The organism is Streptomyces rubellomurinus, from assembly GCF_000961885.1.
In the GTDB taxonomy this organism is placed as follows: domain Bacteria; phylum Actinomycetota; class Actinomycetes; order Streptomycetales; family Streptomycetaceae; genus Kitasatospora; species Kitasatospora rubellomurina.
In genome coordinates, this window is the sequence record NZ_JZKH01000044.1 from 1 (window position 1) to 57338 (window position 57338).

Consider the following 57338-nt stretch of genomic DNA (forward strand, 5'->3'; position numbering starts at 1 on the left):
TGCTGCGTGAGAAGTCGGCCCATTCGACTTTCCACTCCTCGCCGCCCCTTGGGCGCGCGCCGTATGGGGGCCTCCTGCGAGCCGCATTCGCGCGCGGGAAGTCGACAGAGCCCGCACGAGGGGCGATCCCGGGGGAGGCGCACAGGAAGTCGACGGGATCGACTTCCTGCGCGCGCTGATCGGCACGCGGCGCAGCGCGACCACGTGTTGCGCCGGGAAGTCGCCCTGCTCGCCGGCCCCGTACGAGAAGTCGGCCCGGCCGACTTCCTGCGCAAGGGGGGCGACCCCGGGAAGAGGTGCACGGGAAGTCGACAGGGCCGACTTCCTGTGCGGGTGGGATCCGGCTGCCGCGTGCATCGGGTCAGGCCGTTGCCGCGTGGAGGGTGGTGTCGGAGAGGGCGGCTCGGTAGGCGGGGTGGGGGAGGAGGTCGGTGTGGGGGGCGAGGGCGCGGAGGCGGCCTGCGTCGAGCCAGGCGACGAGGTCGGCGCGGGCGGCGACGGGGGCGCGGTGGGCGACGATCAGGCGGGTGCGGCCGTGGGTGGCGTGGTCGAGGGCCCGGGTGACCTGGTACTCGGTGGCGAGGTCCAGCCCCGAGGTGGCGTCGTCGAGGACTAGGACCCGGGCGGGCCGGGCCAGCAGTCGGGTGAGGCCGAGGCGTTGCAGTTCGCCGCCGGAGAGCCGGAGTTCGTCGAGCGGGGTGTCCCACCCGGCGGGCAGCCGCCGCAGGAAGCCGTCCGCGCGGGCGGCCGCCGCCTCGGCCTCGCCCGCGCCGGCCAGGGCGTCGCGGACGGTCCGGCCGACCAGCGCCGGACGGCCGAAGGCGTAGCCGACCGCCTGCCGCAGTTCGGACGGCGCGAGCGCGGCCACCGGGACGCCGTCGATCAGCACCTCGCCCTCGTCGGGGTCGCGCAGCCGCCCGGGCAGTGCGGCGAGCAGCGACTTGCCGGAGCCGGAGCGCCCGACGAGCGCGACCGTACGGCCGCCGGGCACGGTGAGGTCGAGCGGCCCGAGCAGCACCCGCTCGCCGTCGCGCACCACGACTCCCCGGAACACGACCTCGCCGCGCCCGCCCGCCGGGAGCGCGGCCGTACCGGCGGGGGACGGCGCCAGCGCCAGCAGTTCGTCCGCCCGGGCCTGCCCGGCCCGCGCGTGCGCCACCCCGACCAGCGCCTCGACCTGCTCGAACAGCCCCGCGCCGAGCGCCGCCCAGCCGGCCGCCGCGGCGAGCGCGCCGGGGGCGAGGGTGCCGTCCGCGAGCAGTGCCCCGGCGGTGGTGAGCACCAGCACCTCGACCAGGGCGATCAGCAGGGTGGCCTGCCAGGCGGTGCGGCGCTGCGCCCGCCACAGCGCGTGCCCGGCCGCGGAGAGGTCCGGCAGGGGCGCCAACACCCGTGCGGCTTCGTGCTGTTCGGCGCCCGCCGCGCGGATGCTGCGCAGCCCGGAGAGCGCGCCGCCGAGCCGGGCAGCGAGCTCGGCCTGGACCTCCTGGTAGCGGGCGAACACCGGGCCGGCCTGGCGCAGGAAGAGCCGGATCAGGACCACCCCGGGCACCACGCCGGCGAAGAAGGCGAGCGCCAGCCAGGGCGACAGCAGCGCCAGCCCGAGGATCGCGCCCGTCGAGGTGAGCAGCGCGGTGGCGGCGCCGAGCAGGGCGGGCAGCCGGCCGCCGGCGTCGCCGGCCGAGCCGAGCAGCCGGGCGGCGAGGTCCCCGGGGGGTGGTCCGCCGCGCAGGCGGCCGCCGGGGCCGAGGGCGAGCAGGTGGCGGACGAGGCGTCCGCGCAGCTCGGCGGTGGCTTCGGCGGAGCAGGCCGGACCGGCGGCGGCCGCGACGGCGTTGGCCGCGGCGGCCAGCGCGAGGACGAGGGCGAGCGGCAGGTAGGCGTGGCCGGGCCGGTGGCCGAGGGCGGCGTCGACGGCTCCGGCGAGGACGGCGGGCAGGGCGAGCGTGGTGGCGGCCTCGACGGGCAGGGCGAGGCCGAGCGCGAGGGTCCAGCCGGTGGGTCGCCGGGGCACGTCGGGGCTCCAAGTCAACGGAGGGCGGGGGCGAAAGCGGGTGCCGTTCCCGCCTGTCCGGACAGGCGGGAACGGCACCCGGGGCTACTGTGGGTTACTCCTGGTAACTACGAGCTACTGCGCGATCAGCTGTTGGTGAAGATCAGGCAGGTCAGGATGAGACAGGTGTACTGGCAGCCGCTGCCGTGGCCGGTCAGCTCGACGGACTCGGTCTCCGGCAGGTCCTGCAGCGCCGCGAGGTCGGTCTCGAAGTCCACCATGTTCTCCATGATCGGGTTCCTCCCCTGGGTTTCGCGCCCGCGGCGATCTGCGTGCGGGCGTGGGGTGTTGCTCCCCGGGCGGCCTCCATCCGCCGCACCGGGGGTGGTGCCCCGGGCCTCGTCGGGCCCGGGAGTCCGTGGAATGCCGGGATCAGCCCGGCCGGCCGGTGCGCAGGAACGCCGCCAGCAGCTCGTGCAGGACGGCGCCGCCCTCCTCGGCGAGCACCTCGTGGCCGGAGCCGGCCGCCTCGACGTACCGGAAGTCCGTGCCCTCGGCCCGGCCGATCCGCAGCAACTCGTGCCGCAGCGACCGGGATTGGCTGACCGGTACGACCTCGTCCCGGTTGCCGTGCACGACCAGCAGCGGCGCGGTGAGCCGGTGCGCCAGCTGCAGGACGTCGCGCGGGCCGCGGGCGTCGGCGATCGGCTCGCCGCCGCCGAGCCGGGTGGTCAACGCCCGTACGGGCGGCGCCGCTTCGGCCAGCAGCCGGGCGCCGGACAGGAACGGCGCGACCACCGCGCAGCGGGCGACCTGCCCGGCCGGCGCGTGCGCGGTCGCCAGCAGGGCCAGGAACGCGCCGTAGCTGACCCCGAACAGGGCCGGCGGCTCCAGCCCGAGCGCCGCCCGCTGCCCGGCGATGCCGTCCAGCAGGTACAGCACGTCGTCCAGGTCGGGCCCGCCCCAGGCACCGCGGATGGCCAGCGCGTGCGCCACCCCGTAGCCGGTGGAGCCGCGCTGGTTCGGCGCGACCACGGCCAGGCCCTCGGTGGCCATCCGCTGCAGCGCCGGGTCGAACTCCAGCCGCCAGGCGTCCGCCGGGCCGCCGTGCAGCGCCAGCACCAGGTGCGGGCTGCTCAGCCAGGCGTCCCCGCCGTACACCACCGCCTCCAACGGGCCTGCCGGGCCAGCGAGTTCGAGGCTCTGCGCGGGCTGCCAGCGGCCGCCGTCGCCGGGTGGGGTGCTGCCGTCCAGCCGCCAGCCCGCCACCGGCGAGCCGGGCGGCGCGGTACGGGCGGCGGGCGCCCCGCCGGGCTGCCAGGGCAGCACGGTGTCCCGCCACGGGCCGGGCAACCCCGAGCCCAGCGGCGCGAGTTGGAGTGGCAGTGGCATCGGTCCGGCGGCGGCCGGGGCCGGACCGTGCGCCAGCAGCGCGTCCACGTCCAGGGTGGCCAGTGCCGCCGGATGGTCGGGCGAGGAGTAGGGCAGTCGCAGCCCCGCCGCGCTCCAGTGCCCGACCGCGCCGAGCCGCCCGGGCGGCACCGGCAGCCGGTCCAGCCGCCCCACGGCGGGCCGCCACAGGGCCAGCGCGGACCCGGCGCCGTGGTCGATCTGCAGCGCGACCCGCGGGCCGTCCGCCGCCTGCCGCAGCGCGACCGGCCGCAGGAACATGCCCGTCACGTGCAGGCACTCCGGGAAGCGCAGTGGCTCCCCGCCGCCGAGCACCCCCCAGCCGAGCCGGTCGGTGCCGGGCGCGTCGCTGCGCACCATCGCGAAGCGGCTGTCCGGGTCGAACAGCACCAGCCGGTCGTTGCTGCGCTCGCCGATCTCCAGCAACGGGGTGACGACGCCGCTGCGCAGGTCGAGCACCACGCTGCGGACCAGCCCGGCGTTCACCCGGTCCAGCGCGAGCAGCGCGCCCGCGTGGTCCAGCCAGGCGCCGCCGCCGTGCAGCCCGGGGAACTCGGCGACCCGCTCGGGCTCGCTGCCGTCCGTCCGGATCAGCCAGGCGGTGGTCGCCGGGCGGGTGTCCGTGCCGAGCGCGACCGCCACCGGCGTGCCCGGCCCGGCGCCGGGCCGGACGGGCAGCGCGATCAGGCGCAGCCCGGGCATCCGCAGCGTCGCCAACTGCTGCTCCACTGCGGTCGGTTCGCCGTACGAGAGGCGGACCAGGTGGTGCCGCTCGCCGTCGTGCCGGCAGACCAGCACCGAGCCGTCCGGCAGTGCGAGCAGCTGCGAGTGCAGTTGCTCGGAACGGTTCCCGGACAGCGGCAGCGCGACCGGCGCGGCCGGCCCGCCGTCCGCCGGGAGCCGCCAACTCTCCACGTACCAGCCGCCGTCCGCCGCCGAGGCGAGGCAGGCGGCGTGGCTGCCGTCACCGGCGAAGCCGAAGCTCAGCCGGCGCAGCGCCTGGGTGGTGGTGCCGATGACCACGTTCACGCCTCGCTCACCCCGCTCACCGCGTACGGGACTCGGTCCGCGACGGGCGGCAGCGCGTCCAGCCAGAGCCGGGGGCCGCCGTGCCGCAGCCGCAGCAGGAAGGCCAGCGCGCCCGCGGTGCCCGTCCCGTAGCCGGCCGCGCAACCGGTGCCGGTCTCGTCGGGCAGCACCAGCAGACCGTCCCGCAGGGCCGACCGGGTCGCGACGAGATGGGCCAACTCCTCGGCCCCGGCGCGGAATTCGGGCTCCCCGGTGGCCTCGGCGAGGTCCAGCAGGTACTCGCCGTCGCCGGCCAGCCCGTGGCAGGCGCTGACCCCGCTGTGCCAGCGCCCGGCCAGCACCGCCCGCCCGGCGGCGCACGCCAGCTCCCGGACGGTGTCGTCCCCGGTGGCCTGCCAGAGCCGCAGCAGGAAGCTGCCCGCGCCGGACGAGCCGCTGCACCAGTGGGCAAGGCGCACGTGCTCCGGATCGCCCGCGCTCTGCGGCCACCAGGCGGCGTCGCCGGGGCCCCGCCGGACGGTCGCGGCGAGCGTCCGCCCGGCCTCGACGGCGCCGGCGAGCAGCGCGTCGTCCCCGAGCGGGCCGGCGGCGGCCAGCAGGAAGGCGCCCACGCCGGCCGCGCCGTGCGCGAACCCGAGGTGGGTGATCCCGGCGAGCGCGGAGTCGAAGTCCGCCGGCACCGGCCACACCGTTCCGTACGGCTCGCGGCGGGCGGCGTCGAGCAGGGCGCGGGCGCAGCGGGCCGTGCGGTCCAGGAAGGCGGAGCGCTCGTGGACCAGGAACTCGTCGGCGGCAAAGCGGAGTTGGGTGAAGCCGGAGCCGGCCGTGCCGTGGCAGACGTCCGGGTTGGGCCAGTCCAGCGGGAGCCGGCGGGCGAGTCCGGCGGCCCGCCCGGCCAGACCGGCGTCCGCCAGCGCCCGGGCGGCGTCCAGCAGGGCCCAGGCCGCGCCCGCGCGCCCGAAGTGCAGGCCGGGGAGTATCAGCGGTTCGGCGGCGATCCGGTGTTCGATCCACCCGGCGGCGGTGCGCGCCGTCCGCGCGGCCTCCTCCCGCGCCTCGCCCGGCAGGCCCTCGGCCACCACCGCCCGCGCCAGCACGGCCAGCACCCCGGCGGCGCCGTGCTGCACGTTGCACGGGTCCGTGCGCTCCCCGGCGGGCACGACCGGCCAGAGCCGGTCCCGCCGCTCGGGCGTCGCGGTCGCGGCGAGGTGCCGCAGGCCGTCGTGCAGGACGCGGTCGAGGTCGGGGGCGGCGGTGGGGTCGACGGGCGCGGGGTGCCGACGCGCGGGGCTGGACGGCTTCGCGCCGGACGGTGCGACGGCGGGCCGCGGGCCGTTCGCCCATGCGTCGTCGCCCTGCTCGGCGCCCGTCCGCGGGCCGCCGGCCGCTGCGCGGCCGCCCGGTTGCGTGTCTCCGCTCCATACATCGCCGCTCCACACACCGCGGGGGCGGAAGGCGCCGGGTCGAGGCGTGCCGTGGGGGCGCGTGCCGTCGACCCGCGCGCCGCCGTCGACCCGAGCGCCGCCGTCGACCTGCGCGCCGCCCGACCGCGTCGGGGCGTGCCACAGCGGCGTGACGACGGTCTGGACGACCGCCTGACGGAGCCCGGCAGCCCCACCGCCCAGGGAGGCCCGTACCTGCGCGAACCCCCACCGCTGTTCGGGCGCCTCCGCCCGCAGCCCGAGGATCGCGGGCGCGAGCCGGCGCGCCGTCTCGCCCGTCCGGGCGGCGAGGGCGAGCCAGCGGCCGAGCCGTTCGGCGACCGGACGGGCCCGGGGCAGGTCCTCCGGCAGCAGCGGGTCGTGTCCGGTGGCGAGCAGGAAGAGCAGCCCGCCGAGGGCGTAGCGGTCGACGGCCGGGTCGGCCGTGCACACGGCGCGCGCGCCGCCGACCGGGCCGAGCCGGCCGGGCCCGTGCTCGGGCGCCCGGTAGCCGGGTGTCCCGGCGGCGCCGACCGTCCGTCCGGCCTCGGCGGCCAGTTCGAGGTCGACGAGCCGCAGCTGCCCGTCCGGTCGGACCATCACATTGCCGGGGGAGAGGTCGCGCAGCACCAGCCCCTGGGCGTGCACCCGCTCGACCAGGTCGACCAGCGCGTGCGCGACCGGCCCGGCCTCGGCCCAGTCGACGTCCGGGCTGCCGTCGCGCCGCAGCCGGGCGGCGACCCAGCCGCCCAGCGGCTGTCCGGCGATTCGTTCCTGCACCAGGAAGACGGAGTCGTCCTGTTCGACCAGTTCCACCGCGCGCGGCGCCAGCTCCTGCCCGGCCAGCCGGTCGAGCAGCGCGGCCTCGTGCCGCAGCGCGTGCCGGGCGTCCGTCCCGGCGCGGTCGACCTCGATGTGCGCCCGGGCCTGCTTGACCACCACCTCGGTGTCGCCGTGGGTGTCGCGCCCGAGGAACACCCCGCCCTTGGCGCCGTGCCGTACGGCGGCGGTCACCGCGTACCGCCCGGCCAGCAGCACCCCGCCGGGCCGTTGCGCCGGTCGGGCCGCGGCCTCGGCCGGAAGCGTGGGCGCCCCCGCCGCCAGCGGGTCCCGCGCCCAGCCCGGCGCCCGGTACGACCCGCCGCGCACGTCCTCGGCCCGCTCCCCGCCCGGCCCGCGCAGCACCGAGCGGTACTCCCCGTCGTTGCCCAGTTCGGCCGGCAGCGCGATGGCGCCGTACCGGTAGTGCACCCGGCTGCCCGGCCGGTAGGGCCGGTCGGAGAGCACGACGGGCCCGGGCAGGCCGGCCGTCGCCCGGTCGAGCTCGGCGGCGAGCCGCTGGAACTGCGCCTCGTCGGCCGGGTAGACGGTGATGAACTTGCCCGCCGAACCACGGTCGCTGTTGCGTGAGTTGAGCTCGTGCAGTCGCTCCTGCCGGGCGGCGAACTTGAAGGCGCACGGGTCCTGGGCGAGCACCCGGACGACGGCCGCGAGGACGGCCTCGCCCGCCGCCGAGGCCGCGCTCACGTGCAGCTTCCACCCCTGCCCGGGCAGGGGTGCGGACGCGGACGGCCTGGCCGTGCACCAGAAGCCCTCGACGGAGACCTTCCAGCCGCCGTCGCCTCCCCGGCCCCCGGCGCCGGCCAGCGCCGCCCGCGCCACGTCCGGCCACGCCCCGGCCGCACCCGGCCCGTGGCCCACCGATCCCCCGCCGCCGGCCGTACGGAGCGATGTGCCCGCTTCCATCCGCCACCACATCCCTTCGTCTCCGCCGCCGGCCCGGGTGCCCACTGCTTCCGGCACCCGGGCGCGCGGCCCGGCCCGATCGGTCTCCTCGGGAGCGGCGACGCTCCCCGGCGGGGCCCCGGCACGCCTTCGGCCCTTCGGTGGGGCCGGTGGTGCCTGGGGCAACTCCCGTTCGCAGGACTGAAGTTAGTTTCGAAAAATCCGGAGGTTCAACACACGGCCACTCCCTTCACTCGTAAGGGTGATACGGGGGCGGTTTCGAATTCGTACGAGGACCGTGCTGTGAGTAACGGGCGCCCGGCGTGCGGGCGCGCGCGGCCCGCGCACGGCGTCCCGGACGCTCCGCCGGCGCCTCCGCCGCAGGTTGACGCGCATCCGTACGCCCCCGGAACCGGTATCCGAACGCCCGGCGGAGGGCGAGCGCCGAGTCCCCCGAACGGCCGAGGCCCGACCGGCCCCGCGCGCACGGTAGTCTCGACAGGTGCCGAAACTGTCCGACGTCATCACCGCGCTCGAAGAGGTCTACCCCCCGGAGTGGGCGGAGTCCTGGGACGCAGTCGGCCTGGTCTGCGGGGACCCCGGGGCCGAGGTCGGCCGCGTGCTGTTCGCCGTCGACCCCGTGCAGGCGGTCGTCGACGAGGCCGTCGCGTGGGGCGCCGACCTGGTGGTCACCCACCACCCCCTGTACCTGCGCGGCACCACCAGCGTCGCCGCGACCTCCTTCAAGGGCCGGGTGGTGCACACGCTGATCACCAACGGCATCGCCCTGCACGTCGCGCACACCAACGCCGACCACGCCGACCCGGGCGTCTCCGACGCGCTGGCCGAGGCGGTCGGCCTGCGGGTGACCGGCCCGCTGGTGCCGGACCCGACCGACCCGCTGGGCCGTCGCGGCAGCGGCCGGATCGGCCTGCTGGAGCCGCCGCTGACCGTCTCCGCCTTCGCCGCGCAGGTCGCCAAGGGCCTGCCGGCGACCGCCGCGGGCGTCCGGGTGTCCGGTGACCCGAACCGGCTGCTGAGCCGGGTCGCGGTCTGCGGCGGCTCGGGCGACGGCTTCTTCGCCGACGTCCGGGCGGCCGGCGTGGACGCCTACCTGACCGCCGACCTGCGCCACCACCCGGCCTCCGAGGCCGCCGAGGCCGCGCCGATCGTGCTCGTCGACGCCGCCCACTGGGCCACCGAGTGGCCCTGGCTCACCCTGGCCGAGCGCTCCCTGCGGGCCGCCGCCGACCAGCGCGGCTGGGCCGTCGAGACGAAGGTCTCCCACCTGGTCACCGACCCGTGGACCGCGCACGCCCCGATGTCCTTCCCCGCCTGACCCGATTCACAGGAGCTTTCCGCTTGAACGCCGCGCCCGCCGACCAGATCCGCCTGCTCGACCTCCAGGCCATCGACTCGAAGCTCGACCAGCTGGCCCACCGGCGCCGGAGCCTGCCCGAGCACGCCGAGATCGACAAGGCCACCGCCGACCACACCGCGCTGAAGGACCTCGTCGTCGCCGCCGAGGCCCAGCAGAGCGACACCGCCCGCGAGCTGACCAAGGCCGAGGGGGACGTCGAGCAGGTCCGTGCCCGCGCCGCCCGCAACCAGCAGCGCCTGGACTCCGGCGCGATCACCTCGCCGAAGGACCTGGAGAACCTCCAGCACGAGATCGGCTCGCTCGCCAAGCGCCAGGGCGACCTGGAGGAGGTCGTGCTGGAGATCATGGAGCGCCAGGAGACCGCCCGGACCCGGGTCGAGGAGCTGTCCGCCCGGCTGGAGCACTCCACCGTCGTGCTCAAGGAGGCCGAGGCCCGCCGCGACGCCGCCTTCGGCGAGATCGACGGCGAGGCCGAGAAGGTCCAGCGCGACCGCGAGGCCGTCGCCGCCGTCATCCCGGCCGACCTGCTGAAGCTGTACGCGAAGCTGCGCGACACCCAGGGCGGCGTCGGCGCGGCCCGGCTCTACCAGCGCCGCTGCGAGGGCTGCCGCACCGAGTTCTCGATCACCGAGCTGAACGCGATCAAGGCCGAGCCGAAGGACAAGGTCGTCCGCTGCGAGAACTGCTCGCGGATCCTGGTCCGCACCGCCGACTCGGGCGTCTGAGTCGGTGGCGGCGCGCTTCATCGTCGAGGCGGACGGCGGGTCCCGGGGCAACCCGGGGCCGGCCGGCTACGGCGCGGTCGTCCGGGACGGCGACACCGGGCAGATCGTCGCGGAAGCCGCCGAGTTCATCGGGCACGCCACCAACAACGTGGCCGAGTACCGGGGCCTGATCGCCGGCCTCGCCGCGGCCCGGGCGCTCGACCCGGACGCCTCGGTGGACGTCCGGATGGACTCCAAGCTCGTCGTCGAGCAGATGTCCGGGCGCTGGAAGATCAAGCACCCCGACATGCAGCCGCTCGCCGCCGAAGCGCGCACGCTCCACCCGCGCGGCCGGGTCACCTACACCTGGATCCCGCGCGAGCGGAACAAGGACGCCGACCGGCTGGCCAACGAGGCGATGGACGCCGGCCGGGACGGCCGCCAGTGGGAGCCGAAGGCCGCGCGCAAGCCCGTCGTGGCCGACGAGCCGCCGCTGGAGACCCCCGCCCCCAAGGCCGGCTGGGCCGCCCCCGCCGACCTCGGCACCCCCACCACCTTCGTCCTGCTGCGCCACGGCGAGACCCCGCTCACCCCGGAGAAGCGGTTCTCCGGCAGCGGCGGCACCGACCCGGAGCTCTCCGAGAAGGGCCGCTGGCAGGCCGAGCGGGCCGCCGAGGCGCTGGCCGCGCGCGGCAGCATCCAGGCCGTCGTCGCCTCCCCGATGCTCCGCACCCGGCAGACCGCCGAGACCGTCGCCGCCCGCCTCGGCCTGGAGGTCCGCTACGAGGACGGGCTGCGCGAGGTCGACTTCGGCGACTGGGAGGGCCTGACCTTCGCCGAGGTGCGGGAGCGCTACCCGGACGACCTGACGGCCTGGCTCGGCAGCGCCAAGGCCAAGCCGACCGGCAGCACCGAGAGCTTCGCGACGCTCACCCACCGGGTCGGGGTCGCCCGGGACAAGGTCCTGGCCCGGTACACGGGCAGGACGGTGCTGGTGGTCTCGCACGTCAGCCCGATCAAGACGCTGGTCCGGCTCGCCCTCGGCGCCCCGCCGGACTCGATGTACCGGATGGAGCTGTCCGCCGCCTCGGTCTGCGCCGTCCAGTACTACGCGGACGGCAACGCCTCGCTGCGGCTGCTCAACGACACCTCGCACCTGCGCTGAGCCGCACGGTGCTTCAGTGCACCTCGGTGACCACCACGTCGAGCTGCCACGGCTTGCGGGCCGTGCCCTCCGCGGCCGGCTCGACGTGGTGGCCCAGCTCCCGCAGGGCGTCCATCAGCTCGCCCGGCGTCTTCGGCTCGGCACCCGCGACCAGCAGGTCCCGGACGATCCGGCCCTTCGTCGCCTTGTTGAAGTGGCTGACCACCGTGCGCCTGCCGTCGCGCTCCTGCAGCACCCGGACGGTCGCCGTCCGGGCGGCCACCTCGCCGGCCGGCTTCCACGCCGCCGCGTACGCCGAGCTGCGCAGGTCCAGCACCAGCCCGTCCGCGACCTCCGGGAGCACGGGCGCCATCGCGCTCCGCCAGTACGCCCCGAGCGCCCCCGTCCCCGGCAGTTTCACGCCCATCGAGCAGCGGTAGGACGGGATCCGGTCGGAGATCCGCACCGCGCCCCACAGCCCCGAGAAGACCAGCAGGGCCCGCTCGGCCCGGTCGTGCGCGGCCGCGTCCAGGGTGGCCAGGCCCAGGTGGTCGAACAGCACCCCGGTGTACACCTCACCCGCCGGACGGGCGCCGGCGGCGAGCAGCCCGGCGTTCTTGCCGACCTCGCCGCGCAGGCCGGGGGAGAGGCCGAGCACCTCGGCGGCGGCCTCCTCGTCCCCCCGGCAGAGCCCGACCAGGGCGTCCAGCACCGCGCCGCGCGCCGCCGTCAGGCCCGGCAGCGACAGCCGGTCGAGCGCCAGCGGCGCACCGTCCCCGGACGCGGCCTTGCCCTCGGACGGCGGCAACAGCACCAGCACAGCGGACTCCTCGACGGTCTGCGGCGGACGAACCCCGCCCGGTGGACGAACCCCGCCACCCTACTGCGGCCGGTCCGCCGCCCCCGCCCTCCGGCCGGCGACCAACGCCGTCCCGGCGCCCAGGGCCAGGCAGAGCGGCGAGTAGTAGCGGCGGTCCATGCGCAGGAACCGATCCGTGCGCCCGATGACCGTCCCGAACAGCGCCAACCCGCCGATCCCGCGCCCCAGCATCACCCCGGAGACCGTCCGCAGCCCGAGCCGCCGCAGCGCCTTCGGCCCCACCGCGGGCACCACCCCGGCCTCCGACGCCACCAGGTACGAGGCCGTCCCGAACATCCCCGCCACCGCCAGGCAGGCCACCGGCGGCGGCATCTCGTCGCCCTCGCCGATCATCGTCTCCGCGAACTCCTTCGGGTCCCGGACCGGCCACGGCGTCACCGCCCACACGGCGTGCAGCACCCCCACCGCCGCCATCGCCGCCGACACCGCGACCCCGGTCGCCTTCACCGCGCTCATCACCAAACCCCCTCCGCGAACGGACACTTGGGCCCACCCTACGGCGCCTCACACCGCCCGGCCCCGACTGCCCCGGGAGGTAAACCGGTGGGCCGGCGCAGCGTTCCGCACTACCGTGACCTGCGAGGAGAGTGAGTGCGATGACCCTGCGACCCCTGGACCTGGTGCCCGACGACGGCGACGCCGTGGAGGAGTCCCTGTCCGTACGCCTGCCCGCCGGTCTGCCGGCGGAGACGCGGCAGGCGCTGGAGTTCGCCGTGCGCGCGGCGGCGGAGGCCGTGATGGCCGGCCGGGTCCGGGTGACGGAGGCGCCGGCCGGGTCGGACACCGCCGAGCTGGCGTTCGAGGTCCGCCAGTCCGAGGTGCCGGACGCGCTCACCGAGCCGCCGCAGCAGCCTCCCCGGCCGGGCCGGGCCGAGCGCCGGGCCGCCATGGTGGCCCGGATCCGCGAGGCCAACGCCGAGACGCTGGAGAGGCTGAAGGACCTGTGACCGGGCCGACCCCGCCCACCGAGTACCTGGACCTGGAGGACGTCACCTACCTGGCCGGCGGCGCGTGGAACATCCGCGACCTCGGCGGCCTGCTCTCCGCACTGGCCCGCCCGCAGGCGAGCCTGTTCGGCGGCGACGCCTACCCGGACCTGTGGACCAAGGCCGCGGCCCTCGGCCAGAGCCTGGCCCGCAACCACCCCCTGGTCGACCGCAACAAGCGCACCGCCTTCGAGGCGATGCTGCTGTTCCTGGACTACAACGGCGAGCCGTACACCGACCCGCACCCGGACGACGCGGTCGCCTACGTGCTGCGCCTGGCCACCGGCGGCTACGACGACGCCGTCGCGCTCGCGGCGAAGGACCTCAAGTCCCTGCTGGGGCGGTAGGGATCGACCCCGGCGCGTCCGGCGGCGGCGTCCGTCCGGAATCACCCGATTCGCCCTACGCTGGCCTGCATGCCTCGCCGAAAACTGCGCGTCAAGGCCGCCGACTCCGCCCGGATCAACACCGAGCTCACCGAGCTCCGCACCCGCCTGGAGATCCACACCGAGTGGCCCGAGGCGGTGCTGGCCGAGGCGGAGGAGGCGGCCGAGCGCCCCCGGATGCCCGAGCACGACGCCACCGACCTGCCGCTGTTCACCGTCGACCCGCCCGGCTCGCGCGACCTCGACCAGGCCATGCACCTCGCCCGCCGCCCGGGCGGCGGCTACCGGGTGCACTACGCGATCGCCGACGTCGCCGCCTTCGTCCGCCCCGGCGGCGCGATCGACACCGAGGCCCGCCGCCGGGTCGAGACCCTGTACTTCCCCGACCACCGCGTCCCGCTGCACCCCACCCGGATCTCCGAGGACGCCGCCAGTCTGCTGCCCGGCGAGCCCCGGCCCGCCCTGCTCTGGCAGCTCGACCTCGACGCGGACGGCGCCCTCGTCCTCGCCGACCTGCGCCGTGCCCTGGTCCGCTCGCACCTCCGCCTCGACTACGCGGCCGTCCAGCGCGCCGTCGACCTCGGCGCCGACGAACAGCCGGCCCTGCTCGCCGTCGTCGGCCGGCTGCGCGAGCAGCAGGAGCGCGAGCGCGGCGGGATCAGCCTGCCGGTGCCCGAGCAGGAGGTCGAAGAGACCCTGCACGGCTACGTCCTCGGCTACCGCGCGCCCAGCCCGGTGGACGGCTGGAACGCCCAGATCTCGCTGCTCACCGGCATGGCCGCGGCCGAGCTGATGCTGGACGCGGGCATCGGCCTGCTGCGCACCCTGCCCGCCGCGCCCGCCCCCGCGTACGAGCGGCTGCGCCGGATCGCCGCCGCGCTGGACGTCGACTGGCCGCAGGCGCTCCCGTACCCGGAGCTGATCCGCTCGCTGGACCCGGAGGCGCCGCTGGACGCCGCCTTCCTCAACGCCTGCACCGGCCTGCTGCGCGGCGCCGGCTACCACGCCTTCGACGAGTCCCGCGGCCTGCCCGCCCCGGCCGACCCGGGCCACGCCGCGATCGCCGCCCCGTACGCGCACTGCACGGCGCCGCTGCGGCGGCTCGGCGACCGCTTCGCCCAGGAGGTGTGCGCGGCCGTCGCGGCGGGGGCGGAGGTGCCGGACTGGGCGCGCGAGGCGCTGCCGGGCGTGCCGGCGCTGATGGCGGGCGGGGACCGCCGGGCCGCCGAGGTCGAGCGGGCCTGCGTGGACCTGGTGGAGGCGGAGCTGCTGGCCGGCCGGGAGGGCGAGGAGTTCCGCGCCGTGGTGATCGACGTGGACGAGCGGCGGCCCGGCTCCGGCACCGTGCAGCTGCGCGAGCCGGCCGTCCGGGCCCGCTGCGACGGTGCGGCCGCGGGCGGGCCGGGGCTCCCCCTCGGCCGGGTGATCGACGTCCGGCTGACCACGGCCGACCCGGCCACCCGTACGGTCCGCTTCGCCACCGCCTGAGCGGGCCCGCCCGCCCCCGGGGGTGGGAGGATCGGTCCGTGTCCGACGCTCCCGCCCCCTCCGCGCCTCCGCCCGCCGTCCCCGACCGGCGCCGCCGCCTGCTCGTGCTGGCGATCTGCTGTCTGAGCCTGTTCATCGTCGGCCTGGACAACACCGTGGTGAACATCGCGCTCCCGGCGATCCAGCACGACCTGGACGCCCCGGCCTCCGGACTGCAGTGGATCATCGACGCCTACACCCTGGTGCTGGCCTCGCTGCTGATGCTGTTCGGCTCGGTGGCCGACCGCCTCGGCCGCCGCCGGGTCTTCCAGACCGGCCTGTGCTGCTTCGCGCTCGGCTCGCTGCTGTGCAGCCTGGCGCCGAGCCTGGGGTGGCTGGTGGCGTTCCGGGCGCTCCAGGCGGTCGGCGGCTCGATGCTCAACCCGGTGGCGATGTCGATCATCACCAACACCTTCACCGACCCGCGCGAGCGGGCCCGGGCGATCGGCGTCTGGGGCGGGGTGGTCGGCATCTCGATGGCGCTCGGCCCGCTGGTCGGGGGCTTCCTGGTGGACGGCGCCGGCTGGCCGTCGATCTTCCTGATCAACGTCCCGGTGGCGCTGCTGGCCATGGCGCTGACCGCCCGTTACGTCCCCGAGTCGCGCGCGCCGCGGCCGCGCCGACCGGACCCGGTGGGCCAGCTGCTGATGGTCGTGCTGCTCGGCTGCGGCACCGCCGCGATCATCGAGGGCCCGGGCAACGGCTGGACGTCCCCGCTGATCCTCGGCCTCGCCGCGACGGCGGTTGCCGCGCTGGTCGCCTTCCCGCTGTGGGAGCGGCGGGTCGCCGAGCCGCTGGTGGACCCGCGGTTCTTCGCCAGCGCGCCGTTCACCGGCGCCACCCTCACCGCGGTCTGCGCCTTCGCCGCGCTCGGCGGCTTCCTCTTCCTCAACACCCTCTACCTGCAGGACGTCCGGCACTACGGCCCGGTCGAGGCGGGCCTGTGGACGCTGCCGATGGCCGGGATGATGCTGGTCTGCGCGCCGCTGTCCGGACGGATCGTCAGCAGTCGCGGCCCGCGCCTGCCGCTGGCCGTGGCCGGGCTCTGCCTCGCCGCGAGCGGCCTGCTGCTCACCCGGCTCACCGCCGGCTCCCCGGCCGCGCTGCTGCTGGTCGCGTACGCGCTGTTCGGTTTCGGCTTCGGCATGGTCAACCCGCCGATCACCAACGCGGCCGTCTCCGGCATGCCGCGCGCCCAGGCGGGCGTGGCCGCCGCGGTCGCCTCGACCAGCCGCCAGGTCGGCCAGTCGCTGGGCGTGGCGGTGATCGGCACGGTGGTCACCTCGGCCGTGGTCGGCCCGGTCGCGACCGGTTTCGCCCCGGCCAGCCACGCCGGCTGGTGGATCCTGGTCGGCCTGGGCGCCGCGATCCTCGTCCTCGGCCTGCTCACCACCACCGGCTGGGCCACCGCCACGGCGGCCCGGGTGGCCGCCCGGCTCGGCGCCGAGCCGCCCGTCGCCCGCTCCGGTGTACGGGAGGCCCCGCCCGAGCGGCTACGATGACCACTACGGCGGAAGAGCCGGCCGGGCGGTCGCGACGGGTCCCAGACCCGCCGAGGAACGTCCGGGCTCCACAGAGCAGGGTGGTGGGTAACGCCCACCCGGGGTGACCCGCGGGACAGTGCCACAGAAAACAGACCGCCCACCGCTCCGGCGCGTGGGTAAGGGTGAAACGGTGGTGTAAGAGACCACCAGCGACCGGGGTGACCCGGCCGGCTAGGTAAACCCCACCTGGAGCAAGGTCAAGATCGGTGCCCTCGGGCACCGTGCGCGGACGCTTGAAGGCTGCTCGCCCGAGTCCGCGGGTGGACCGCACGAGGCTGTCGGCAACGGCAGCCCTAGATGGATGGCCGCCTCCCCGGGCCGCGCGAGCACCCCGGGAGACAGAACCCGGCGTACAGGCCGACTCTTCCGCCCCTGGACCGTTCGAAGGCCCTCCGACCCGCACGGGTCGGAGGGCCTTCGCGTTCTCCGCTCCGTGCCGGGTGGGCTCTACGCCGGGTGCGCGCCGACGGCGTCGCGGATCTGCGAGCCGAGGCCGCCGTTGACGCGGGCGCAGTTGGCGCAGCAGAAGAACATGCCGGCGACCTCGACGCCGTGGCCGACGATCCGGACGTTGCAGTGCTCGCAGCGCGGCGCCAGCTTCTCCATGGCGCACTCGAAGCTGTCGAACGTGTACGTGTCGCCGGTGACCGTCCTGATCTCGAAGGCGAGCCAGTAGTCGTTGCCGCAGGTGACGCAGATGGCCATGGTGGCCGGCTCCTTCCGCTGGGGCCGGCCCCGAACGGGGCGGCCTCCTTCCAGTGTCGAAGCGCGGATCGGGGCCGGCCACCCGGTGGGACCGTCAGGCGGAGCGGGCGGAGAGGGACTCCAGGGCGCGGACGGCGCGTTCGGCTTCGTCGGCGCCGACGAAGAGGTGGTCGTGGTGGAAGCCGGCCACCACGTTGCAGCTGATGCCCTCCTCGGCCAGCCGGGTGGCGACGGCGGCGGTCAGGCCGACGGCCTCCAGCGCGGAGTGGATCTGCAGGGTGATCCAGGCGGCGACGTAGTCGTAGCGCAGCCCGAGCGCGTCGGCCTCCTCCTGGGCGACCACCACCGTGATCCCTTCGGGCTCGGCGACGGTCACCACCGGTCGCATCCCGGCGGGCACCTTCGCGGGGAGGGTGCAGTAGACGTAGCGCCCCGGGTTGAGCACGGGGCGCATGCCGCGCAGCAGCGTCGCAAGATCTCGTTCACCGGCCATGCCCGCCACCGTAGCGGCTGCTCCGCGCCCGCGCCGCGCCTTTTCACCGCTACTCGGCGGTGTCGTCCGCGGGCTTGGTGTGCAGGACCTGGCGGCCCTGCTCGGCGGCGCGGGCGATGCTCTCGGAGACGAAGTCGAGGAAGCGGGCGATGTTCTCCAGCCGCGCGGCCGCCGGGGTGCCGGGGCCGAGGACGCCGACGCCCTCCCGGGCCGTCCCGACGAGCCGGGCGGTGCCGTGGACGCTGGCCATCATCGACCGGTACCAGATGTCGTCGTCGACGAAGTAGCGCTCGCGGCGGCGTTCGTCCCGCTCCCGCAGCACCATGCCCTGGCTGTCCAGGAAGGCGATCGCCTTGGAGACGGACGCCGGGCTGACCTGCAGGCGCTTCACGAGCTCGGCCGCGGTGAGGCTGCCCGCGTCGGTCATGTAGAGGCAGGCCATCACCCGGGACATCATCCGGGGCATCCCGGTCGCGGTGAGGACGGCGGTGAAGGTCTCCTCGTACGCGCGCACCGCCTCCGGGTCGCGCCCGTGGTCCTGCGGCGGGGCCGGCGCGGGCGCGGGGGCGGCGGCCGGCCTGCGGCGCCGGGCGCGCTGCCCGGTGGCGCGCTGGGCGAGCTCGGCCCGGTAGGAGGCGGGGCCGCCGTTGCGCAGCACCTCGCGGGTGACCGTCGAGGTCGGCCGGTCGAGGCGCCGGGCGATCTCCGCGTAGGCGAGGCCGTCGGTCAGGCCCTGCGCGATCTGCTGGCGCTCCTGCTGGGTGAGTCGGCCTCCGGGCACGGCGGTCCCTCCTTCGTGGGCGTTGGGGCTGCGGTCGTGCGTGAACCGTAGCGTTTCGCGTTCCGGAAACGAGCGCCTGACTCGTATCGGTGAAGATGGAGCGATTCTCAGCGAGGGTTGACGGACCGCTCTTAGTCTCAGCGAAGTTCGAGTGGCTACTTCGTAGGGAGCCGGGTGCGCGGTGGGGGCGTTGCCAAGCGTGTTCGGCGATGAGGCGCTAGCCGCCTTTGAGCTGGACTTTTTCGATGCCGGGAGCCGTCGGCGGCTGCCGTTGGGGTTGGGATGGCGGACGCGCTTCGAGACGGTCGAGCCGGTGCGGCCGTTCCGATGGGCCAAGGGCGGTCGGGGGTTCGCGGGCTGGTACTTCTCGGCAACGATGCGTGACCACGTGGGCTACGAGTCGTGGCTGGAGCGGGACCGGCTGATCTTGCTCGACCGTGACCCGCAGGTGACAGGGATTGCGTCCCAGCCGTTCTGGCTCCACTGGTACGACGGCACCAGGAACCGTCGCCATGCTCCCGACTACTTCGTCCGGCTGGCCGACGGGCGGTCCCGGGTGGTGGACGTCCGAGCCGAGGACGGCATGGATGAGGAGACCCACGAAGCGTTCGCGGCGACTGAGCGCGCCTGCCGAGCGGTTGGCTGGGAGTTCGAGTGGGCCAGGCGGCCCGAGCCGGTGTTCATGGCGAACGTCCGCTGGCTGGCCCGCTACCGACGAACGCGTTGCCGTCGCCCGCCGACGGTGGTCGAGCGACTCGTGGAGGTCTTCCGTGAACCGAAGGGCCTCTGGGAGGGGGCCGAGCTCGTCGGGGATCGGCTCCAAGTGCTGCCCGTGCTGTTCCACTTGCTGTGGTCCGGTGTCCTGGGAACAGACCTGGTGGGAGGGCTGATGGAGAGCGACAGTCTGGTCTGGGTCGAGAAGGGGCAGCGGTGGGCAGGCTGAAGCGGCCACCGGCCCTGGTGGTCGGTGACAGGGTCAGGTTCGCTGGGCAGGTGCGGGGAGTCCTGGAGGTCACCGCACAGGCGGTGGTGCTGGAGGACGCTGACGAGCCGCACCACGTCGTGGCCCTGGTCGAGCTGTTCGAAGCGGAGGATTTCGAGGTCCTCTTCCAGCCTGAGCGGATGCCGCTTCCTGCTTCGTCCTTGCTGGAGACGCTTCCAGCGGCGACGGTCCGGCAGGCATTGTGGTGGGAGAGTCACATCCTGGAGGTGTTGCACGGGCTGCCGCCCGATGCGGAACCTGGGCGTGATCCGCGTCCTGAGTACGGTCCGGGAGTCTCGCTGACTGCCCGGGAGAAGGCCAAGGCGGCCGAGCTGACGCGGGCGGGACACCAGGCCACCGCCAGCACCGTCGCCCGGCTGCGGCGCCGCTACCAGCAGGACGGGGTTGTTGGTCTGGCCGACCTCCGAGCGGCCCGCAAGACACCGCAGTTCGGGTCGGTGGATCCGGCCGTGGTCGACGCGATGCGGCAGGCGATCAAGGAGGGGGTCGATGCTTCAACCCGGACGGGCTCCTACCTGATCTGGCGCACACGCGAGATCCTCAGCCAGTTGCCCGGCGGTGACACGGTCGACTGGCCGTCCAGGCCGACCCTCTACCGGCTCCTGGCGAAGCTCACCGCCGGCACCCACGCCACCGGGTCGGCGGTCACGCGCCGGTCGAAGGCCCACGGGGCGAACGCGCCGTTCGGGGAGCTGACCGTGACGGTGCCGGGCGAGGTCATGCAGATGGACTCGACCCCGTTGGACGTGCTGGTCCGCTTGGACAACGGGGTGGTGGGCAAGGTCGAGCTGACGGGGATGATCGACGTCGCGACAAGGACGTTGTCGGCGGCAGTGCTGCGACCGTCGACGAAGTCGGTGGACGCCAGCGTGCTCCTGGCCCGCACCGTCACCCCGGAGCTGATGCGGCCGGGCTGGGTGGACGCGCTGAAGATGTCCCGCTCGGTCCTGCCACATCGGCGGCTGCTGACCCTGGACCAGCGCCTGGAGCACGCGGCGGCCAAGCCGGTGATCGTCCCGGAGATGATCGTCTACGACCACGGCAAGGTCTTCGTCTCCCACAACTTCCGGTCCTCCTGCCGGTTCCTGGAGATCGACTGCCAGCCGACCCACAAGGGATCGCCCTTCGAGAAGGGCCACATCGAGAAGATGCTGGGCTCGGTGGCCACGATGTTCGCCCAGTTCCTGCCGGGCTACACCGGCCGCAACACCGACCGGCGCGGACGTCACCTGGAGCGGGAGAACCTGTGGTCGCTGCCCGAGCTGCAGGAACTGCTGGACGAATGGATCGTCGCCAGGTGGCAGAACCGTCCGCACGAGGGACTGCGCGACCCGGACCATCCGGGCCGGCTGTTCACACCGAACCAGAAGTACGCCGCCTTGGTCGAATCCTGCGGCTATGTTCCGGTCGCGCTCAGCGGCCAGGACTACGTCGAGCTCCTGCCAGCCACCTGGAGGGCCGTCAACTCCTACGGCATCCGGATCAACAACCGCACCTACGACAGCCCCGAACTCGCGCCGATGCGCCGGCAGCACTCCGGGATCGCCGTCAGGCGCGGGCTCTGGGAGGTCCACCGCGACCCCTACGACGTCTCCTACGTCTGGGTCCGCGACCACCGCGGCGGCGGGGGCTGGGTCCGCGCGGCATGGAAGCAACTGAACCGGGCCCCGGTCCCGTTCGGCGACCTGGCTTGGGACCACGTCAGCCATCAGCTTCCCCGGGCCACGGAGGAGGAACTCGCCCAGGCCGTCGCGGACCTGCTCACCCGCGCACACGCTGGCCCCGACCACCCCGCGCCGCAACGAGGGCGCAATGCCCGGTCCGTCAGGACCGACCGGAAGGTCGCCGCCCGCACCAGAGCCGCCAGCGCGAGCGTCCCCTCCCTGCCGAAGCCCTCCACGGAACCCGAAACCGAACCGCTGCAGCACGACGACACCGAGGACGGCCAACTCGCCGAAGTGATCCCGCTCGGACTGTTCGACCCGCTCGCCGACCCCTGGAAGCGCCAGTGACCACGACCGCAGACGAAGCCCCGGCCGGCGGGCTCGAACGCCAACTGACCGCGCTCCCCGGCTGGAGAGCCTTCGTCGCCTCCACGACCAGGCCGCCCATGGCCCTGCTGCCCCGCAGTGCTCACCTCGCGCTGACCAGGGACGAGAAACAGTGCTACGACGACGACCGACTCGACCACCACGCCCGCCTGCAGGTCGTCGCCACCTCCACCGTCCGCCGCGTCGTTACCTGCGGACGCCGCCTTGTGATCCTCAACCGCGGCGCGATCAGCGCCCGCCGCGGCCTGATCGTCAGCGGGCCGGCCAACACCGGCAAGACCATCGCGTTGACCCAGTTCGGCCTGGCGCACGAACTGCAGGACCGGCGCCGGCACCCCGGCCAGGACCAGCGCATCCCGGTTCTCTACATCACCGTCCCGCCGGCGGCGACACCCCGCATGATCGCCGCCGAGTTCGCCCGCTTCCTGGGCCTGCCGATCCTGCGCAGGTCCAACCTCACCGACCTGACCGAGGCCGTCGTCGGCGTCTGCACCCAGGCCCGCACGGGCCTGGTCCTGGTGGACGAGATCCACAACATCTCCCTGCACACCCGCACCGGCGCCGATGCGTCTGACACCCTCAAGTACTTCTCCGAGCGCATCCCGGCGACCTTCGCCTACGCGGGCATCGGCATCGAGGACGGCGACCTCCTGTCGGGAACCCGCGGAGACCAGATCGCCGCCCGCTTCACGTCGGTTGCCACACATCCCTTGCCCTGCAGCGCAGAATGGCAGGGCCTGGTCGCCCAGATGGAGGCCAACCTGCGGCTGCACGACCACCAGTCGGGAAGCCTCAGCAGGCTGAGCACCTTCCTCCATACCCGCACCGGCGGAATGATCGGTACCCTCTCCCACCAGATCCGCGGGGCCGCGGTCGATGCGATCCTCTCCGGATCGGAGAAGATCACGAAGAAGGAACTGCTGGCCGTCGACCTGGACATCGCCTCTCACCGCAGCCGCCCGGACCGCGTCCGATGACCGCACTCCCCGAATACGAGCAGGTCGTTCGGCTCCCGTTCCAGGTCCGCCCTCGCGCTGGCGAAGGCATCCGCTCCTTCATCGCACGCCTCGCGGAGGCCAACTGCCTGCCACCCGCCTACCTGCGGAAATATCTCTGCGAGCCCCCACAGCACCGAGGCGTCCCCACCTGGCCGCGCACTGCGGCGGCCGCCGGACGCGACCCGACCGAACTCCGCCAGGTCCTGAGCATGATCAAGTGCGAGCAGTGCGGCCAACAGATGCAATGGCCCTCACGCTACGGCGTCAAACCGCTCACCTGCTCGCGCTACTGCCGCGAGAGACGCCGCCACAAGAACTACCTCCGGAGGGCCGTCGTCCCCTGCCGGGTCTGCGGCACAAAGGTGCAGCGCCGGCTCGGCCAACGCCGCTACTTCTGCTCCACCCGCTGCAGGAGAACCGCATTCGAGTACCGGCAACGTCGCGAACCGCTCCCCCTCCCCTCACAGGCGAATGGGGAGCCGGAGCTACCTGACACACCCGAACTCAGCGGCACCTGCCCAGTCTGCGAACGGCCAATGCGCCGGAAACCACCGAGAACAGCCTGCTCGCGCTGGTGCCGCAAGGTGCTGGCCGCCTGGATACGGGAATCGCCAGCGCCTAAGACGCCCGACAGCCACGACGACGAGCCCACAGGCCCCCCACTGCCGGCCGGTTCGATGATCTGCCACAACTGTCAGACCACGTTCATCCCCCTGCGGCGGAACCTCTGGTGCTCGACGGCCTGCATGGAAGAAGCCTTCGACCGGCACGCCGACAACCAGCAGTGCAGGGCCTGCGGGACCTCCATCGCGCACCGCCCGCCGAGCAGAAACCCCCGGCGCTGGTGCACCGCGACGTGCTGCCAGAAGGCTTCCCGCTGGCGGGCAGAACTCCGCGAACGATCAGCACAAGCCCACGGCTCCCCACACGGGTGCTGACACGTTTCGTACGGTCGGCATGGCAGCCGCCCACTGAACCGCCTCGGGTTCGATAGAGATCTCGTGATCAACCGACAATCAGGCGTAATCCGGCGACACCGGCACTAGTCGGGACCTACCCTTTCCGGCATGACAGAGAGTGAGTCGCTGCCAGCCGCCAGCGCGTCCGGAGAAGTCGTACGACGAGAGTCGCAGAACGCCCTTGACGGGCTCCGAGACTTCCAGGACCTGATCCTGACCCGTCTCGGCGACCTGGGGTTGCCGACCGAGGACGTCCTGGTCGCCCTCAACCACCGTCTCGCCCTGCTGGCGACCACTGGGCATGCCCTGGCCGGCCTGAACGATGAACAGCGGGGGCGGTCGGTCTACATAGCCAAGATGATCATGGCCGGCTCCGTCGGGCTGTTCGACGCGGCGCTCAACTATCTCTGGGACGAGACGGTCATCGAGCTGCGGAAACGCGTGATCGGCTACGACCTCTCGTACTTCTACGCCGTCGCGGAGAAGAGTGATGCCCGTCGCAAGGAGCTCAAGACGGCCGACGATCTGGTCAAGCTCGACGACGCGAAGCTCCTCAGCGGAGCCCGGGAGATCGGATTGATCAGCGATGTCGGATACCACCAGGTCGACCACATCCGGTTCATGCGCAACTACGCCAGCGCAGCCCACCCCAACCAGGTCTCGCTGACGGGCCTCCAGCTCGCTGACTGGCTGGAGACGTGCATCCGCGAGGTGATCACGCTTCCGCACGATACCGTCGTCGCCGAGATCAGGAAGCTGCTGGTCAACGTCCAAGCCGCCAGGCTGGACCCTAACTACCTGGCGCAGACCGCGGTCTTCTTCAAGGGGCTTCCGGGGGACCAAGCGGATACTCTGGCCAAGGGACTCTTTGGGGTCTACACCACCAGCGGCGGCGAGCCGCACACGCTCGACAACATCCGGGACCTCTGGCCGAAGCTCTGGCCCTATGCCTCCGAAGACGCCCGGTTCGAGGCAGGCACCCGCCTTGCGCGCTTCCTGGCCAACGCGGACCAGGCTCAGGCCGTCCTCGCTCGCCAACTCATCGACCTCGTCCAGGGCGGCAGCTACCTGCCCGACGAGATCAAGGTTGCGGAGATGTCCGAGGCGATCGAAGATCTCCTGAACGTGCACCTCGCCCGGGACAACTTCTACAACGAGCCCCGAGTGGCCCGACGCCTTGCCGAACTCGTCGGGCAGCACGGGGCCGTCCCGGAGAGCCTCGTGCGAGAGTACGTCAAAACCCTGATCACGGTGTTCCTCACCAACGGCCACGGCGAGGCGTTCGCGGCCAACGAGAGTTACCTGGACCTGATCAGCCGCTTCGACCCGGAGCAGGCATCGCTCGCCCTTCGAGCGTTCGCCGACGCCGAGATCTCAAGCCAGCTTCAGCGGCAGCTGTCTCAGAAGAAGTGGGACGAACTCTTGAACATCATCGATGTCAAGATCACGGGACGTCCGGAGCGCGAGCTCCTGCAAGCGGTCCGCGACTTCCCGGGCACCCCGGACAAGCTCCGCCTCGACTCCGGTATCAAGCGCCACCTCGCCGCACTTCCGAGCTGAGAAGCAAGTAGTCCCCACAAAAAAGCCACGAACCTGCTGCAGACTTCCGGTCAGAACAGACCTTCTGCGGCGGGTTCGTGGCTGTTCTGCTTCAGGATTCCCGGAACCCGTCGGATTCCGGTCGCCTCCGGCAGGATCGGCTCGCCCAGATCGAGGATCTTCTCGCCGGCCGCGGTGTAGACGGCGATCTCCACAATCCGTGCCGTGTCGTGCAGTCCGGTCGTCCCCCTGGTACCGCTCGATCCGCTCCATGACGGAGCGCGGCACCGCGCGTCCACTCGGGTCCCAGTCGCCCACGTTTCTCCACGGCGCCGCGAGCGTGCGGTTTGCATCCACGCACCTCAGAAGCGGTCGGAGCGACCATAGCCGCTGCAACACCTGTGGTGCACGTACTGCACTGCACATTTCACTCAGTCAGGGCAACACTCGATGGCCCGTCCAACGGGCTGCCCATTATTGACGGCCCGTTGGCGACCTTGCCCCCTGGTTAGGCGAGGCCAGAAGCAGGGCGCTCAGCGGTCTGCATAGAACCGGGCACCAGGCCAAGGCTGAGTCCCGCGTCACACCAGCCGGGCTCCTGTTCGACGCAACGCAGGTGAGGGACGTCAAGAACGGTGCAGATGCTGTCGTCCCCAGCGCCCTTCGCGGCAGACCGAAAGACGAGTCCAACCACTGGCTGATCCTGGCCGAAGACCCTCAGCAGGTACTCGGTGACGACCTGAGTCGGGACGTACTCAAGGTGCTCACGTCCGTCGTGGTCGGCACTCAAGCGCTTCACGAAGTCGTGTAGGAACATCAGGGATCGACGGACTCCCTGCTTTTCGACATCGAAGATAGAGGGCACCGGGTCGAGGAGCGTGAAGTCGACGACCATACAGGGGTGCGAGGTCTCAAACTCCGCGAACGTCACAAAAGGCTTGCCATTGTCGCTGTGGCCGGAAGTCTCCCGAATTGCCGTATCCGGGCTGTCCGCGCCGTAGAACAATGGAATCCCTGCGGGGCTCATCCGATTTGATTGCTTGGCCCGTTCTGGCGGGGCGGTGCCCAGGTCCGATGCGCCCCAAGAGACCTCCCGGTCCTCATGGGTACGAGCTCGCCACAGTTTGGATCCAGCGGGCAACTCGCGCAGAACACCGACCTTGGGAATCATCCCTCCGAGAGCATCAAGGATCTCGGCGGCCGGTATCTCACCTGCCCCTAGATAGTGCTCGTCCTCCTGGCGGGCACCCAGCCAGAAGACATAGCGGGTTTTGTACATGACCTGCTTGCAGAGCCGCTCCCAGCCTTCGCGCAGAGCCTCATCGTGACGAAGTGCGATGAAGTCCGTCTCCACCCAAACATCATCGCCGAAAGCTGCATTACGAACCGCCATGTGCAGCTCGTCGCTTCGGAACACATCCGAGTACTCATCAACGAGATCTTCTCCGCTCCATGAGCGGACGGCGGCGAGCTCACCTTCCCAGTAGGCATACTCATCTCCGGCATCAGCGTACTCCGTACGTATACCGTTGAAAAACGCCTCTGTTAGGACGTCGAGCTCGGCAGCCGGCGAACGCCCACAGAAGTCGCATTCGTAGTCGGGATCCGCCGCGGCTCGCAGGGCAGCCTGAAGCGCGTCATCGCTCACACATTCAGCGCAGACGAGGTCGTTTCGGCCTGACCAGCGCCGCTCCCACTCCGCGTACAGCGCATCACCTGTTCCCATGGGGGTCAAGGCTAGAGGCTCCCTAGCAGGACCGGCAGAGGATCCGCAAAGATCCACCAACCCCGCCAGCGGTGCGCGGGCTCCGCTGATGCGGACCTTGTCAGGCAGAGCCGCTGCGTCGATAGCGGCGCTCGCCTCAAGGTACTACTCTTCACCATCAGGCTCCGGGTCAATCCCCAAGTCGCGCCGCATCTGCCAGCGCATCTCACTCAGGCACTCCCATAGACCAGGTATGGAGTCCTGGACTTCCTGCAGAGACTCACCAGGCTCGGCATCCTGCCGCTCCACCCTCTTCAGCTTCCCGTACGCCGCGTTGAGTCCAGCGTTGGCCACCCGCAGAGACTCCAGCACGGCAAACGGGACAATCATCTGAGCTTCCGCGTAGCTGGCGCGGTGAGCCGCTCGGCAGGCCTCCAGTCGCTCGCTGGAAGCTTCCATTTCAGACTCGCGGCGCACGGCATGCAAGTGGTTCCGCAATGCCGTCATGTACTGTCGCGCAGCTGTGTTCACGCTGACATAGCAGGAACGACGGGAGGACAGGTTCTCCTGCTGACGGGCCCGTACTTCCTCGGCTTGGCGCAGCATTTCGGCATGCTCACGGTCCTCAGCCCGTTGCGCTGCCGCATGCTCCAGCTCCAGCCGCTTCAGACGGTCCGCACGGGTCTGTGTCAAGACTGCGGCACCAAGCGTCCCGACCACGCCCACAGCCGCAACCAGCAGGGATGTCAGATTTCCGCTCAACGTACATCCCCCGCTTAACTGAGTCGTCCACTGTGTCGGCCACCAAGTCAAACAGCGGCGTACCCCTCATACAAGACTGCCAAGTTTCCTTTCGCCGCGTGGGTCAGTATTCCGGACGAGCGTGTACAGATCGGCCCGCAGGCCTTCCATCTGTGCTCTCGTCCGGCGCGGACGTTTGACGGGGCTAGCGCTGTAAGTCACGACTCCAGTCAACACGCCCGGGTCGTCTGGGTGACGTGCCTTACTTCGCTTACTGCCGCCCGAGGCCCTGACCAGCGAGAACGGGTCGAAGCACCAGATGACCAGCGTTATCTGGGGTGCAACAGCGTCACAGTGATGCACTGAGTTGAGGACGTCTCAGGAACCGGGCACATCCACATGGATGCCGACGCTGAGGCCTCTGGTCAGGCGTTCCACCACTCGTCAGTGCCGCAGCCGACCTCGTAGTGCCACCAGCCGTCATCCTGCCCTTGGCTCAGCAATGCCTTGATTCCGGCGAAGTCCGCGTCGGCCGGGACGTTGAAGGCCACCATGGGGAAGTCCGTGCTCATGACCTCACCGCCAAGCTGGAAGACAGCCAGGCGTTGATGCACCGCCTGAGGGCTGCGGCCCAGAGGCCCCGAGGGGACGGGCACGACGCGAACCGTGCAGTTGCCGGCTGAACTGACCCGCCCGACAGCCCAGTGCAGCCCATCTGAGTCGGTCTGGAACTGCACGATGTCCCCCTCGGCCACGCCGTCCTGCAGGAACGGGACGTTCTCAACTACGGCCGTGTCGGCACTGAGTCTTGTCGCCCACAGGCCCTCGATGTCCTGAGGGAACCAGCCCTCGCGCGGGACGAACCGGAACCAGACCTTGATCTTCTCGATCGCGTTCTCCATGGCGGCCATCATGCGCGGGCTGCCTGCGATGTCCTGTGCTGGGCCCGAGTCGGGTGCTCAATCTTCGTTGAGATGGACGGCTTGCCAGCAACCCTCGCTGAGACGGGTTGGCATCCCTGCAAGTTCGGTGAGACACGTCCGGCCTTCGCTGAGACGGGTCAGCGCCCGGGTATCGGAATCCGTTGACGAGTGACAGTCGGCGATATATCGTCGAGCTATCGAGACAGTGACTCGACTGTCTCGCCGACATTCGAGGAGGTGGGCGCGATGCGCTCAGGAACGCGATCTCGCTGGGAGGGGCCGCGCGGTGGTGGACGCCGCCGCGGTCCGGGCCCGGAGTTCCGGGGGATGCCCGGGGACGGCTTCGAGGGGCGGGAGGCCTTCGGCGGCTTCGGCCCGCCGCGCGGCGGCCCGTACGGGCACGGCTTCGGCGGCCTCGGCGGCCGGCGGGGCGGCCCGCACGGGCGGCGCGGCGGCCGGGCCCGGCGCGGGGACGTGCGCGCCTCGCTGCTGGCGCTGCTCAAGGAACGGCCGATGCACGGCTACGAGATGATCGCCGAGATCACCGAGCGGACCGGCGGGGCCTGGCGGCCCAGCCCGGGCTCGATCTACCCGAACCTCCAGCTGCTGGAGGAGGAGGGCCTGATCGTCGCGGAGGAGACCGGCGGCAAGCGGCTGGTCTCGCTCACCGAGGCGGGCCGGGCCGAGGCCGAGGCCGGGCCGGCGGAGCCGTGGGCGGAGGCCGGCCGGGAGGTCGACTGGGAGGCCGTCCAGGAGATCGGCCAGACGCTGGCCTCGGTCGACCAGGCGATCCAGCAGGTCATGCGCAACGGCACCGAGGCGCAGCGGACCAAGGGGCTGGCCGTGCTGGTCGAGGCCCGCAAGAAGCTGTACCTGATCCTCGCCGAGGATGACTGACCGGCGAGGGGGGACCGCGGTGACGGGCGGTGCCGCTGCGCGCACGGGGGCGGTGCCGCCGTCCTGGGGCCGGCGGGGTCAGCGGACCACGAAGAGGGCCGCGCAGGCGAGCAGCAGCACCGCCCACCCGAACCAGAGCCAGCCGTTGGGGCCGATCACCACGGTGTAGAGGGAGACCGCCAGCAGCAGCGCCCCGGTGACCCCGGCGACCTGCCGGTTGTGGTGCGCGACCGCCTGCGCCCGGCTCCTGGCGTGCCGTACGGGATGCCGTACGTGCCGTACCGTCCTGGCCATGCGGACCTCCCGGGGAGGCGATGCGGGCGGGCGGTCCGTCAGCCGGAGGCCGCCTCGTCGTACTCGTAGCGCCAGAACCAGCTGAGCCCCCGCACCTGCTTGCTGCGGACGTACACCAGTGTGCGCGCGGGATTCCCGCCGTGCGCGGGGACGGGCACCTTGTACTTCTTCGGCACGCCGAGCATCGGGCCCAGCGGGATGGGGAGGACCTGCCCGTCCAGGGGGCCGCCCACGAATTCGGTGTCCGCGCTCTTCACCCCTCCAGGGTCTCACCTCCGCGAGGTGTCCACCGCGAGACGGAGGCCCGGTGAGGGCGGAGTGCCGGGAGTGTGACCGGGCAGGCACCGCCCCCGGTCATCCGGAGGCCCCGCGCACCCCTATCCTTTCCTGTACGCCCTCGGGGTTCACCCCGGGTCAGCGGGCCCCGTACGGGCCGGGCGGGGCGCGGATCGGCGTGCCCTCCGGCCGGGAACCGGCGCGGACAGCGTGTTGCCGCGACCTCCTTCCGCCCTCCGTGCCGCGGGCCCGACGTCGGTCGTCCGGTGACCCCGGACCGCGGTCGGCGGGGCGCGGACGACAGGGCCGAACACCGCCCCGGGAACCGGGAAGCAGCGGCGGGCGCTGGGCGTTGCGTCGGAGTGGTACGTCGAACGCTGTGTCGCACCAGGCACGGCAGTTGCGCGGAAGGGGCCCGATGGAAGCCGGCAGCAGGTGGACGACCTGGTGGCAGAAGCGTGATCGTCAGCGTCCGGGGGGCGCGGACAACCCCGCCGCCAGACTGGATCAGCTGCTCGGCGCCGTGCGCGCCGGTTTCCCCCTCGCACCCGCCGCCCACCCGGCCGGCTACCGGTGTTCCTGCGACCGGGTGGCCTGTCCGGCCCCGGCCCGGCACCCGGTCTCCTTCGCCTGGCAGACCCAGGCGACCACCGACCCCGAGCAGCTGTCCCGCTGGCTCTCCCGCGACCCGCAGGCCAACTTCGTCACCGCCACCGGCCGGGTGCACGACGTGCTGGACGTCCCGGCCGAGGCCGGACGGCTGGCGCTGGAGCGGCTGACCGCGCTCGGCGTCGAGGGCCCGGTCGCCGCCGTGGGCGAGGACCGCTACCTCTTCTTCACCGCCACCCGCGGCACCCCGCAGGACGAGGACGAGTGGTGGGACAGCGCGCTGGACTCCACCCCGGACACCGTGTCCGAGCACCCCGGCCTGCGCTGGCACTGCCGCGGCTCGTACACCCTGCTGCCGCCGGCCGCCCTGCCGGACGGCTCCCAGGTGCGGTGGCTGCGCGGGCCCGAGCAGCCGCTGCCGGACCCGCTGCGCGTCCTGGACGTGCTGACGGACGCGTGCACCGAGGTGGGCGCCGTCGCCGAGGAGCAGTGGCTCATCGGCTGACGGCGCCCGGCGTGACGGCGGAGCGCTACGGCAGGGTGAGGATCTCCGCGCCGTCCGCCGTGACCACCAGGGTGTGCTCGAACTGGGCGGTGCGCTTGCGGTCCTTGGTGACGACCGTCCAGCCGTCCGCCCAGATCTCGTAGTCGTAGGTGCCCAGGGTCAGCATCGGCTCGATGGTGAAGGTCATGCCCGGCTTGATGACCTCGGTGGCCCGCTCGCTGTCGTAGTGCGGGACGATCAGGCCGGAGTGGAACGACGTGTTGATGCCGTGTCCGGTGAAGTCCCGCACCACGCCGTAGTCGAAGCGCTTGGCGTAGGACTCGATGACCCGTCCGATGACGTTGATCTGACGGCCCGGCTTGACGGCCTTGATCGCCCGGTTGAGCGACTCCCGGGTGCGCTCGACCAGCAGCCGGGACTCCTCGTCCACGTCGCCGACCAGGTAGGTGGCGTTGAGGTCGCCGTGCACCCCGTGGATGTACGCGGTGGCGTCGATGTTGACGATGTCGCCGTCCTCCAGGACGGTCGAGTCCGGGATGCCGTGGCAGATCACCTCGTTGATCGAGGTGCAGACGGACTTGGGGAAGCCCCGGTAGCCGAGGTCGGACGGGTAGGCGCCGTGGTCGCACATGTACGCGTGGGCGACGGCGTCCAGCTCGTCGGTGGTGACGCCGGGGGCGATCAGCTTCGCGGCCTCCTCCATCGCCCGGGCGGCGATGCCGCCCGCGATCCGCATCTTCTCGATCGTCTCGGCGGTCTGCACCTCGGGCCCGGTGTACGGCGTCGGGGCGGGCTTGCCGACGTATTCGGGGCGCGCGATGTGCGCCGGGACCTTGCGCATGGGGGACTGGATGCCGGGTACGAGAGCCATGGTCCGGAGTCTAGCCGTCGGCCCGGCCGCGCCCGGGCGGTGTGCGGAGCGGCTCCGGGCGGGGAATGATCGGGAGCGACCCACCCCTACGGACCGGGAGAGCACCATGCCCATCGGATTCCGCCGCAAGCCGACCGGCCAGCCCGGTGAGTGGTTCTACTGCATCAAGCACGGCAAGGTCGAGGAGGGCCCGGAGTGCCCGGCCAAGGACCGCCTCGGCCCGTACGCCAGCCCCGAGGAGGCCGCGCACGCGCTGGAGATCGCGGACGAGCGCAACCGGGAGTGGCGCAACGACCCGCGCTGGAGCGACCGGCCGAAGGGCGGGGCGGAGTAGGCCGTCACGCCGTCCGCTCGGCCGGCTCGTGCTCGGCCCGCTGCCGTTCGGCCCGCTGCTGGTCGGCCTGTCCGGCCTGGTCGGCCCGTTCCCGCTCGGCCCGCTCGTGCGCGGCGCGGACGGCGGCGGTGTGCGGGTCGGTGCGGTCGTCGTAGCCGAGCAGCCGGGGCAGCGCGGCGGCGACCGCCAGGACGGCGAGGACGCAGACCACGCCGCCGGTCCAGACGGCGGCGCGCACCCCGATCAGCCCGGCCATGGTGCCGGCCCGGACCTGGCCGAGCTGGGGGCCGACCGAGTAGCTGAGCAGTTCGACGCCCGCCATCCGGCCGCGCACCTCGTCCGGGATGGACTGGTTCCACATGGTCGAGCGGGCGATCCCGCTGATCTCGTCCGCGCCGCCGGCCAGCGCGAGGCCCAGCAGCACCACCCAGACGTTCCCGGCCAGCCCGGCGAGCGCCATCGCGGCGCCCCAGCCGACCGCGGCGGCCACCAGCAGCCGGCCGTGCCGGTGTATTCGGGACGTCCAGCCGCTGGTCGCGCCGACCAGCAGCGCGCCCACGGCGGAGGCCGCGTACATCGGGCCGAGCGCCCAGTCCGCGTCCAACTCCGAGGCCAGGAACGGGAAGACGGCCACCGGGAAGGCGAACAGCATGGCGCAGACGTCGATCGCGTAGGTGCCGAGCAGGTCCTTGCGGCTCCACGCGTACGCCACGCCGGTGAACACCGCCCGCACGGACGGCCGTTCGGCGCCGGTGGGCGGCGGCACCGCCTTGATCCGGATCAGCAGCAGCAGCGAGACGCCGAAGGTGAGCACGTCCAGCGCGTACGCGGTCTGCACCCCGGAGAACGCCACCACGACACCGGCCAGCGCCGGGCCGGCCACCGAAGCGACGTTGCGGTACAGGGACTTGAGGGCGAAGGCGGCGGAGAGGTGCTGGTGCGCGACGAGCCGCGGCAGCAGCGAGTCCAGCGCCGGGCGCTGCAGGCCGTCGCACGCCGCGACCAGCGCGGCGACCAGGTAGACCGGCCACAGCAGCGGGTGCGGCAGCAGGGCGTTGAGGAACAGCAGGGCGGCCAGCAGGCCCAGCGCGGCCTCCGAGCGCAGCACCAGCCGGCGCCGGTCCAGGGCGTCGGCGAGGGCGCCGCCCCACAGGCCGAAGACGATCAGCGGGACGAGTTCGACGGCGCCGATCAGGCCCACCGCGAGGGAGGAGTCGGTGAGTTCCTTGATCTGCATCGGCACGGCGACGTAGGTCAGGAAGCTGCCGAAGCTGGTGACGCAGCCGCTGGTCCAGAGGTAGCGGAAGTCGCGGGAGGCGCGCCACGGCGACAGGTCGGGCGCCAGCGAGCGCAGCAGGGTGCGCAGCCGACCCGTATGCGGTGGTTCGTCGTCGTTCACGAACGACCATCCTCGGACGGCCGTTCGGGCGCCGCAACGGGTTTTTCACCAGCGGCTGATCGGGGGCGGCGCGGCCAGCCGGCCGGCCAGGTCGGCGAGGCGGCCGAGCGCGGAGCGCCGGGTCGGCCGCTGCCCGGCGGCGGCGCTGACGAGGTGTTGGGCCAGGTCGAAGGGCTCCTCGGCGGCGGTGCCGACGACCAGCCGCTCGTGGGCCAGCCCGGCGAGGTCGCCGGACGGGGCCTGTGCGGCGCCGTCCAGGGCGAGGACGGTCGCGCCGTGCCGCCGGGCGTCCCGCACCCGCTCCAGCAGCGGCCCGCCGGCCGCCTCCGGGGCCACCACCAGGACGGTGGCGCCGCGCCCGGCCTCGGCGAGCCGGCGCAGGCCGTGCCCCAGGTGGGCCGGGGCGCCGGCGGGCGGGCGGTGCCGCAGCAGGGTGGGCGCCAGCCGGGGGACGGCCGACCAGGCGGCCTCGTCCTCCAGGTGGGCGGCCAGGTGCCAGGGTTCGTACGCCTCGGTGCCGACCAGCAGCAGGTCGCCCGCCCCGCGCCGCTCCACCGAGCGGCGCAGCGATCCGGCGAAGCCGCCGACCGCCTCCAGCCAGCCGGTTCCTGTCAGTTGCTCCCGGATTGCCGCCACCCGCACCGCGTCCATGCGGGTCAGGATGTCGCGTCCGGCCGGGGGTTTGGCAGGATCGGCCCATGACTTCCCTCGATTCAGCGACAGAGCCGGCCTCGAAGCCCGCGCCGAAGCCGGCCCGTGAACTGCCGGACGTCTCGCAGCTGGTGGTCGGCGTCCTGGGCGGCACCGGCGACCAGGGGCGGGGCCTCGCCCTGCGGCTGGCCCGGGCCGGCCAGCAGGTGATCATCGGCTCCCGCGACGCCGCCCGGGCCGAGGCCGCGGCGGCCGGGCTCGGCGACGGCCTCGGCGTGCGCGGCGCCGACAACGCCACCGTCGCCAGGGAGAGCGACGTGGTGATCGTCGCGGTGCCCTGGGACGGGCACGCCGCCACCCTGAGCGCGCTGCGCGAGGAGCTGGCGGGCAAGATCGTCGTCGACTGCGTCAACCCGCTCGGCTTCGACAAGCAGGGCGCGTACGCGCTCAAGCCGGAGGAGGGCAGTGCCGCCCAGCAGGCCGCCGCGCTGCTGCCGGACTCCCGGGTCACCGCCGCGTTCCACCACCTCTCGGCGGTGCTGCTGCAGGACGAGTCGGTGGAGCGGATCGACACCGACGTGATGGTGCTGGGCGAGGAGCGGGCCGCCACCGATGTCGTGCAGGCGCTGGCCGAGCGGATCCCCGGCATGCGCGGCGTGTTCGCGGGCCGGCTGCGCAACGCGCACCAGGTGGAGGCGCTGGTGGCCAACCTGATCTCGGTCAACCGCCGCTACAAGGCCCACGCGGGCCTGCGGATCACGGACGTCTGAGATTCGGCGAGCCCGTCGTCGTGTCGGCCTCACCCCTGGGCCCGTCCCGGAGGTGAGGTCGGCGACAATGGGTTCCGGCCGCGACCGGCCGGCCGTACCCCCGCCCCAGGAGCCCCCGCCATGCCCCGCACGTCCCTCTTCGCCCTGATCGTCGTCGTCCTCGCGCTGGCGGCCACCGTGATCTCGGCGGTGGTGCAGTTCTGGTGGGGCCTGGGCCTGTGGCCGCTGATGGCCGGCGTGGCGAGCAACGTGATCTGGATGGACCGCCGCCGGGCCAGGATCCTCCAGGCCGTGGCCGAGCGGGGCTGAGCCCCGCCCGGGCCGGCCGGCGCCCGCCCGGCTGCTACTGGACCCAGAAGCGGAACAGGTGGTAGCCGAGGTCGCCGAGGTACCCGGGCACCCCGAACAGGTCCATCGTGCCGCGCACCGCGTCGAAGAACACCTGGTTGACCTGCGGCTGCCACAGCAGCACGAACACCGCGAGCATGCCGTACGGTGCGAACGACTCGATCGCCCGCCGCGTCCGGTACGACAGCCAGGGCTCGACGATCCCGTAGCCGTCCAGGCCGGGGACCGGCAGGAAGTTCAGCAGGGCGGCGCTGATCTGCAGCATGCCGAGGAACGACATCGCCGAGACGAGCCCCAGGCCCTCCACCCAGCCCGCGCCGACCGGGATCAGCAGCACCGCCGCGCACGCCACGTTCACCAGCGGGCCGGCCGCCGACACCAGGCTGTGCTTGAGCCGGCCGTGGATGCGGCTGCGCTCGATCCACACCGCGCCGCCCGGCAGGCCGATGCCGTTCAGGATGATGAAGACGAGCGGCAGCACGAAGCTGAACAGCACGTTGGCGTACTTCAGCGGGTTGAGCGTGAGGTAGCCCTTCGCGCCGACCGTGATGTCGCCGCCGTGCAGCGCGGTGCGCGCGTGCGCGTACTCGTGCAGGCAGAGCGAGACCATCCAGCCGGACACCACGAACAGGAAGACCCCGAACCGCATGTTGCCGTAGTCGGCCTGCAGGGCCCAGGCGGACGTGCCGAGGACGGCGAGGAGCACCCAGAACACCGGGCTGATCCTGCGGTCCTCGCTGCGGGAGCGCTGCATGGCGGCGAAGGTCATGGTGTGGGTGCTCCGAGGGGCCGGGGGAGGGGGGGACGGGCGGGCTCGGGTCCGATGATGCCGGGCGGGCCGGTGGCCCGACAAGCCGCGCCGGGTGAACGTCCCGGGCCCCGCCGGGGTTCCGGCGCGGCCTGCCGGGGCGGGCCGCCGCTGTGATCGTCCTGCCTGCCCTTCGTACTGGCGCTCGCCCGCCGATCGACCAGAATGGTCCGGTGCACTACGGGATCCTCGGGACGACCACCGCTCACCGCGACGACGGCACGCCGGTGCCGCTGGGCGGTGCCCGGCTGCGGGCCCTGCTCACCGCGCTCGCCCTGCGCCAGGGCCGGCCCGTCCCGGCCGACCTGCTGGCGGACGAGGTGTGGAACGACGAACCGCCCCAGGACTCCTCGGCCGCCCTGCAGACCCTGGTCGGCCGGCTGCGCCGCACCATCGGCCGGGACGAGATCGGCTCCGGCCCGGCCGGGTACTGGCTGACCGCCCCCGCCACCGACCTCGCCGACTTCCAGCGCCTGAGCGGCGAAGGCCGCCGCGCCCTCGACGCCGACGACCACGCGCTCGCCGCCGAGCGGCTGCACGCCGCCCTCGCCCTGTGGCGCGGCCCCGCCCTCGCCGACCTGCCCGACCGCAGCGGCCCGGCCGCCCGGCTGGAGGCCCAGCGCGAGGAGGCCCGCCGGCACCGGATCACCGCCGACCTCGGCCTCGGCCGGGCCGCCGAGCTGGTCGCCGAACTCGCCGAACTGTGCGAACGGCAGCCGCTGGACGAGCCCCTGCAGGCCCTGATGGTCCGCTCGCTGCACCTCAGCGGCCGCACCGCCGAGGCGCTGCGCCACTACGAACGCACCCGGCGCGCCCTCGCCGAGCAGCTGGGCGTCGACCCGGGACGCCAACTCCAGGCCCTGTACGCCGAGTTGCTGTCGACCACGACGGCGCCGGCGCCGCCGCCCCGCCCGGCGCCCGCGGCCCCCGCGCCGCAACCCCCGCGCCCGGTCGGCAACCTGCGCGGACGGCTGACCAGCTTCGTCGGCCGCGACACCGACCTCGCCGCCCTGCGCGACCTGCTGACGGACCGTCGGCTCGTCACCCTGACCGGCCCCGGCGGCTCCGGCAAGACCAGCCTGTCCGTCGAGGCCGGCCGCGCCCAGCAGTCCACGGCCGCCTGGCCGGGCGGCGTGTGGATCGCCGAACTCGCCCCGCTGGAGAGCCCGGAGGCCGTCCCCGCCGCCGTGGTCTCGGCGCTCGGGCTGCGCGAACTGGTGCTGCACACCGGCGGCAGCATGGTCGCCGAGGTGATCGACAAGCGCGTCGAGGACCCGGTGCGCCGCCTCGTCGAGCACTGCGGCCACCGCCGGATGCTGCTCGTCCTGGACAACTGCGAGCACCTGATCCAGGCCGCCGCCGACCTCGTCGACGTGCTGCTCGCCGAATGCCCCGGGCTGACCGTGCTCGCCACCAGCCGCGAACCGCTCGGCGTGCCCGGCGAGACGGTGCTGCCGGTCGAGCCGCTGCCCGACCCGGTCGCCCTGCGGCTGCTCGCCGAGCGCGCCGCCGCCGCCCGTCCCGGCTTCGACCCGGCGAGCGACCCGCAGGCCTGCGCCGAGATCTGCCGCCGCCTCGACGGCCTGCCGCTCGCCATCGAACTGGCTGCCGCCCGGCTGCGGGTGATGACCGCCCGACAGATCGCCGACCGCCTGGACGGCCGCTTCGCGCTGCTCACCGCCGGCAGCCGCACCCTGCTGCCGCGCCAGCAGACCCTGCGCGCGGTGGTCGACTGGAGCTGGGAGCTGCTGGGCGACCAGGAGCGGGCCGTGCTGCGCCGGCTCTCGGTGTTCACCGGCGGCTGGCGGCTGGAGGACGCCGAGGCGGTCTGCGCGGACGAGAGCGCAGGGGACGGCAGCGCAGGGGACGGCAGCGCGGCGGACGGCGGTGCCGAGGGCGTCGGCGCCGGGGTCGCCCGCGAGCAGGTCGCCGACCTGCTGCTCTCGCTCGTCGACAAGTCCCTGCTGGTGGCCGACCTGGACGCCGTCGCCCTGCCGCGCTACCGAATGCTGGAGACCATCCACGAGTACGCGACCGAGCGGCTGGCCGAGTCCGCCGTCGAGCGCGCCGCCGCCGAGGCCCGCCACCTGGCGCACTTCCGGGCCGTCGTCACCGCCGCCGCCACGGGCTTCCACGGCCCGCGGCAACTGCACTGGATCACCGTGATGGACCGCGAGCAGGACAACGTCCGGGCCGCGCTGCGCCGCGCGGTCGACCTCGCGGACGAGCAGCAGGCGCTGACCCTCGTCCTCGGCATGGCCTGGTACTGGTCGCTGCGCGGCTACAGCCAGGAGGCCGCCGGCTGGTACCGGGCGGTCGCCGCCCTCGGCCCGGACCCGTTCGCCCCGGGCACCCCGCCGCCTGCGCCGCTGGAGCGCGCCGTCCTCGCGTACGGCCTGCCGATGCCCGAGGGGGTGGTCGAGGAGGCCCGGCGGCTGCTGGTGATGTACCGGCTGCTCGGCCTGTTCGAGGGCAACCTGGAGGTGCTCGGCGACCCGGAGGCGGCCGCCATCGCGAACCACCTGCTCGACGTCTACGGCCCGGACCTGCCGCAGTCCTACCGGTTCCCCGCGCTGATGCGGGTGTTCGGGGCCTTCCTGGCCGGCCGTCTGGAGCTGATGAAGGACCTGCTGGACGACGCCGTGCGCGGCTGCGAGGTCCACGGCGACCCGCACGACCTGGCGTTCATCCTGCAGGTGCGGGCCAAGGCGTTGAACGACTGGCCGGGCGGGCAGGAGCAGAGCATCCGGGACGTCGAGCGCTCGCTGGAGATCTACGAGCGGGAGGGCAACCTCTGGGGGCTGTCCCAGGCGCTCTCGGCCCAGGGCGAGGCGCTGGCCAACCGGGGCGACAACGAGGGCGCGGGCCGGGCGTACCGGCGGGCGATCGAGCTGGCCGAGCGGCTGGGGGCGCCGCAGGAGGTGCCGATCCTGCGGGTGAACCTGGCCGGCACGCTGCTGGAGCGGGACATGGCGGCCGGCGAGCGGATGATCCGGGAGACGCTGGCCGGCTTCGACGACCCGCCCACCGACCAGTCCACCACCGGGGCCGTCCTGCTCGGCCGCCTGACGCTCAGCGGCATCCACGCCCAACGCGGCGAGTTCGACCGGGCGTTGGCCGAGCTCGACGCGCTGGACGGCACCCGGGTCGGCTGGTTCGCCCCGAGCGTGACGGCCGGTCTGCTGGGCATCTCCCGGGGCTGGATCATCGCCCGGTCCGGCGATCCGGACGCCGGGTTCGCGATGATCGGCGAGGGCTGGCGGATGCTGAGCTCGATGCAGACCGTCTCCGGCTTCGCCGAGCAGATGACGGTCATGGTGGTGCCGGCCGTGGTCGGGGCCCTGGTCGGACTGGCCCAGCGCGACCAGGACCTGGACCGGGCCCGGCTGGCGGCGCGGCTGGTCGGCTCGCACGGCAAGCTGAACGGCCCCAAGGGCGGCTACCTGGAGCAGACGGACCGGGAGCGCTCGGTCGCCGCGCTGCGCGAGCTGCTGGGTGCGGAGGCGTACCAGGCGGCCTGGGCGGAGGGCGCGGGGATGACGCAGCGGCAGACCCAGGAGCTGCTGGGCGAGGTGCTCGGCTGACGGACCCGGACAGCGGGGGAGGGCCGGCCGGCGACCGTCCGGCCCTCCCCTCCTCGCGCGGGCGGCCTGTCCCGGGCCGCCCGCCGTCCTGTCCGCCCGCCGTCCTGCCCGCCGGCCGTCACCCCCGTCGACGGCCGGCCGGCTCGGCGGGGGTCACACCCGCTTGCGGAAGCGGGCCACCGCGAGCGGGGCGAAGATCGCGGTCGCGGCGGCGGACCAGATCAGCACGATCATCACCGGGTGGGCCACCGGGCCCTCGCCGTTGAGCAGCGAGCGGGAGGCGTCGGCCAGCTGGGACAGCGGGTTGACCTTGGTGAAGGCCTGCAGCCAGCCGGGCATGGTGTCGGTCGGCGCGAAGATCGAGCTGCCGAACTGCATCGGCATCAGGACCAGCATGGAGACGCCCTGCACCGCCTGGGCGCTCTTCAGCGACATGCCCAGCAGCATCGAGATCCAGACGATCGACATGCCGAACACCAGCGACAGGCCGACCGCGGCCAGCAGCTCCGGCACGCCGGTCTTCAGCTCGAAGCCGAGCAGGAAGGCGAAGGTCAGCAGGATCGCGGAGGAGAGCAGGGCCCGCAGGGTCTCCGCCGCGATCTTGGCGAGCAGGACGGAGGCCCGGCCGATCGGCAGGGTGCGGAAGCGGTCCATCACCCCGGTCTGGAAGTCGCTGTTCAGCCCGGTGCCGACGGCCAGGGCCAGCGTCATGCCGGTCTGCCCGAGCAGGCCGGGGATCATGAACTGCTTGTACTTGTCCTGGTCCCCGGCGAACATGGCGCCGCCGAAGACGTAGACGAACAGCACGGTGAAGACGATCGGCATCAGCACGGCGTCGAACATCGACTCCGGGTCTTCCTTGATCCGCATCAGGTTGCGCCTGGTCAGCGCGCCGATGTGGCGCAGGTTGGCCGACAGGCCGATCCGCGGGTCCTCCTCGCGGACGGGCGCGGGCGCGGGCGCGAGCGTGGCGGTGGTCATGCGACGGTCTCCTCGACGGGCTGGGCGGGCTGGTCGGCGGCGGTGGCGGGCTTGCCGGTGATGGCGAGGAAGACCTCGTCCAGGCTGGGCACCTTGGTGTCGATCCCGGCGATGGCGAAGCCGCGTCCGCCGAGCACCCCGATGACGGCGGTCAGCTGCGCCTCGCCGGCGATCGGCACCGCGAGCAGGCCGGTGTCGGCCGAGTAGGTCGCGGTGGTGACGCCGTGCTCGTGCAGGCAGCGGGCCATCTCGGGCAGCTCGGCCGGGTGGGCCGGGCGGACCTGCAGGGTCTGGCCGCCGACCTTGGCCTTCAGCTCGGCGATGCCGCCGTTGGCGATGACCCGGCCGCGGTCGATGACGGTCAGCTCGTCGGCGAGCTGCTCCGCCTCCTCCATGTACTGGGTGGTGAGCAGCACGGTGCTGCCCTCGGCGACCATCCGCTGCACCTCGTCCCACACCTCGTTGCGGGTGCGCGGGTCCAGACCGGTGGTGGGCTCGTCCAGGTAGAGCACCCGGGGGCGGCCGATCATGCTGGCGGCCAGGTCGAGGCGGCGGCGCATGCCGCCGGAGTAGGTCTTGGCGGCGCGCTTGGCGGCCTCGGTGAGCGAGAAGCGCTCCAGCAGCTCGACGGCCCGGGCCTTGGCCTCGCGCCTGGGGAGGTCGAGCAGCCGGCCGATCAGGTAGAGGTTCTCGTAGCCGGAGAGCAGTTCGTCGACGGAGGCGTACTGGCCGGTCAGGCCGATGGTGCGGCGCAGCTGCTTGGGCTGGCGCACGACGTCGTAGCCGCCGACGAACGCGGTGCCGGCGTCCGGCTTGATCAGCGTGGAGAGGACGCGGACGAGGGTGGTCTTGCCGGCGCCGTTGGGGCCGAGCAGGGCGAGGACGGTGCCCTCGCGGACGGTGAGGTCGACCCCGTCGAGGGCCTTGGTGGTGCCGAAGTGCTTGACGATGCCCTGCACCTCGACGGCGTTGCCGGCAGTTCCCCGCGTGTTCGGGGCGGTGGCGATTCCTGTCATGCCCCCAAGGTGCCCGGCCCGGCTGTCAGCCCCCTGTCGCGGGAGCGGCGCCGCTGTCAGGCCGCTGTCACCGCCCGTCCGGGCATGACAGCGGCCCTGCTCCGACCGGTCGGAGCAGGGCCGCTGAAAGGCGCGTCAGTGGAAGCTGTGCTCCTCCGCCGGGAAGGCGCCGCCGCGGACGTCCTCGGCGAACTCCCGGGCCGCGTCGCCGAGCACGGCCCGCAGGTTCGCGTACTGCTTGACGAACTTGGGCACCCGGCCCGCCGTCATGCCGGCCATGTCCGTCCAGACCAGCACCTGGGCGTCGGTGTCCGGCCCGCCGCCGATGCCCACGGTCGGGATCGCCAGCTGCTCGGTCACCTGGGCGGCCAGCTCGGCCGGGACGGCCTCCAGCACCACGGCGAAGGCGCCGGCCTGCTGCACGGCCTTGGCGTCGCGCAGCAGCTGGTGCGCGGCCTCGTCGCCGCGGCCCTGCACGGGGTAGCCGCCGAAGGCGTGCACGGACTGCGGGGTGAGGCCGATGTGGGCCATCACCGGGATGCCGGCCTCGACCAGCAGCTCGATCGAGCGGGCGCTGCGCTCGCCGCCCTCCAGCTTCACCGCGCCGACGCCGGCGTCCTTCATCAGCCGGGCCGCGTTGTGCATGGCCTGCGCCGGGGACTCCTGGTAGGAGCCGAACGGCAGGTCGGCGACGATCATCGAGCGCCTGGTGCCCCGGACGACGGCGGCGGAGAGCATCACCATCTGATCCATGGTCACCGGCACGGTGGTCTCGTAGCCGAGGTGGCAGTTGCCGGCGGAGTCGCCGACCAGCAGGACGGGGATCCCGGCCTCGTCGAACACCCCGGCGGTGAGGGCGTCGTAGGCGGTCAGCATCGCCCACTTCTCGCCGCGCTGCTTGGCGGCGGCGAGGTCGCGGACGGTGACGCGGCGGTTGGTGACCCCACCGTAGAGGGTGGCGGTCGACGCCTGGTTCTGGGCAGGCGAAGGCGAAGAAGCGTTCATCGAACGGGCTCCTGAAGGGTTGTCGTCTCGAGGCGCCGTGCGGCGTCCCCGGATCACCTCCATGCTTGCACGCCCCGGCGTGCGCGCAAAGAGGGGTGTACGCGGGCGGGTGCGATCCGCGCCACACCGGGCGGTCACTCCCGGTTTTGCCGGCGTTTTGCGAAACGGATTCGTCTCGTATCGAAATGGGCGGTACCCTGGCGGCGGGGGATACGAGACGCCTGCGACTCGGAAACCGTGACTCGGAAGCCGCGGCTCGGAAACTGTCCCGCCAGTGCAACGCCAACACGGACGGGGAAGACCATGACCACCGCAGCCGCGCCGCCTCGCGTGCCGGAAGCCATCCACCGCCGGCGCTGGGCGATCCTGGGCAGCCTGCTGCTCGCCCTGCTCGTCATCGTGCTCGACAACTCGATCCTCAACGTCGCGATGAAGACCATCGCGACCCCGGCCCCGGTCGGCCTGGGCGCCACCCAGAGCGACCTGGAATGGGCGATCAACTCGTACACCCTGGTGTTCGCCGGGCTGCTCTTCACCTCCGGCCTGCTCGGCGACCGGTTCGGCCGCAAGCGCGCGCTGCTGGCCGGCATGGCGGTCTTCGGCGTCGCCTCGCTGCTCTCCGCGCTCGCCTCCTCGCCCGGTGAGCTGGTCGGCTACCGCGCCCTGATGGGCGTCGGCGGCGCGCTCGCGATGCCCGCCACGCTGGCCATCATCATGAACGTCTTCGAGCGCTCCGAGCAGCCCAAGGCGATCGGCATCTGGGCCGGCGCGGTCGGCCTGGCCATCGCCATCGGCCCGATCACCGGCGGCCTGCTGATCGAGCACTTCTGGTGGGGCTCGGTCTTCCTGGTCAACGTCCCGGTCGTGATCATCGCGCTGATCGCGATGGTGGTCCTCGTCCCCGAGTCCAAGGACCCGAACCCGGGCCGGATGGACCCGGTCGGCGTGCTGCTGTCGATCATCGGCCTGGTCGCGCTGATCTACGGCATCATCAAGGGCGGCGAGCTGGCCGACTTCACCGCCGCCGAGGCCTGGGTGCCCACCCTGGTCGGCGTGGTCGCCCTGGTCGCCTTCGTCTGGTTCGAGCGCCGCACGCCCTTCCCGGCGCTGGACGTCACCTGGTTCCGCAACAAGGTGTTCAGCGCCTCCGTGGCGGTCGTCGGCGTGATCTTCTTCGCCCTGATGGGCGTCTCCTTCTTCGGCGTCTTCTACATCCAGAGCGTGCGCGGCTACAGCGCGCTGCAGGCCGGCCTGCTGATGCTGCCGCTGGCCGCCGCCCAGCTGCTGTTCGCGCCGCGCGCCCGGCTGGTGGTCGAGCGCTTCGGCGTCGCCGCCACCGCCGCCGGCGGCATGGCGCTGGTCGCCCTCGGCTTCGTCGGCTACGTCGTGATCACCGCGAGCAGCCCGATCTGGGTGCTGATCGTGATCGGCCTGGTGATGGGTGCCGGCATGGCGCACGTCATGCCGCCGGTCACCGTCGCCATCATGGGCTCGCTGCCGCGCGAGAAGGCCGGGGCGGGCTCGGCCGTCAACAACACCTTCCGGCAGGTCGGCGGCTCGCTCGGGGTCGCCGTGCTCGGCGCGGTGCTCTCCACCGTCTACCGCGACGGCATGTCCGACACGCTCCAGCACCTGCCCGCCGAGTACCGCGACAAGGCGGGCGAGTCGCTGGAGGCCACCCTGGCCGTCGCCGGGCGGATGGGCCCCAAGGGCGAGGCCCTGATCGGCCCCGCCAACGACTCCTTCATCCACGCCATGCACGTCGTCGCCGGGCTCTCCGTGGGCGTCTCGGTGCTCGGCGTGCTGGTCGCCTGGTTCCTGCTGCCGGGCCGCACCCCCGCCCCCGGCGCCCCGGCCGGCGCCGCCGAGCAGACCGACCGGCCCCGCGAGACCGCGGCCGCCGACGCCTGACGGGCAATCGGTTCGAAACACCACTGAGCGACAATGGCCCTGTCGGCCGGGTGCAGCCCGGTCGGCAGGGCCTCGGTCCGCGCCGGGCCCCACCCGGCCGCGGCCGCACGGCACAGACGGCAGCGGCGCCCGCGCGCCCGGACAGCGAGGGAGACCAACGCGGTGAAGACGGAGACCCCGGCCGCCGGAGCAGACGACCCGACCGCCGCGAGCGGGCAGCCCTGCCCGGCCGCGCGCCGCGGCCGACCGCGCAGCGAGGCCGCCGAGCAGGCCATCTTCACCGCGGTCGAGGACCTGATGGCGGCCGGCACCACCATGTCCGAGCTGACCATCGAGGGCATCGCCACCGCCGCCGGCGTCGGCAAGGCCACCATCTACCGGCGCTGGCCCAACAAGGAGGCCCTGCTGGTCGACGTCGTCGGCCGACTGGAACTCCAGATCCCCGAGCCGACCGGCGGCACCGCCCGCGACGACCTGATCAACATCGTCGACTACACCCGCCGCCGCGGCCTCGCCAAGCGCAGCGCCTGGATCCTCAAGGCCGCCTTCGGCCAGATGCAGAGCCTGCCCGGCCTGCACCTCGCCTACCGCGAGCGGGTGATCAAGCCCCGGCGCGAGGCGGCCCTGCGGGTCATCCGCAGAGCCGTCGACGAGGGCGTGCTGCGCGCCGACCTCGACGTCGCCCTGCTCGGCGACCTGCTGATGGGCCCGATCGTCTACCGCAGCATGCTCTGGGACGACTCCGACCTGGAGGACCCGGACCTGGCCCGCAAGATGATCGACTCGCTGCTCGAAGGCCTCGCCCCGTCGACCTCCCCCGCCTCGTAGCCGTTCCGGCCCACGTGGCCAAGCTCACGGAACGGGCCGCGCCGGAACCCGGGCGGCCGGGCCCCACGTCTGTCCCGGCATAGGCTGAGCCGGGTATCCGATCAAACCGGCACCGATCCGGCACTTCGCCCGCGGACCGACGCGGGCCGGGCCCGGACCGGCGGACGGCACGAGCGACGGGAGTCACGGATGACGCAGGCGGAACGGACCGAACGGCTCGGGGCCGACGAACAGGCCCCGGCCCAGGCGGCCCGTCCCGGCGGCTTCCTCGGGCTCCGGCAGTGGGGGCGCGACGGGCGGGGCAGCACCACGTGGCGGCGCGGCCTGGTGGTCGCCGCCCTGGCCGTGGCCGTCGGCGCGCTGCTGGCCTTCCACGCCGAGGTGCCCAACGGCGTCGGCAACCTCGGCAGCCTGCTGGAGACCTTCCTGCCCTGGCTGGGCCTGGCCGTCCCGGCGCTGCTGGTGCCCGCGCTGCTGCGCCGCTCCGCCACCGCGCTGATCGCCCTGCTGCTGCCCGCCGCGCTGTGGGCCAACCTGTTCGGCGGCCTGGTCACCGACAAGAGCGGCGGGAAGGCGGACTGGACGGTGGTCAGCCACAACGTCGCCGCCGACAACACCGACGTGCCGGGCACCGTGCGCGGCCTGGTCGACTCCGGCGCGCAGATCGTCGCCCTGCAGGAGCTGGCCGGCCGGGCGCTGCACGCGTACGAGACCGGGCTCGCCGGGGCCTACCCGTACCACACGGTGCAGGGGACGGTCGGCCTCTGGTCGAAGTACCCGATCGGCGAGGTGTCCCCGGTGGACCTCAGGATGGGCTGGACCAGGGCCTTCCGGGCCCAGGTGACCACCCCGCAGGGCCCGCTCGCGGTGTACGTCGCGCACCTGCCGTCCGTCCGGCTGAAGGCCGAGGGCGGCTTCACCGTCCACCAGCGGGACGTCAGCGCGCAGGCGCTCGGCGACGCGATCCAGGCCGAGCCGCTGAAGAAGGTGCTGCTGCTCGGCGACCTCAACGGCACCATGAACGACCGCAGCCTGGCGCCCGTCACCTCGCAGATGCGCTCGGCCCAGGGCGCCGCCGGGGACGGCTTCGGCTTCAGCTGGCCGTCGTCGTTCCCGATGGCCCGGATCGACCAGATCATGAGCCGGGGCGGGCTCCAGCCGGTCGACTCCCGCACCCTGCCCCGGGACGGCAGCGACCACCTCCCGGTGGCCGCCGCCTTCCGGTACTGACCGTCCTAGCCGCGCCGCCAGCGGTTGGTGATCGGCAGGCGGCGGTCCCGGCCGAAGTTCTTCGCCGAGACCTTCGGGCCCGGCGGGTACTGGCGCCGCTTGTACTCGGCGGTGTCGACCAGGCGGACCACCCGGTCCACCACCGCCGGGTCGAAGCCGGCCGCGACGATCGCGTCCCGGCCCTCGTCGCCCTCGATGTAGCGGTCCAGCACGCTGTCCAGCAGGTCGTAGTCGGGCAGCGAGTCGGTGTCCACCTGGTCCGGCCGCAGCTCGGCGGACGGCGGCTTGCTGATGGTGTTCTCCGGGATCGGCGGCACCTCGCCGCGCCGCTCGGCCTCCTCGTTGCGCCAGCGGGCCAGCCGGAAGATCAGCGACTTGTAGACGTCCTTGATCGGGCCGTACGCGCCCACCGAGTCGCCGTACAGGGTCGAGTAGCCGACCGCCAGCTCGCTCTTGTTGCCGGGCGCGAGCACGAGGTGCCCCTCCTGGTTGGAGATCGCCATCAGCAGGGTGCCGCGCAGCCGGGACTGCAGGTTCTCCTCGGCCAGGCCGGTCAGTTCGGTGGCGGCCAGGTAGGCGTCGAACATCGGGGCGATCGAGACCGTGCGGAAGTGCAGCCCGGTGCGGCGGGCCAGCTCGGCCGCGTCGTCCCGGGAGTGCTGCGAGGAGTAGCGGCTGGGCATCGAGACGCAGTACACGTTCTCCGCGCCGATCGCGTCCACCGCGATCGAGGCCACCAGCGCCGAGTCGATGCCGCCGGACAGGCCGACCAGCACCGACCGCATGCCGTTCTTCTGCACGTACGCCCGGGTGCCGGCGACCAGCGCCGCCCAGATCTCGGCCTCGTCGGAGAGCCGCGGCGCCACCTCGGCGGTCAGCCTCTCGGCGGGCGCCGGCCGCGGCTCGTCGCCCAGCTCGGTACGGACCAGGTGCAGGCCGTCGCTCAGCAGCAGCCCGTCGGTGTGGTCGCTGCTCGCCTCCGGCAGGTCGAGGTCGAGGACCAGCAGGTGCTCCTCGAACTGCGGGGAGCGGGCGAGGACTTCGCCGTCCGCGTCGACCACGATCGAGTCGCCGTCGAAGACCAGCTCGTCCTGGCCGCCGACCATGTTGACGTACGCCAGGGTGCAGCCCGCCTCGGCCGCCCGGCGGCGGACCAGCTCCAGCCGCTGGTCGTCCTTGTTCCGCTCGTACGGCGAGCCGTTGACCACCAGCAGCAGCCCGGCCCCGGCCTCGCGGGCGGCGCTCACCCGGCCGCCGTCCTGCCAGATGTCCTCGCAGATCGCCAGCGCGACGTCCACCCCGCCGACCCGCAGCACCGGCAGCTGGTCGCCGGGGACGAACCAGCGGTACTCGTCGAACACGCCGTAGTTGGGCAGGTGGTGCTTGGCGAAGCGGGTCGCCACCTCACCGCCGTACAGCACCGCCGCGCAGTTCTGCGGCGACCCGGCCGGCCGCCCGAAGCGCGGCGAGGCGTGCTCGGAGCGCCCCAGGTAGCCGACCACCACCGGCACCCCGCCCAGCCCGTCGTCGGCCAGCCGGCCCGCCAGCTCGACCAGCGCCGCGCGGGACGCCTCGACGAAGGAACGGCGCAGCGCGAGGTCCTCGACCGGGTAGCCGGTCAGGGCCATCTCGGGGAACGCGACCAGCTGCGCACCGGCCTCCACGGCCTGCTTGGTCCAGCGCACCACCTCATCGCTGTTGCGCGCGATGTCACCGACCCAGGGGTCGATCTGGCTCAGGGCGAGACGGAGATTGGGCATGCCACGAGTGTAATCGTCTAACTGACGCGATGTCCCGCGCGGGGCTCGCCGCCGGGCTCCGCGCCCGGTCGGTGCCGGGGTCGACGGTGCCGTGCCGGGCGGGGATCGGCCATGATGGGGGCAGTCGCCCCACGACGTCCCTCCGCGGCCTCCGGGGCGTAACACGAGCGTAAAGAGCAGAGGTGAGACTGTCCCCATGGGCAAGCAGCAGCAGTTCGTGCTTCGGACGCTCGAGGAGCGTGACATCCGGTTCGTCCGGCTGTGGTTCACCGATGTGCTCGGCTACCTGAAGTCGGTGGCGGTGGCGCCGGCCGAGCTGGAGCAGGCCTTCGAGGAGGGCATCGGCTTCGACGGGTCGGCGATCGAGGGCTTCGCCCGGGTGTACGAGTCCGACATGATCGCCAAGCCGGACCCGACCACCTTCCAGATCCTGCCGTGGCGCTCGGAGACTCCGGGGACGGCGCGGATGTTCTGCGACATCCTGATGCCGGACGGCTCGCCCTCCTACGCGGACCCGCGGTTCGTGCTCAAGCGCACCCTGGAGAAGGCCTCCGACCAGGGCTTCACCTTCTACACCCACCCGGAGATCGAGTTCTTCCTGCTGAAGAACCTGCCCGGCGACGGCACCCCGCCGATCCCCGCCGACCAGTCCGGCTACTTCGACCACACCCCGCGCGGGGTGGGCCACGACTTCCGCCGCCAGGCGATCACCATGCTGGAGTCGATGGGCATCTCGGTGGAGTTCTCGCACCACGAGGGCGCGCCCGGTCAGCAGGAGATCGACCTGCGCTACGCGGACGCGCTGTCCACCGCGGACAACATCATGACGTTCCGTCTGGTCATGAAGGAGGTCGCGCTGGAGCAGGGCGTGCACGCGAGCTTCATGCCCAAGCCGTTCTCCGAGCACCCCGGCAGCGGCATGCACACCCACGTCTCGCTGTTCGAGGGCGACCGCAACGCCTTCCACGAGTCCGGCGCCGAGTACCAGCTCTCCAAGGTCGGCAGATCCTTCATCGCCGGCCTGCTGAAGCACGCCGCCGAGACGGCCGCCGTCACCAACCAGTGGGTGAACTCGTACAAGCGCATCTGGGGCGGCTCGCAGCGCACCGCCGGCGCGGGCGGCGAGGCGCCGTCGTACATCTGCTGGGGCCACAACAACCGCTCGGCGCTCATCCGGGTGCCGATGTACAAGCCGGGCAAGCAGGGCTCCACCCGGATCGAGGTCCGCTCGCTGGACACCGGCTGCAACCCGTACCTCGCCTACGCCGTCACCCTCGCGGCCGGCCTGAAGGGCATCGAGGAGGGCTACGAGCTCCCGCCGGGCGCCGACGACGACGTGTGGGCGCTGACCGACTCCGAGCGCCGCGCCCTCGGCATCCAGCCGATGCCGCAGAACCTGGGCGAGGCGATCGACCTGATGCAGCGCAGCGAGCTGGTCGCCGAGACCCTGGGCGAGCACGTGTTCGACTTCTTCCTGCGGAACAAGCGTCAGGAGTGGGAGGAGTACCGCTCCGAGGTGACGCCGTTCGAGCTGCGAAAGAACCTGCAGGTGCTGTAGGCGCAAACCGTTCGGGGCCCGTCGTCATTCGAGAGGGTGACGGCGGGCCCCCCTCGCGGGTGGATCTCGGGCGGAACGATTCTCCGATGGCGGAGTGTGGCGAGAGCGTGACGGAGCGGTGTGGTCCGATGGGCCTGATCCCGTTCTCCACCTCCCGAGAGGACACCATGCTCCCCTCCCCCCTCAGCCGCGTCGCGCGCGCCCGGCGGATCGCCCGCCGGGCCGTCGTCGCGGGGGCGGCCCTCGCCGCCGTCGCGGGCCAGCTGCTGGCCCCCACCCTGGCCGACGCCCGCGGCTCCGGCTCCTCGAAGCCCCACACGCGGGACAGCGTCGTCACGGCGAACCCGCTGCCGTTCACCACGCGGTTCGAGGGCGACTTCCACGGCGGCATCAAGCGGATCAGCAACTCGCTGATGACCTGCGACGAGACCAAGCCGCCGGTCGACCCGGCGCAGGTGTCGTGCCTGGACGCCCGCAAGGGGCTCGGCCCGCTGCCGATCAACAACAAGTACGAGATGAAGTACGTCAACATCGACCCGGGCTCGATCGGCCCGCTCGGTGACCCGATCTACTCGGCCAGCTCCGCCGACCTCGGCCTGATCGACGGCTCCAAGGTCCGGTACGCGCGGCTGTACTGGGGCGGCACCCGCGGCATCGGCGACACCGTGCTGCCGGAGAGCCAGATCGACGAGGTCTACCTGAAGGTCCCGGGCGAGGCCCAGTACCGCAACATCGCCAACGACCAGCCGTCCATCGGCTACATCACCACCACCGACGAGAGCAGCTACCAGGCCTCCGCCGACGTCACCGACCTGGTCAAGAACGCCGGCAACGGCACCTACACCGTCGCCAACATGGACTCCGTGGTGAAGCCGCACAGCTGGGGCGGCTGGACGATCGTCGTCGTGTACGAGAACGACTGCCTGCCGAAGCGGCACCTCCACGTCTGGGACGGCTTCCAGGTCGAGCTGCCGGACAGCCCCGAGCTGACGGTCGACCTGCCCGGGCTGCAGACGGAGCAGAGCGGCCCGCCCGCCGCCAAGATGGGCTGGGTCGTCTACGACGGCGACCTCAAGTGGACCGGCGACACCCTCGCCGTGAAGTCCACCAACGGGCCGAGGACGATGTTCTCCGACGTCAACCACCCGGCCGACAACGCCTTCAACTCCACCATCGAGGAGCTGAACCCGGCCGACGCGTTCACCCGGAACCCGACCTACCGCAACAACTTCGGCTACGACTCCGACACCTGGGACGTCTCGCCGTTCCTGCGGGACGGGGACACCGACATCAAGACCATCTTCGACACCACGAAGAACGGCTACGACATCGGCGTCTTCTACGCCTGGGTGAACCTGGACGGCTCGACGGACGTCTGACGGTCCGCCTCGGAAGGGCGCCGCTGCCGCACCACCCGCGGCAGCGGCGCCGCCGTGTCCGGGGAGCGGGCCGCGCCGCGCAGCAGCCGCTCGCAGGGGCGCTCCACCCGGTGGTACAGCACGGCCGCCACGGCCAGCGAGCCGCCGGCCAGCAGCAGCCACACGCCCGCCCTCGCGAACCCGGGGGCGGGGCGGCCGTACCACGCCAGCCAGCAGCGGATGCCGATCTCGTGCACCAGGTACCAGGCGAACGACCACTCGCCGAGCCGGACGGCCGCCCGGCCGGCCAGCAGCCGGGGCGCCGTCCCGGCGGCGTCCCGCTGGGCGGCCGCCGCCAGCAGCGCCGCGAACAGCGGCGCGGGCAGCAACTGGGCGGCGCTGTACGGGCCGTACCAGAGCGCGTCCGGGACGGCGGCGTGCCAGGGGACCAGGGCGAGGTGCCAGGCCGCGACGGCGCCGGCGGCCGGGGCGAGCCGCAGCCGGGGGAGCAGGCCGTGCCGCACGGCCAGGCCGGTGACCACGCCGAGGACGAACTGCGGGGTGCGGGTGAGCGGCAGGTAGTCCAGCAGGAAGCCGCGCAGCGCGGCGTCGCCGGGCAGCAGCGCACCGGCCGCCCACAGGGCGGGCCCGAGCGCCGCGCAGAGCGCCGCGAGCGGTAGCCAGGCCCGCCGGCGCGCCCCCGACAGCCGCAGCAGCGCCGGGAACAGCAGGTAGAACCAGGCCTCGGCGCCCAGCGACCAGGAGGCCGGATTGCCGCCGTACACCGTCGACGGCGCCCAGGTGTGCAGCAGCACCAGCGACCACAGGGCGGCCGCGACGGGCAGCGCCGCCCCGATCGCGGCGTCCGCGCCGAGCGACAGCACGGTGGCCAGCGCGTGCAGCGGCCAGATCCGGGCGAACCGCCGGCGGGCGAAGGCACCGGCGGACGCGGCCGAGCCCTGGTACGTCCAGGCGAGGACGAAGCCGGACAGCACGAAGAAGAACGTGACGCCCGAACGCCCGTACCAGGCCAGGGGACTGAGCAGCGGCAGCTCCCCGACCTTGCGGGACAGGTGGTAGAGCACCACCAGCAGGGCGGCCCAGAAGCGCAGCCCGGTGAGCGAGGGCAGACGACTGGGCATCGGGGCTCCGGGGGTGAGGGGATCCGCCGGGTGAACGATTCCGGCGGGTGCCGGGTCACGGGTGCCGGTCACGGGCCGCGTCACCGCAGTGGCCGTCCGGTGGTCACACCCGGCGCGGCGGGCGGCGGGCGCGTAACCTGCTGGACGGGACGGATGGAGGGGCCGATGACGGTGGAGGAGCAGCGGGCCGGAGGCCGGGTGAGCCGGCCGGAGATGCGGCTGGTCAGGCGCGGGTTCGGCGATCCGGCGCAGGCCGTCCGGCTGCTGGAGGGCCCGGGCCTGGAAGGGCTGGCCGACGACCCGGTGCTGCTGGACGCGCTCGGCGCCACCGCCGACCCGGACCTCGCCCTGCTCGGCCTGGCCCGGCTGCTGGAGGCCGCCGACGAGGCCGACCGGCACACCCTGCGCGACACCCTCACCACCGCCAAACCGCTGCGCGACCGGCTGCTCGGCGTGCTCGGCGTCTCCGCCGCCCTCGGCGACCACCTCGCCCGGCACCCGCACGACTGGCACGTGCTGGTCACCTTCGAGCTGCGCGACATGCACCCCGGCCCGGAGGACTTCCGCCGCGCCCTCGCCGAGGGCGTCGAGCGCGACGGGCACACCCCGGCGGACGCGCTGCGGATCGCCTACCGCCGCTGCCTGCTGGCGATCGCCGCCCGCGACCTCACCGGCACCACCGACCTCGCCCAGACCGCCGCCGAACTCGCCGACCTGGCCGGCGCCACCCTGCAGACCGCCCTGGACCTCGCCGCCGCGCAGGACCGGGAGGCCGCCGAGGCCTGCCGGCTCGCGGTGATCGGCATGGGCAAGTGCGGCGGCCGCGAACTCAACTACGTCTCGGACGTGGACGTCGTCTTCGTCGCCGAACCGCGCGAGGGCGTCGACGAGCACGAGGCGATCAAGGCCGCCACCCGGCTGGCCGCCGCCCTCACCCGCCTCTGCGCGGACACCACCGGCGAGGGCACCATCTGGCCGGTGGACGCCAACCTGCGCCCCGAGGGCCGCAACGGCCCGCTGGTGCGCACCCTGGCCAGCCACCTCGCCTACTACCAGCGCTGGGCCAAGACCTGGGAGTTCCAGGCCCTGTTGAAGGCCCGCCCGGTCGCCGGGGACGCCGAGCTCGGCGCCGCCTACGTCGAGGCGCTGGCCCCGATGGTGTGGCAGGCCGCCGCCCGCGACAACTTCGTCGCCGACGTGCAGCAGATGCGCCGCCGGGTGATCGACTCCATCCCGGCCACCGAACTGGACCGCCAGCTCAAGCTCGGCCCCGGCGGGCTGCGCGACGTCGAGTTCTCCGTCCAGCTGCTCCAGCTCGTGCACGGCCGCACCGACCCGGCGCTGCGCAGCGGCAACACCCTGGAGGCGCTGGCCGCGCTCTCCCGCGGCGGGTACGTCGGCCGGGCGGACGCCGCCTCGCTGGACCGCGCCTACCGCTTCCTGCGCTCGCTGGAGCACCGCATCCAGCTGTACCGGCTGCGCCGCACCCACCTGATGCCCACCGCCGAGGAGGACCAGCGCCGCCTCGCCCGCTCGCTCGCCCCGCTGATCAACGACGACACCCGCTCCGACCCGGTGGCCGCGCTGCAGCGCGAGTGGAAGCGGCACGCCGTCGAGGTGCGCCGGCTGCACGAGAAGCTGTTCTACCGGCCGCTGCTCGACGCCGTCGCCGAACTGCCCACCGGCGCGGCCGGGTTGAGCCCGGACGCGGCCCGGGCCCGGCTGGAGGCGCTCGGCTACGCCGACCCGGCGGCCGCCCTGCGCCACCTCAGCGCGCTCGCCTCCGGGGTGAGCCGCAAGGCCGCGATCCAGCGCACCCTGCTGCCGGTGCTGCTGGGCTGGTTCGCCGACTCGGCCGACCCGGACGCCGGGCTGCTCAACTTCCGCCAGGTCTCCGACGCGCTCGGCCGCACCCCCTGGTACCTGCGCCTGCTGCGGGACGAGTCCGCCGCCGCCGAGCAGCTGGCCCGGGTGCTGTCGGCCGGCCGGCTCGCGCCCGACCTGCTGCTGCGCGCCCCCGAGGCGGTGGCCATGCTGGGGGACCCGCAGGGCCTGCAGCCGCGCGGCCGGGCGGCCCTGCAGGCGGAGGTCCTGGCCGCGGTCGGCCGGGCCGGGTCCACCGCCGCCGCGGTGGCCGCCGCCCGTTCGGTGCGCCGCCGGGAGCTGTTCCGCACCGCCGCCGCCGACGTGCTCGGCCGGCTCGCCGACGACCCGGCCGAGGCGCTGGACACCGCCGGGGAGGCCCTGACCGCCCTCAACGCGGCCACCCTGGAGGGCGCGCTGCGCGCCTGCGTGGCCGGCTGGGAGGCCGCGAACGGAGGCTTGCCGACCCGGATCTCGGTGATCGCGATGGGCCGCTTCGGCGGCCGGGAGCTGGGCTACGGCTCGGACGCCGACGTGCTCTTCGTCCACGAGCCGCTGCTCGGCTCGCTGGAGGAGGACGCCGCCCGGGCCGCCCAGGCCGTCTGCCACGAACTGCGCACCCTGCTGGCCGCGCCCTCCACCGAGCCGCCGCTGCTGGTCGACGCCGACCTGCGGCCGGAGGGGCGCAGCGGCCCGCTGGTGCGCTCCCTGGCCTCGTACGCGGCGTACTACCGGCGCTGGTCGCACGCCTGGGAGAGCCAGGCGCTGCTGCGGGCCGAGCCGGTCGCCGGGGACGAGGACCTGGGCGCGCGGTTCCGGCAGCTGATCGACCCGCTGCGCTACCCGGGCGTCGGCGTGCCGGAGCGGGACCTGCTGGAGATCCGCCGGATCAAGGCCCGGATCGAGGCCGAACGGCTGCCGCGCGGCGCCGACCCGACCACCCACACCAAGATCGGCCGGGGCGGGCTGGCGGACGTCGAGTGGACGGTGCAGCTGATCCAGCTCCGGCACGGCCACGAGCTGCCCGCGCTGCGCACCACCCGGACCAGGGCGGCGCTGGCGGCGGCCGCCGGGGCCGGGCTGGTGACGGCGGCGGACGCCGAGGTGCTGGACGCGGCCTGGGTGCTGGCCTCCCGGGTGCGCTCGGCGGTGATGCTGGTGCGCGGCCGGCCGGGCGACAGCTTCCCCGGGGAGGCCCGGGAGCTGGCCGGGGTGGCCCGCTACCTGGGGTACGGCGCCGGGCACAGCGGGGAGCTGGTGGACGACTACCGGCGCACCACCCGGCGGGCCCGGGCGGTGGTGGACCGGCTGTTCTACGGCTACAGCTGAGCACGCGAGAAGGGGCCCTCCGGAACGGCGGGCCCCTTCGTCGTACGGCTGGGACGGCTACCGACGGGCGGTGCTGACCGCCGGCTCGCTCCACTGCTCGGGCACGGTGATCGGCGCCTCGGCGGTGCCCCGGGCGGCGGGGACCCGCGGCAGCCGGTAGACCCACTCGTGGTAGAGCCAGCGGGCGGCCAGGAAGCCCGCCGCCAGGCAGATCTCGCCGCCGACGGCGTCCATCCAGAAGTGGTTGGCGGTCGAGACGATGACCAGCAGGGTGGCGGCCGGGTACGCCAGGCCGAGCACCCGGACCCACGTGCGGCGGGCCAGGAAGAAGATCGCCAGACCGCACCACATCGACCAGCCGATGTGCATCGAGGGCATCGCGGCGTACATGTTGGAGACGTGTGCGGCGGGCCCGGAGGCGAACGAGCCCCAGGTGTGGTGGGTCTGCACGGTGTCGATGAAGCCGCCGTCGGTCATCAGCCGGGGCGGGGCCAGCGGGAAGGCGTAGAAGCCGACCAGGGCGATCAGGGTGGTGACGAAGAGCACCGTGCGGGCCGCGACGTAGCGGCCGGGGTGGCTGCGGTAGAGCCAGACCAGGACGCCGATCGTGATGATGAAGTGCAGCGTCGCGTAGTAGTAGTTCATCCCCGTGATGAGCCACCCGACGCCGTCCATCGCGTGGTTGACCGAGCGCTCGACGGCGATGCCGAGGTTCTGTTCGAGGTCCCAGATCCAGCGCGCGTGCTTCTGGGCTATCGACTCCTGCTCGGGGACCGCGTTGCGGACCAGCGAGTAGAGCCAGTAGCTGACCCCGATCAGCGCGAGCTCGAACCAGAGGCGCGGGCGGGCGGGGGAGCGGCGCTGGTCGCGGATGCGGCTGCGCAGCGCGGCGGAGCGGGACTGGGCGACACGGGTGGCTCCTTCGGGCGTACGGGCCGTGGTGCCCGCCGCCGCTGCGGAACCGCCGTCGTGGGCCGCGTCGGCGCGCCCGGCGTCGCCTTGCTGGATCTCGGTCGGTTCCCCCATGGACGAGAAGTCTGCCAGACCTCCCGTAGCCGTCTGCTCATCCTGTGGAAGTGGATTCTTCACCGGCTGTCCCCCTTGAGGGGTAGGGGGCGGATCCCACCGGGGTAGGGGGCGTGATCGGGTCTGGTGGTTACCGGTGGGGCGGACATACGTCCCATTGTCACGCCGACCGTTCCACCGGCGTAATCGGGGTGGCCGTCGCCCCGGGGGGCCCGAGTTTCCGGGCCCGAAACCCTTTCTGCATCTTGCTGAAACATATTGCAGGCCGCTAGCTTCCTGGCAACCCGATCGACCCCTTCCCGACCCTTCCCCCAGGGAGCCCTCAGTGGCCGATACGCCGCTCCGCCGTCCACGGAGCACCCGACGCGCCGCGCGGACCGGACCCGGCGGCCGCACCGCCGTCCTGCTCGCCGCCGCGCTGACCGCCGCCACCCTCGGCGGCGCCCCCGCCGCGCTGGCCGCCGCCCCGCCGGCCCCGCCCTCCGACGCCGCGCTCGCGGCCACCGCCGGGCGGCACGACCTCAGCCGCGAGCAGTTCTACTTCGTCCTGCCCGACCGCTTCGCCAACGGCGACACCGGCAACGACACCGGAGGCATCACCGGCGGGCGGCTGGAGAACGGCTTCGACCCCGCCGACAAGGGCTTCTACCACGGCGGCGACCTCGCCGGGCTGATCCAGAAGCTCGACTACGTCCAGAACCTCGGCACCACCGCGATCTGGATGGCGCCGATCTTCAAGAACAAGCCCGTGCAGGGCACCGGCGACCAGGCCTCGGCCGGATACCACGGGTACTGGATCACCGACTTCACCCAGGTCGACCCGCACTTCGGCACCAACGAGCAGCTGAAGGAGCTGATAGCCAAGGCCCACGCGCGCGGCATCAAGGTCTTCTTCGACGTCATCACCAACCACACCGCCGACGTCATCGACTACGCCGAGCAGCAGCACGCCTACCG

Annotated in this window: 49 protein-coding genes and 1 other RNA gene (1 of these 50 running past the window's edge); 25 read left to right on the plus strand and 25 right to left on the minus strand. The window is 73.3% G+C overall.

Annotation, left to right across the window (positions count from 1 at the left end):
* Positions 1–361 precede the first annotated feature (361 nt).
* The 4 genes from VM95_RS21280 to VM95_RS21290 form a co-directional block, all read right to left on the minus strand.
* On the minus strand, positions 362–2014 hold the full coding sequence (locus tag VM95_RS21280) for an ATP-binding cassette domain-containing protein (protein WP_052707484.1): 1653 nt from the start codon (positions 2012–2014) through the stop codon (positions 362–364).
* 125 nt (positions 2015–2139) lie between these two features.
* Positions 2140–2283 (minus strand): VenA family class IV lanthipeptide, encoded by a 144-nt coding sequence (locus VM95_RS42685; RefSeq protein ID WP_157882160.1) that lies wholly within the window; start codon positions 2281–2283, stop codon positions 2140–2142.
* 142 nt (positions 2284–2425) lie between these two features.
* Positions 2426–4432, minus strand: a complete 2007-nt coding sequence (locus VM95_RS38960; protein WP_052707485.1) for an alpha/beta hydrolase family protein — start codon at positions 4430–4432, stop codon at positions 2426–2428.
* On the minus strand, positions 4429–7599 hold the full coding sequence (locus tag VM95_RS21290) for a class III lanthionine synthetase LanKC N-terminal domain-containing protein (protein ID WP_167352944.1): 3171 nt from the start codon (positions 7597–7599) through the stop codon (positions 4429–4431). The genes VM95_RS38960 and VM95_RS21290 overlap by 4 nt, the downstream gene beginning before the upstream one ends.
* 481 nt (positions 7600–8080) lie before the next feature.
* Between VM95_RS21290 and VM95_RS21295 the strand changes: the two genes are divergently transcribed.
* Genes VM95_RS21295 through VM95_RS21305 form a run of 3 tightly spaced genes read left to right on the plus strand, consistent with a single transcriptional unit; the run spans position 8081 to position 10828 of the window.
* On the plus strand, positions 8081–8917 hold the full coding sequence (locus VM95_RS21295) for a Nif3-like dinuclear metal center hexameric protein (protein WP_045699281.1): 837 nt from the start codon (positions 8081–8083) through the stop codon (positions 8915–8917).
* A gap of 23 nt (positions 8918–8940) precedes the next feature.
* A complete protein-coding gene (locus VM95_RS21300; protein ID WP_045699283.1) occupies positions 8941–9684 on the plus strand; it encodes a zinc ribbon domain-containing protein in 744 nt (247 codons plus the stop codon).
* A 4-nt stretch (positions 9685–9688) separates the two neighbouring features.
* On the plus strand, positions 9689–10828 hold the full coding sequence (locus VM95_RS21305; RefSeq protein WP_045699285.1) for a bifunctional RNase H/acid phosphatase: 1140 nt from the start codon (positions 9689–9691) through the stop codon (positions 10826–10828).
* A gap of 13 nt (positions 10829–10841) precedes the next feature.
* Here VM95_RS21305 and yaaA read toward each other — a convergent pair whose 3' ends face one another.
* Together yaaA and VM95_RS21315 are read right to left on the minus strand one after the other, a co-directional pair.
* The gene (gene yaaA / locus VM95_RS21310) at positions 10842–11627 is read right to left on the minus strand and encodes a peroxide stress protein YaaA (protein ID WP_045699287.1); all 786 of its coding nucleotides are present in this window, start codon (positions 11625–11627) and stop codon (positions 10842–10844) included.
* Positions 11628–11687: 60 nt separating this feature from the next.
* Positions 11688–12143, minus strand: a complete 456-nt coding sequence (locus VM95_RS21315) for a DUF3995 domain-containing protein (protein WP_157882161.1) — start codon at positions 12141–12143, stop codon at positions 11688–11690.
* Positions 12144–12283: 140 nt separating this feature from the next.
* Here VM95_RS21315 and VM95_RS42690 point away from each other — a divergent pair, with 140 nt between their 5' ends.
* The 5 genes from VM95_RS42690 to rnpB all read left to right on the plus strand — a co-directional run bounded on the left by VM95_RS42690 (position 12284) and on the right by rnpB (position 16499).
* Positions 12284–12634 carry a hypothetical protein gene (locus VM95_RS42690; RefSeq protein WP_045699289.1) on the plus strand — a complete coding sequence of 117 codons (351 nt, stop codon included), beginning with the start codon at positions 12284–12286 and terminating at the stop codon, positions 12632–12634.
* Positions 12631–13020, plus strand: a complete 390-nt coding sequence (locus VM95_RS21325; RefSeq protein ID WP_045699290.1) for a type II toxin-antitoxin system death-on-curing family toxin — start codon at positions 12631–12633, stop codon at positions 13018–13020. Before VM95_RS42690 ends, VM95_RS21325 begins: the two co-directional genes overlap by 4 nt.
* Positions 13021–13089: 69 nt before the next feature.
* Positions 13090–14547: an RNB domain-containing ribonuclease gene (locus tag VM95_RS21330; RefSeq protein WP_045699291.1), complete on the plus strand. Its 1458-nt coding sequence runs from the start codon at positions 13090–13092 to the stop codon at positions 14545–14547.
* A gap of 38 nt (positions 14548–14585) precedes the next feature.
* Positions 14586–16088: an MFS transporter gene (locus tag VM95_RS21335; RefSeq protein ID WP_208615501.1), complete on the plus strand. Its 1503-nt coding sequence runs from the start codon at positions 14586–14588 to the stop codon at positions 16086–16088.
* A gap of 13 nt (positions 16089–16101) precedes the next feature.
* Positions 16102–16499: RNase P RNA component class A (gene rnpB, locus VM95_RS38965), an RNA gene on the plus strand.
* A gap of 78 nt (positions 16500–16577) precedes the next feature.
* Here rnpB and VM95_RS21340 read toward each other — a convergent pair.
* The 3 genes from VM95_RS21340 to VM95_RS21350 all read right to left on the minus strand — a co-directional run bounded on the left by VM95_RS21340 (position 16578) and on the right by VM95_RS21350 (position 18109).
* Positions 16578–16835, minus strand: coding sequence for a hypothetical protein (locus tag VM95_RS21340; protein ID WP_045699292.1), 258 nt, complete (start codon positions 16833–16835; stop codon positions 16578–16580).
* Between the two features lie 94 nt (positions 16836–16929).
* Positions 16930–17328 (minus strand): ACT domain-containing protein, encoded by a 399-nt coding sequence (locus tag VM95_RS21345; RefSeq protein ID WP_045699294.1) that lies wholly within the window; start codon positions 17326–17328, stop codon positions 16930–16932.
* A gap of 49 nt (positions 17329–17377) precedes the next feature.
* On the minus strand, positions 17378–18109 hold the full coding sequence (locus tag VM95_RS21350; RefSeq protein ID WP_045699296.1) for a GbsR/MarR family transcriptional regulator: 732 nt from the start codon (positions 18107–18109) through the stop codon (positions 17378–17380).
* A 199-nt stretch (positions 18110–18308) separates the two neighbouring features.
* Here VM95_RS21350 and VM95_RS21355 point away from each other — a divergent pair, with 199 nt between their 5' ends.
* The 4 genes from VM95_RS21355 (at position 18309) to VM95_RS21375 (ending at position 24680) form a co-directional block, all read left to right on the plus strand.
* Positions 18309–19052: a TnsA-like heteromeric transposase endonuclease subunit gene (locus VM95_RS21355; RefSeq protein ID WP_244178875.1), complete on the plus strand. Its 744-nt coding sequence runs from the start codon at positions 18309–18311 to the stop codon at positions 19050–19052.
* On the plus strand, positions 19040–21124 hold the full coding sequence (locus VM95_RS21360) for a Mu transposase C-terminal domain-containing protein (protein ID WP_045699301.1): 2085 nt from the start codon (positions 19040–19042) through the stop codon (positions 21122–21124). The genes VM95_RS21355 and VM95_RS21360 overlap by 13 nt, the downstream gene beginning before the upstream one ends.
* Before the next feature lie 98 nt (positions 21125–21222).
* A complete protein-coding gene (locus tag VM95_RS21365) occupies positions 21223–22140 on the plus strand; it encodes a TniB family NTP-binding protein (protein WP_078860300.1) in 918 nt (305 codons plus the stop codon).
* A gap of 1088 nt (positions 22141–23228) precedes the next feature.
* Entirely contained in the window at positions 23229–24680 is a 1452-nt protein-coding gene (locus VM95_RS21375) for a hypothetical protein (RefSeq protein WP_208615502.1), read from the plus strand.
* A gap of 50 nt (positions 24681–24730) precedes the next feature.
* On the opposite strand, the gene VM95_RS42695 is transcribed toward VM95_RS21375, so the two are convergent.
* The 4 genes from VM95_RS42695 to VM95_RS21390 all read right to left on the minus strand — a co-directional run bounded on the left by VM95_RS42695 (position 24731) and on the right by VM95_RS21390 (position 28007).
* Positions 24731–24874, minus strand: coding sequence for a hypothetical protein (locus VM95_RS42695; RefSeq protein WP_157882162.1), 144 nt, complete (start codon positions 24872–24874; stop codon positions 24731–24733).
* A 293-nt stretch (positions 24875–25167) separates the two neighbouring features.
* Positions 25168–26385 (minus strand): HEPN-associated N-terminal domain-containing protein, encoded by a 1218-nt coding sequence (locus VM95_RS21380; protein ID WP_078860294.1) that lies wholly within the window; start codon positions 26383–26385, stop codon positions 25168–25170.
* A gap of 144 nt (positions 26386–26529) precedes the next feature.
* Positions 26530–27126, minus strand: a complete 597-nt coding sequence (locus tag VM95_RS21385) for a hypothetical protein (RefSeq protein WP_052707487.1) — start codon at positions 27124–27126, stop codon at positions 26530–26532.
* Between the two features lie 404 nt (positions 27127–27530).
* Entirely contained in the window at positions 27531–28007 is a 477-nt protein-coding gene (locus VM95_RS21390) for a DUF4265 domain-containing protein (protein WP_244178876.1), read from the minus strand.
* A gap of 348 nt (positions 28008–28355) precedes the next feature.
* Here VM95_RS21390 and VM95_RS21395 point away from each other — a divergent pair, with 348 nt between their 5' ends.
* On the plus strand, positions 28356–28925 hold the full coding sequence (locus tag VM95_RS21395) for a PadR family transcriptional regulator (protein WP_425265338.1): 570 nt from the start codon (positions 28356–28358) through the stop codon (positions 28923–28925).
* A 78-nt stretch (positions 28926–29003) separates the two neighbouring features.
* Here VM95_RS21395 and VM95_RS21400 read toward each other — a convergent pair whose 3' ends face one another.
* On the minus strand, positions 29004–29219 hold the full coding sequence (locus tag VM95_RS21400; protein WP_045699313.1) for a hypothetical protein: 216 nt from the start codon (positions 29217–29219) through the stop codon (positions 29004–29006).
* A gap of 38 nt (positions 29220–29257) precedes the next feature.
* On the minus strand, positions 29258–29476 hold the full coding sequence (locus VM95_RS21405; protein WP_045699315.1) for a hypothetical protein: 219 nt from the start codon (positions 29474–29476) through the stop codon (positions 29258–29260).
* A 437-nt stretch (positions 29477–29913) separates the two neighbouring features.
* On the opposite strand from VM95_RS21405, the gene VM95_RS21410 reads away from it, so the two are divergent.
* Entirely contained in the window at positions 29914–30609 is a 696-nt protein-coding gene (locus tag VM95_RS21410; protein WP_045699316.1) for a bifunctional DNA primase/polymerase, read from the plus strand.
* A gap of 25 nt (positions 30610–30634) precedes the next feature.
* Here the strand turns inward: VM95_RS21410 and map are convergent, their stop codons facing one another.
* Positions 30635–31480, minus strand: a complete 846-nt coding sequence (map, locus tag VM95_RS21415) for a type I methionyl aminopeptidase (RefSeq protein WP_045699317.1) — start codon at positions 31478–31480, stop codon at positions 30635–30637.
* 106 nt (positions 31481–31586) lie between these two features.
* Between map and VM95_RS21420 the strand changes: the two genes are divergently transcribed.
* Complete coding sequence (locus VM95_RS21420; protein WP_045699319.1) at positions 31587–31814, plus strand: hypothetical protein; 228 nt, start codon at positions 31587–31589, stop codon at positions 31812–31814.
* Between the two features lie 4 nt (positions 31815–31818).
* Here VM95_RS21420 and VM95_RS21425 read toward each other — a convergent pair whose 3' ends face one another.
* Both VM95_RS21425 and VM95_RS21430 read right to left on the minus strand, forming a co-directional pair.
* A complete protein-coding gene (locus VM95_RS21425; RefSeq protein WP_045699321.1) occupies positions 31819–33213 on the minus strand; it encodes an MFS transporter in 1395 nt (464 codons plus the stop codon).
* A gap of 45 nt (positions 33214–33258) precedes the next feature.
* On the minus strand, positions 33259–33864 hold the full coding sequence (locus tag VM95_RS21430) for a hypothetical protein (RefSeq protein ID WP_045699323.1): 606 nt from the start codon (positions 33862–33864) through the stop codon (positions 33259–33261).
* 47 nt (positions 33865–33911) lie between these two features.
* Between VM95_RS21430 and npdG the strand changes: the two genes are divergently transcribed.
* Positions 33912–34634: an NADPH-dependent F420 reductase gene (npdG, locus tag VM95_RS21435; RefSeq protein WP_045699325.1), complete on the plus strand. Its 723-nt coding sequence runs from the start codon at positions 33912–33914 to the stop codon at positions 34632–34634.
* Between the two features lie 120 nt (positions 34635–34754).
* Entirely contained in the window at positions 34755–34943 is a 189-nt protein-coding gene (locus VM95_RS21440) for a hypothetical protein (protein WP_045699328.1), read from the plus strand.
* A 34-nt stretch (positions 34944–34977) separates the two neighbouring features.
* Here the strand turns inward: VM95_RS21440 and VM95_RS21445 are convergent, their stop codons facing one another.
* Positions 34978–35751, minus strand: coding sequence for a site-2 protease family protein (locus tag VM95_RS21445; RefSeq protein ID WP_045699330.1), 774 nt, complete (start codon positions 35749–35751; stop codon positions 34978–34980).
* 212 nt (positions 35752–35963) lie between these two features.
* On the opposite strand from VM95_RS21445, the gene VM95_RS21450 reads away from it, so the two are divergent.
* Positions 35964–39374, plus strand: coding sequence for an ATP-binding protein (locus VM95_RS21450; protein WP_045699332.1), 3411 nt, complete (start codon positions 35964–35966; stop codon positions 39372–39374).
* 153 nt (positions 39375–39527) lie between these two features.
* Here the strand turns inward: VM95_RS21450 and VM95_RS21455 are convergent, their stop codons facing one another.
* From VM95_RS21455 to panB, 3 genes are all read right to left on the minus strand, one after another.
* Positions 39528–40355: an ABC transporter permease gene (locus VM95_RS21455; RefSeq protein ID WP_045699335.1), complete on the minus strand. Its 828-nt coding sequence runs from the start codon at positions 40353–40355 to the stop codon at positions 39528–39530.
* On the minus strand, positions 40352–41371 hold the full coding sequence (locus VM95_RS21460) for a daunorubicin resistance protein DrrA family ABC transporter ATP-binding protein (RefSeq protein ID WP_045699337.1): 1020 nt from the start codon (positions 41369–41371) through the stop codon (positions 40352–40354). Before VM95_RS21460 ends, VM95_RS21455 begins: the two co-directional genes overlap by 4 nt.
* Positions 41372–41506: 135 nt before the next feature.
* Positions 41507–42376 (minus strand): 3-methyl-2-oxobutanoate hydroxymethyltransferase, encoded by an 870-nt coding sequence (gene panB / locus VM95_RS21465; RefSeq protein ID WP_045699340.1) that lies wholly within the window; start codon positions 42374–42376, stop codon positions 41507–41509.
* Positions 42377–42679: 303 nt separating this feature from the next.
* On the opposite strand from panB, the gene VM95_RS21470 reads away from it, so the two are divergent.
* The 3 genes from VM95_RS21470 (at position 42680) to VM95_RS21480 (ending at position 46345) form a co-directional block, all read left to right on the plus strand.
* Complete coding sequence (locus VM95_RS21470) at positions 42680–44287, plus strand: MFS transporter (protein ID WP_045699342.1); 1608 nt, start codon at positions 42680–42682, stop codon at positions 44285–44287.
* 162 nt (positions 44288–44449) lie between these two features.
* Positions 44450–45115 (plus strand): TetR/AcrR family transcriptional regulator, encoded by a 666-nt coding sequence (locus VM95_RS21475; RefSeq protein ID WP_045699344.1) that lies wholly within the window; start codon positions 44450–44452, stop codon positions 45113–45115.
* 189 nt (positions 45116–45304) lie between these two features.
* Entirely contained in the window at positions 45305–46345 is a 1041-nt protein-coding gene (locus VM95_RS21480; RefSeq protein ID WP_045699346.1) for an endonuclease/exonuclease/phosphatase family protein, read from the plus strand.
* A 5-nt stretch (positions 46346–46350) separates the two neighbouring features.
* On the opposite strand, the gene VM95_RS21485 is transcribed toward VM95_RS21480, so the two are convergent.
* Positions 46351–48105: an NAD+ synthase gene (locus tag VM95_RS21485; protein ID WP_045699348.1), complete on the minus strand. Its 1755-nt coding sequence runs from the start codon at positions 48103–48105 to the stop codon at positions 46351–46353.
* Between the two features lie 196 nt (positions 48106–48301).
* On the opposite strand from VM95_RS21485, the gene glnA reads away from it, so the two are divergent.
* Together glnA and VM95_RS21495 are read left to right on the plus strand one after the other, a co-directional pair.
* Positions 48302–49663: a type I glutamate--ammonia ligase gene (gene glnA / locus VM95_RS21490; RefSeq protein WP_045699350.1), complete on the plus strand. Its 1362-nt coding sequence runs from the start codon at positions 48302–48304 to the stop codon at positions 49661–49663.
* Between the two features lie 167 nt (positions 49664–49830).
* Positions 49831–51042 carry a hypothetical protein gene (locus tag VM95_RS21495; protein WP_244178877.1) on the plus strand — a complete coding sequence of 404 codons (1212 nt, stop codon included), beginning with the start codon at positions 49831–49833 and terminating at the stop codon, positions 51040–51042.
* Here the strand turns inward: VM95_RS21495 and VM95_RS21500 are convergent.
* On the minus strand, positions 51003–52163 hold the full coding sequence (locus VM95_RS21500; RefSeq protein ID WP_052707488.1) for an acyltransferase family protein: 1161 nt from the start codon (positions 52161–52163) through the stop codon (positions 51003–51005). The genes VM95_RS21495 and VM95_RS21500 overlap by 40 nt on opposite strands.
* Positions 52164–52328: 165 nt before the next feature.
* Between VM95_RS21500 and VM95_RS21505 the strand changes: the two genes are divergently transcribed.
* On the plus strand, positions 52329–55355 hold the full coding sequence (locus VM95_RS21505; protein ID WP_045699354.1) for a bifunctional [glutamine synthetase] adenylyltransferase/[glutamine synthetase]-adenylyl-L-tyrosine phosphorylase: 3027 nt from the start codon (positions 52329–52331) through the stop codon (positions 55353–55355).
* Between the two features lie 57 nt (positions 55356–55412).
* Here VM95_RS21505 and VM95_RS21510 read toward each other — a convergent pair whose 3' ends face one another.
* On the minus strand, positions 55413–56381 hold the full coding sequence (locus VM95_RS21510) for a phosphatase PAP2 family protein (protein ID WP_078860296.1): 969 nt from the start codon (positions 56379–56381) through the stop codon (positions 55413–55415).
* 325 nt (positions 56382–56706) lie between these two features.
* Between VM95_RS21510 and pulA the strand changes: the two genes are divergently transcribed.
* Positions 56707–57338, plus strand: partial view of a pullulanase-type alpha-1,6-glucosidase gene (gene pulA / locus VM95_RS21515; protein WP_045699356.1) — the start only. The gene runs 4882 nt beyond the window's last position; only the first 632 of its 5514 coding nucleotides appear in the window; it begins with the start codon at positions 56707–56709; its stop codon lies beyond the right edge, outside the window.

Coding starts and splice junctions, on each gene's coding strand:
- VM95_RS42685 (WP_157882160.1), bottom strand. CDS start 2,283: ATGGAGAACATGGTGGACTTCGAGACCGACCTCGCGGCGCTGCAGGAC.
- VM95_RS21290 (WP_167352944.1), bottom strand. CDS start 7,599: ATGGAAGCGGGCACATCGCTCCGTACGGCCGGCGGCGGGGGATCGGTG.
- VM95_RS21315 (WP_157882161.1), bottom strand. CDS start 12,143: ATGAGCGCGGTGAAGGCGACCGGGGTCGCGGTGTCGGCGGCGATGGCG.
- VM95_RS42690 (WP_045699289.1), top strand. CDS start 12,284: ATGACCCTGCGACCCCTGGACCTGGTGCCCGACGACGGCGACGCCGTG.
- VM95_RS21330 (WP_045699291.1), top strand. CDS start 13,090: ATGCCTCGCCGAAAACTGCGCGTCAAGGCCGCCGACTCCGCCCGGATC.
- VM95_RS21340 (WP_045699292.1), bottom strand. CDS start 16,835: ATGGCCATCTGCGTCACCTGCGGCAACGACTACTGGCTCGCCTTCGAG.
- VM95_RS21345 (WP_045699294.1), bottom strand. CDS start 17,328: ATGGCCGGTGAACGAGATCTTGCGACGCTGCTGCGCGGCATGCGCCCC.
- VM95_RS21365 (WP_078860300.1), top strand. CDS start 21,223: ATGGCCCTGCTGCCCCGCAGTGCTCACCTCGCGCTGACCAGGGACGAG.
- VM95_RS21375 (WP_208615502.1), top strand. CDS start 23,229: ATGACAGAGAGTGAGTCGCTGCCAGCCGCCAGCGCGTCCGGAGAAGTC.
- VM95_RS21380 (WP_078860294.1), bottom strand. CDS start 26,385: ATGGGAACAGGTGATGCGCTGTACGCGGAGTGGGAGCGGCGCTGGTCA.
- VM95_RS21390 (WP_244178876.1), bottom strand. CDS start 28,007: ATGGAGAACGCGATCGAGAAGATCAAGGTCTGGTTCCGGTTCGTCCCG.
- VM95_RS21395 (WP_425265338.1), top strand. CDS start 28,356: ATGCCCGGGGACGGCTTCGAGGGGCGGGAGGCCTTCGGCGGCTTCGGC.
- VM95_RS21400 (WP_045699313.1), bottom strand. CDS start 29,219: ATGGCCAGGACGGTACGGCACGTACGGCATCCCGTACGGCACGCCAGG.
- VM95_RS21410 (WP_045699316.1), top strand. CDS start 29,914: ATGGAAGCCGGCAGCAGGTGGACGACCTGGTGGCAGAAGCGTGATCGT.
- map (WP_045699317.1), bottom strand. CDS start 31,480: ATGGCTCTCGTACCCGGCATCCAGTCCCCCATGCGCAAGGTCCCGGCG.
- VM95_RS21420 (WP_045699319.1), top strand. CDS start 31,587: ATGCCCATCGGATTCCGCCGCAAGCCGACCGGCCAGCCCGGTGAGTGG.
- VM95_RS21430 (WP_045699323.1), bottom strand. CDS start 33,864: ATGGACGCGGTGCGGGTGGCGGCAATCCGGGAGCAACTGACAGGAACC.
- npdG (WP_045699325.1), top strand. CDS start 33,912: ATGACTTCCCTCGATTCAGCGACAGAGCCGGCCTCGAAGCCCGCGCCG.
- VM95_RS21440 (WP_045699328.1), top strand. CDS start 34,755: ATGCCCCGCACGTCCCTCTTCGCCCTGATCGTCGTCGTCCTCGCGCTG.
- VM95_RS21445 (WP_045699330.1), bottom strand. CDS start 35,751: ATGACCTTCGCCGCCATGCAGCGCTCCCGCAGCGAGGACCGCAGGATC.
- VM95_RS21455 (WP_045699335.1), bottom strand. CDS start 40,355: ATGACCACCGCCACGCTCGCGCCCGCGCCCGCGCCCGTCCGCGAGGAG.
- VM95_RS21460 (WP_045699337.1), bottom strand. CDS start 41,371: ATGACAGGAATCGCCACCGCCCCGAACACGCGGGGAACTGCCGGCAAC.
- panB (WP_045699340.1), bottom strand. CDS start 42,376: ATGAACGCTTCTTCGCCTTCGCCTGCCCAGAACCAGGCGTCGACCGCC.
- VM95_RS21470 (WP_045699342.1), top strand. CDS start 42,680: ATGACCACCGCAGCCGCGCCGCCTCGCGTGCCGGAAGCCATCCACCGC.
- VM95_RS21480 (WP_045699346.1), top strand. CDS start 45,305: ATGACGCAGGCGGAACGGACCGAACGGCTCGGGGCCGACGAACAGGCC.
- VM95_RS21485 (WP_045699348.1), bottom strand. CDS start 48,105: ATGCCCAATCTCCGTCTCGCCCTGAGCCAGATCGACCCCTGGGTCGGT.
- glnA (WP_045699350.1), top strand. CDS start 48,302: ATGGGCAAGCAGCAGCAGTTCGTGCTTCGGACGCTCGAGGAGCGTGAC.
- VM95_RS21495 (WP_244178877.1), top strand. CDS start 49,831: ATGCTCCCCTCCCCCCTCAGCCGCGTCGCGCGCGCCCGGCGGATCGCC.
- VM95_RS21500 (WP_052707488.1), bottom strand. CDS start 52,163: ATGCCCAGTCGTCTGCCCTCGCTCACCGGGCTGCGCTTCTGGGCCGCC.
- VM95_RS21505 (WP_045699354.1), top strand. CDS start 52,329: ATGACGGTGGAGGAGCAGCGGGCCGGAGGCCGGGTGAGCCGGCCGGAG.
- VM95_RS21510 (WP_078860296.1), bottom strand. CDS start 56,381: ATGGGGGAACCGACCGAGATCCAGCAAGGCGACGCCGGGCGCGCCGAC.